At 60.7% G+C, this 44,029-nt stretch carries 40 protein-coding genes and 2 pseudogenes; 20 read left to right on the top strand and 22 right to left on the bottom strand.

Annotation, left to right across the window (positions count from 1 at the left end):
• Positions 1–75: 75 nt before the first annotated feature.
• Both BZL43_RS21165 and BZL43_RS21170 read left to right on the top strand, forming a co-directional pair.
• Positions 76–1,404, top strand: a complete 1,329-nt coding sequence (locus tag BZL43_RS21165; protein ID WP_095634103.1) for a type VI secretion system Vgr family protein — start codon at positions 76–78, stop codon at positions 1,402–1,404.
• Positions 1,401–2,198 (top strand): DUF4123 domain-containing protein, encoded by a 798-nt coding sequence (locus tag BZL43_RS21170; RefSeq protein ID WP_095634104.1) that lies wholly within the window; start codon positions 1,401–1,403, stop codon positions 2,196–2,198. The genes BZL43_RS21165 and BZL43_RS21170 overlap by 4 nt, the downstream gene beginning before the upstream one ends.
• A gap of 19 nt (positions 2,199–2,217) precedes the next feature.
• Here the strand turns inward: BZL43_RS21170 and BZL43_RS21175 are convergent, their stop codons facing one another.
• Both BZL43_RS21175 and BZL43_RS21180 read right to left on the bottom strand, forming a co-directional pair.
• Positions 2,218–3,558, bottom strand: a complete 1,341-nt coding sequence (locus tag BZL43_RS21175) for an MATE family efflux transporter (protein ID WP_095634105.1) — start codon at positions 3,556–3,558, stop codon at positions 2,218–2,220.
• Positions 3,559–3,740: 182 nt separating this feature from the next.
• On the bottom strand, positions 3,741–4,034 hold the full coding sequence (locus BZL43_RS21180) for a hypothetical protein (protein WP_095634106.1): 294 nt from the start codon (positions 4,032–4,034) through the stop codon (positions 3,741–3,743).
• A 292-nt stretch (positions 4,035–4,326) separates the two neighbouring features.
• On the opposite strand from BZL43_RS21180, the gene BZL43_RS21185 reads away from it, so the two are divergent.
• From BZL43_RS21185 to BZL43_RS21205, 5 genes are all read left to right on the top strand, one after another.
• A complete protein-coding gene (locus tag BZL43_RS21185; protein ID WP_095634107.1) occupies positions 4,327–4,629 on the top strand; it encodes a MazG-like family protein in 303 nt (100 codons plus the stop codon).
• Complete coding sequence (locus BZL43_RS21190; protein WP_095634108.1) at positions 4,629–5,378, top strand: methyltransferase domain-containing protein; 750 nt, start codon at positions 4,629–4,631, stop codon at positions 5,376–5,378. The genes BZL43_RS21185 and BZL43_RS21190 overlap by 1 nt, the downstream gene beginning before the upstream one ends.
• A 12-nt stretch (positions 5,379–5,390) precedes the next feature.
• On the top strand, positions 5,391–6,017 hold the full coding sequence (locus BZL43_RS21195) for a DUF4136 domain-containing protein (protein ID WP_095634109.1): 627 nt from the start codon (positions 5,391–5,393) through the stop codon (positions 6,015–6,017).
• A gap of 54 nt (positions 6,018–6,071) precedes the next feature.
• Positions 6,072–6,629, top strand: a complete 558-nt coding sequence (locus tag BZL43_RS21200; protein ID WP_095634110.1) for a DUF4136 domain-containing protein — start codon at positions 6,072–6,074, stop codon at positions 6,627–6,629.
• A 276-nt stretch (positions 6,630–6,905) separates the two neighbouring features.
• Positions 6,906–8,888, top strand: coding sequence for a pilus assembly protein TadG-related protein (locus BZL43_RS21205; RefSeq protein WP_095634111.1), 1,983 nt, complete (start codon positions 6,906–6,908; stop codon positions 8,886–8,888).
• On the opposite strand, the gene BZL43_RS21210 is transcribed toward BZL43_RS21205, so the two are convergent.
• Positions 8,858–11,635 carry an ATP-binding protein gene (locus BZL43_RS21210; protein ID WP_095634112.1) on the bottom strand — a complete coding sequence of 926 codons (2,778 nt, stop codon included), beginning with the start codon at positions 11,633–11,635 and terminating at the stop codon, positions 8,858–8,860. The genes BZL43_RS21205 and BZL43_RS21210 overlap by 31 nt on opposite strands.
• Positions 11,632–12,072: a TadE/TadG family type IV pilus assembly protein gene (locus tag BZL43_RS21215; RefSeq protein ID WP_095634113.1), complete on the bottom strand. Its 441-nt coding sequence runs from the start codon at positions 12,070–12,072 to the stop codon at positions 11,632–11,634. Before BZL43_RS21215 ends, BZL43_RS21210 begins: the two co-directional genes overlap by 4 nt.
• 75 nt (positions 12,073–12,147) lie before the next feature.
• Between BZL43_RS21215 and BZL43_RS21220 the strand changes: the two genes are divergently transcribed.
• From BZL43_RS21220 to BZL43_RS21235, 3 genes are all read left to right on the top strand, one after another.
• Positions 12,148–12,618 (top strand): prepilin peptidase, encoded by a 471-nt coding sequence (locus tag BZL43_RS21220; RefSeq protein WP_095634114.1) that lies wholly within the window; start codon positions 12,148–12,150, stop codon positions 12,616–12,618.
• Between the two features lie 112 nt (positions 12,619–12,730).
• Positions 12,731–13,519 carry a response regulator transcription factor gene (locus BZL43_RS21225; protein ID WP_095634115.1) on the top strand — a complete coding sequence of 263 codons (789 nt, stop codon included), beginning with the start codon at positions 12,731–12,733 and terminating at the stop codon, positions 13,517–13,519.
• 758 nt (positions 13,520–14,277) lie between these two features.
• Positions 14,278–14,655 (top strand): DUF6124 family protein, encoded by a 378-nt coding sequence (locus tag BZL43_RS21235; protein WP_095634116.1) that lies wholly within the window; start codon positions 14,278–14,280, stop codon positions 14,653–14,655.
• Positions 14,656–14,819: 164 nt separating this feature from the next.
• Here BZL43_RS21235 and BZL43_RS21240 read toward each other — a convergent pair whose 3' ends face one another.
• From BZL43_RS21240 to cpaB, 5 genes are all read right to left on the bottom strand, one after another.
• A complete protein-coding gene (locus BZL43_RS21240) occupies positions 14,820–15,710 on the bottom strand; it encodes a type II secretion system F family protein (RefSeq protein ID WP_095634117.1) in 891 nt (296 codons plus the stop codon).
• Positions 15,707–16,591, bottom strand: a complete 885-nt coding sequence (locus BZL43_RS21245) for a type II secretion system F family protein (protein WP_095634118.1) — start codon at positions 16,589–16,591, stop codon at positions 15,707–15,709. Before BZL43_RS21245 ends, BZL43_RS21240 begins: the two co-directional genes overlap by 4 nt.
• An 11-nt stretch (positions 16,592–16,602) precedes the next feature.
• Positions 16,603–17,883 carry a CpaF family protein gene (locus tag BZL43_RS21250; protein WP_095634119.1) on the bottom strand — a complete coding sequence of 427 codons (1,281 nt, stop codon included), beginning with the start codon at positions 17,881–17,883 and terminating at the stop codon, positions 16,603–16,605.
• A complete protein-coding gene (locus BZL43_RS21255; RefSeq protein WP_095634120.1) occupies positions 17,880–19,085 on the bottom strand; it encodes a pilus assembly protein in 1,206 nt (401 codons plus the stop codon). Before BZL43_RS21255 ends, BZL43_RS21250 begins: the two co-directional genes overlap by 4 nt.
• A gap of 89 nt (positions 19,086–19,174) precedes the next feature.
• On the bottom strand, positions 19,175–20,104 hold the full coding sequence (gene cpaB, locus BZL43_RS21260) for a Flp pilus assembly protein CpaB (protein ID WP_095634121.1): 930 nt from the start codon (positions 20,102–20,104) through the stop codon (positions 19,175–19,177).
• Between the two features lie 325 nt (positions 20,105–20,429).
• Between cpaB and BZL43_RS21265 the strand changes: the two genes are divergently transcribed.
• Together BZL43_RS21265 and BZL43_RS21270 are read left to right on the top strand one after the other, a co-directional pair.
• Positions 20,430–20,654, top strand: coding sequence for a Flp family type IVb pilin (locus BZL43_RS21265; protein WP_095634122.1), 225 nt, complete (start codon positions 20,430–20,432; stop codon positions 20,652–20,654).
• Positions 20,655–20,723: 69 nt separating this feature from the next.
• Positions 20,724–21,134: a response regulator gene (locus tag BZL43_RS21270; RefSeq protein WP_095634123.1), complete on the top strand. Its 411-nt coding sequence runs from the start codon at positions 20,724–20,726 to the stop codon at positions 21,132–21,134.
• A gap of 143 nt (positions 21,135–21,277) precedes the next feature.
• Here the strand turns inward: BZL43_RS21270 and BZL43_RS21275 are convergent, their stop codons facing one another.
• The gene (locus BZL43_RS21275) at positions 21,278–22,132 is read right to left on the bottom strand and encodes a MaoC/PaaZ C-terminal domain-containing protein (RefSeq protein ID WP_095634124.1); all 855 of its coding nucleotides are present in this window, start codon (positions 22,130–22,132) and stop codon (positions 21,278–21,280) included.
• A 2-nt stretch (positions 22,133–22,134) separates the two neighbouring features.
• Complete coding sequence (locus BZL43_RS21280; protein ID WP_095634125.1) at positions 22,135–23,487, bottom strand: 3-oxoacyl-ACP reductase; 1,353 nt, start codon at positions 23,485–23,487, stop codon at positions 22,135–22,137.
• Between the two features lie 179 nt (positions 23,488–23,666).
• On the opposite strand from BZL43_RS21280, the gene BZL43_RS21285 reads away from it, so the two are divergent.
• Entirely contained in the window at positions 23,667–24,944 is a 1,278-nt protein-coding gene (locus BZL43_RS21285; protein ID WP_095634126.1) for an acetyl-CoA C-acetyltransferase, read from the top strand.
• A 65-nt stretch (positions 24,945–25,009) separates the two neighbouring features.
• A pseudogene (locus BZL43_RS21290) lies at positions 25,010–25,182 on the top strand (helix-turn-helix domain-containing protein); the annotation flags it as partial.
• 170 nt (positions 25,183–25,352) lie between these two features.
• Here the strand turns inward: BZL43_RS21290 and BZL43_RS28885 are convergent.
• Positions 25,353–26,120 carry a methyl-accepting chemotaxis protein gene (locus tag BZL43_RS28885; protein ID WP_371916224.1) on the bottom strand — a complete coding sequence of 256 codons (768 nt, stop codon included), beginning with the start codon at positions 26,118–26,120 and terminating at the stop codon, positions 25,353–25,355.
• A 90-nt stretch (positions 26,121–26,210) separates the two neighbouring features.
• Positions 26,211–27,299: pseudogene (locus tag BZL43_RS28890) on the bottom strand (cache domain-containing protein); the annotation flags it as partial.
• A 444-nt stretch (positions 27,300–27,743) separates the two neighbouring features.
• Here BZL43_RS28890 and BZL43_RS21300 point away from each other — a divergent pair.
• Positions 27,744–28,637, top strand: coding sequence for a PA4780 family RIO1-like protein kinase (locus BZL43_RS21300; protein WP_007907116.1), 894 nt, complete (start codon positions 27,744–27,746; stop codon positions 28,635–28,637).
• A gap of 160 nt (positions 28,638–28,797) precedes the next feature.
• On the opposite strand, the gene cueR is transcribed toward BZL43_RS21300, so the two are convergent.
• The 3 genes from cueR to BZL43_RS21315 all read right to left on the bottom strand — a co-directional run bounded on the left by cueR (position 28,798) and on the right by BZL43_RS21315 (position 32,164).
• Positions 28,798–29,220, bottom strand: a complete 423-nt coding sequence (cueR, locus tag BZL43_RS21305) for a Cu(I)-responsive transcriptional regulator (RefSeq protein WP_095634128.1) — start codon at positions 29,218–29,220, stop codon at positions 28,798–28,800.
• The gene (locus BZL43_RS21310; RefSeq protein ID WP_095634129.1) at positions 29,217–31,610 is read right to left on the bottom strand and encodes a heavy metal translocating P-type ATPase; all 2,394 of its coding nucleotides are present in this window, start codon (positions 31,608–31,610) and stop codon (positions 29,217–29,219) included. Before BZL43_RS21310 ends, cueR begins: the two co-directional genes overlap by 4 nt.
• A 170-nt stretch (positions 31,611–31,780) precedes the next feature.
• Positions 31,781–32,164, bottom strand: a complete 384-nt coding sequence (locus BZL43_RS21315; RefSeq protein ID WP_095634130.1) for a hypothetical protein — start codon at positions 32,162–32,164, stop codon at positions 31,781–31,783.
• Between the two features lie 161 nt (positions 32,165–32,325).
• Between BZL43_RS21315 and BZL43_RS21320 the strand changes: the two genes are divergently transcribed.
• Together BZL43_RS21320 and BZL43_RS21325 are read left to right on the top strand one after the other, a co-directional pair.
• Positions 32,326–32,523 (top strand): heavy-metal-associated domain-containing protein, encoded by a 198-nt coding sequence (locus tag BZL43_RS21320; protein WP_095634131.1) that lies wholly within the window; start codon positions 32,326–32,328, stop codon positions 32,521–32,523.
• Between the two features lie 107 nt (positions 32,524–32,630).
• Entirely contained in the window at positions 32,631–33,827 is a 1,197-nt protein-coding gene (locus BZL43_RS21325) for a multidrug effflux MFS transporter (protein ID WP_095634132.1), read from the top strand.
• Positions 33,828–33,835: 8 nt separating this feature from the next.
• Here BZL43_RS21325 and BZL43_RS28330 read toward each other — a convergent pair whose 3' ends face one another.
• On the bottom strand, positions 33,836–34,006 hold the full coding sequence (locus tag BZL43_RS28330) for a hypothetical protein (protein WP_168185126.1): 171 nt from the start codon (positions 34,004–34,006) through the stop codon (positions 33,836–33,838).
• Between the two features lie 168 nt (positions 34,007–34,174).
• Positions 34,175–35,188, bottom strand: a complete 1,014-nt coding sequence (locus BZL43_RS21330; protein WP_095634133.1) for a zinc-binding alcohol dehydrogenase family protein — start codon at positions 35,186–35,188, stop codon at positions 34,175–34,177.
• Positions 35,189–35,305: 117 nt separating this feature from the next.
• Between BZL43_RS21330 and BZL43_RS21335 the strand changes: the two genes are divergently transcribed.
• The 3 genes from BZL43_RS21335 to BZL43_RS21345 all read left to right on the top strand — a co-directional run bounded on the left by BZL43_RS21335 (position 35,306) and on the right by BZL43_RS21345 (position 38,801).
• Positions 35,306–36,235 carry a LysR family transcriptional regulator gene (locus BZL43_RS21335; RefSeq protein WP_095634134.1) on the top strand — a complete coding sequence of 310 codons (930 nt, stop codon included), beginning with the start codon at positions 35,306–35,308 and terminating at the stop codon, positions 36,233–36,235.
• A gap of 316 nt (positions 36,236–36,551) precedes the next feature.
• Entirely contained in the window at positions 36,552–37,286 is a 735-nt protein-coding gene (locus tag BZL43_RS21340; RefSeq protein ID WP_095634135.1) for a helix-turn-helix transcriptional regulator, read from the top strand.
• A 132-nt stretch (positions 37,287–37,418) separates the two neighbouring features.
• Positions 37,419–38,801, top strand: coding sequence for an MFS transporter (locus BZL43_RS21345; RefSeq protein ID WP_095634136.1), 1,383 nt, complete (start codon positions 37,419–37,421; stop codon positions 38,799–38,801).
• Positions 38,802–38,922: 121 nt separating this feature from the next.
• On the opposite strand, the gene BZL43_RS21350 is transcribed toward BZL43_RS21345, so the two are convergent.
• From BZL43_RS21350 to BZL43_RS21365, 4 genes are all read right to left on the bottom strand, one after another.
• The gene (locus BZL43_RS21350) at positions 38,923–39,876 is read right to left on the bottom strand and encodes an adenosine deaminase (RefSeq protein ID WP_095634137.1); all 954 of its coding nucleotides are present in this window, start codon (positions 39,874–39,876) and stop codon (positions 38,923–38,925) included.
• Positions 39,877–39,958: 82 nt separating this feature from the next.
• Positions 39,959–40,924: a 2-oxoglutarate and iron-dependent oxygenase domain-containing protein gene (locus BZL43_RS21355; protein WP_095634138.1), complete on the bottom strand. Its 966-nt coding sequence runs from the start codon at positions 40,922–40,924 to the stop codon at positions 39,959–39,961.
• A 155-nt stretch (positions 40,925–41,079) separates the two neighbouring features.
• Positions 41,080–42,162, bottom strand: a complete 1,083-nt coding sequence (locus BZL43_RS21360; protein WP_095634139.1) for a BMP family ABC transporter substrate-binding protein — start codon at positions 42,160–42,162, stop codon at positions 41,080–41,082.
• 340 nt (positions 42,163–42,502) lie between these two features.
• A complete protein-coding gene (locus tag BZL43_RS21365; RefSeq protein WP_095634140.1) occupies positions 42,503–43,861 on the bottom strand; it encodes an 8-oxoguanine deaminase in 1,359 nt (452 codons plus the stop codon).
• Between the last annotated feature and the right edge of the window lie 168 nt (positions 43,862–44,029).

Below are 44,029 nucleotides of genomic sequence, written 5' to 3' on the forward strand. Positions count from 1 at the left end.
GTTGTATTTCGGCACTCTACTCGGCCATGTCTCTCAGCGAGAATCCCCGGCCGCCCCTCCTGTAGAGAATCGCCGATGTTCGATCCAGTCAACGAGCCGTCATTTCGTCTGGATATAGCGGGTCTTCCCGACCCCTTTGAGGTCTTGGCCTTTACCGGTAGTGAAGCCATCAACGAGCCCTTTGTGTTCGACGTGGAGCTGCTGAACGATGACCCGACGCTGGACCTTGCGAGCCTGCTATATCGTTCGGCCTTTTTGCATTTCGGGCCCCCGGGGCAGGGTATTCATGGCCAGTTGCTTAGCCTCGTTCAGCTTGGCCATGGCGGTGAGCCCGGGCTATGTCGAGTGCGTCTGGGCCCCAGGCTGGCGTGTCTGGGCCAGCGCTTCAATCAGCGAATCTTCAGCCAGCGCTCGGTGCCGGAGATTCTCGCTCAAGTACTCAAGGAACACGGCATTGCCGGTAAGGAGCGTCGTTTCGACCTGAGCGGCGATTACCCACCCCGTGATTTCTGCACGCAGTATCGGGAATCAGACCTGCAGTTTCTCCAGCGTCTGTGTACCCAGGAACGGCTTCATTACTACTTCGAACACTGTGCACGCGCAGGGCATTGTCTGGTTTTCGGTGATGGCCCGGGACAGTTCAGCCGTGGCGAAGAGGGCGTCTTTGAGGGTGAGAACGAACGGCCAGGCGTGCATCGGTTCAAGCTTCACGGCTGCGGGCAGATCGCCGAAGGCCAGACGAATCTGGCGACGCTGCGCAGCGGTCAACTGATGCCGCTGTCCGGCCACCCGTGTGCGGACTGCAATCGTCTGTGGCTACTGACCCACGTCGAGCATCAAGGGGGACAGGAGCCAGGGCTTCCCTATAGCAATCAACTGCGCGCCGTTGTGCAGCAAGTGCCTTTCGTGGCAGATCATTCGGTGATCAAACAACCCAGGATGCTCAGCTTGCAGCGGGCGTGGGTGGTCGAGGTCGATGAGCCTCGACCGGATCTGTCCAGACCGGTTGCCGTGCAGTTTGACTGGCTTTATCAGGGGGAGGGCGCAGCGCCCAGCCACTGCTGGTTGCCATTGGCGCCCGAGCTGGGAGACGCGGACAGCTTGCCGCTGAATGAAGGGGCGCAGGTGCTGGTGAGCTTTGTCGAAGGCGATCCGGACCAGCCTTTGATCAGCGGATTTCTTCCCGGCACAGCGTCGAGCACAGCGCCGGTCATACCCGACCTGCCACCTTCCTTGATAACCGATGCGAACCTGGCGTCCGACGGCTTGCTGGGCCTGTTGCAATCAGGCGAGCCCCTGGTGCTCCTGTGTCTGCTGCCCGGCGGTGGCAGTTTCAGTCATTGCGCGCAGTCTTTCTGCACCTGTCGGGCGGCGATGCAGTTCGGCCAGAGCGGTGCGGCATGATCGCCGCTCTGGCGCCCGATCTGGCTGCGCAATGGCTCTTGCTCGATGTTCCGGGCGAGCCTCAGGCCGGTGCGAATGTGCGACAACAATTTGCTCATACCCGATGGTTCCGTCTGTTCGAAGGCACTGAGTTTCACCCGTTGCGTGAGTACGGCCCGGTATTGGTCGACCTTCGCGAATGCCCGGCGCTGACCGAGTCATGCCTCAGTGCGCCACACCTGTGGAGCGGATTACTGCTAACCAGCGAAGCAACGCCCTCGCAGTTGCTGGAGCATTTGCGGCGGATGCTCACGGTCACCCTGGGGCTGCATCACCGGGCTTTGTTGAGTTACTACAACCCACACACGGCGAGTTATTTTTTCGATGCCTGCGATGCGCAGGAGTTGAGTCGCTGGCTCGGTCCGATCGATCAGTTGCGCTGGTTCGGTGGCACCTGGGCCGATCGGGCGATTGGCTGTCAGGGCTGGCAGCAGTTGTTCAATCCGCGGCTTGCCGTCCGGCCGCTGGCCGTCGAGGAAAACCTCAGCCTGCGTCAGCGAGACACCTTGCAGACCTGCCTGCTGGAACAACATACCTGGCGCTGGAGCCGATCCACTGGCATTGGCTACAACAGCTTGTGGGCTTACCTGCAGGAAGGGCGGGCGCTGGGTTTCAGCGAACGTGCGGTGCTCGATGACTGGTTATGGCTGCGCTTGCTGCATCCCGACGCAGTGGCCAGGCAGCCATTGTCGGGAGGCAGCCAGCAGGAGCGTCTCGATAGCCTGCGCAACCTGTGGCAAAACAATCAGCCTTGAAGGTGAAGGCCGGCCCTCGTCAACCTTTGAACCAGCTGTCGTGCTTGCGCAAGTACCAGGCGAATGCGCCAAGGGTCAGACTGCGCAGCAACATGAACAGCAGGAAGGTTATCCACAATCCATGGTTGCCCAAGCCTTGCAGCGCCCAGGCGAAGGGCACCACCAGGATCACCGTCAGCAGCATACCGTTGCGCATTTCCCGGGCGCGGGTGGCGCCGATGAACAGGCCGTCGAGCAGGTAGCTCCAGACGGCGATCAGCGGCAGCATCGCGAGGTAAGGCAGGTAAAGGAAGGCGGTGTCGCGCACGTTCTGAATGTCGGTCTGCATCTGGATGAACAGGTGCCCGGCGAACAGAAACAGCAAGGCAAACCCCACACTCGCCAGCAATGACCAACCGCACGCCACCACCAATGAGCGACGCAGGGCTTCTCGGTCGCGAGCACCGATGGCGTGTCCGCACAGGGCTTCTACGGCATGAGCCAGGCCGTCCAGCGCGTGGGCGGTCAGCAGCAGACCGTTGAGCAGCAACGCGTTGGCCGCAACCGTGGCATCACCCAGCCGCGCGCCTTGCACAGTGATCAGGAAAAACACTGACTGCAATGCCAGGCTGCGAATGAAAATGTCGCGATTGACCGCCAGCAATGGGCGCCAGCTCTGCCACAGTGCCAGCGCGGCCCAAGCGATATGGCCGGGATAGGCGCGCAGAGCCTGGCGGGTCATGAGCAGGCCGATCAGCGCGCCGGTCCATTCGGCAATCACCGAGGCCCGGGCCGCGCCGACCACGCCCCACTCCAGGCCGAGGACGAACCAAAGGTTCAGCGCGATGTTCACCAGATTGGTACTCAGCAAAATCGCCAGCGGGGCTCGAGCGTTCTGGGTGCCGAGGAACCAGCCCACCAGCGCGTAGCTGGCCAGTGCCGCCGGCAAGCCAAATAGCCGCGTGTGGAAGAACTCGCGGGTGAGCTGGTCCAGCTCCGCCGACGGTTGCATGAAGTGCAACGCGACCCCGCTCAACGGCACGCCCACTGCGCCCAACACGATGGCCAGGCCCATGGCCAACAACAGACCCTGGAGCAAAATCTGCCGCAATGCTGCGCCATCTCCGCGCCCGGCAGCCTGGGCGGCGAACCCGGTGGAGCCCATGCGCAGAAAGCCCATGGCCCAGGCAAGAAAGGTATACAGACTGGCGCCCACCGCGACAGCGCCGAGTTGATGAGCATGGGGCAAGTGGCCGACGACGGTACTGTCGACCAGCGCTACCAGCGGTACGGAAATATTGGAGAGAATCATCGGGGCGGCGAGCGCCCAGACTCGACGATGGGTCGGACGGTCGCGCCAGTCGGCAATCAGATTGGACATGCAGGCTCCTTGGGGGCGCCTGCATTGTAGCGATGAACTTGGAATCCGCATGCATGATCGTTCCCATGCTCTGCGTGGGAATGACTCCTGTGACGCTCTGCGTCACGTTGTCAGGGACGCGGAGCTCCCGGGCTGCATTCCCCACGCAGAGCGTGGGAGCGATCAGGGCAGAAAAGAGGGGGTTAGTGAACAATCCAGCTCAACAACCATAACCCCAGCAACAACCAGATAATCCCCATGATGATCGACGCGTTCATGAAGGCGCGGATCGCTGCCCACAGCAGCATGAGCCCGATGATCAGCGTGATGATGCTGATGATCGAAGTGTCCATGCCCAGCGCCTGGGCCAACCCTTCGACAAAATTGCTGCCAGCGTTGCTCAACAGGTCGAACAGACCGCTGAGGGCATCGATGATGAACCGAATGGCTGAACCGATGACCTGGCCGAGCCATTCGAAAAAACTTTCTACCTGCATGTGTACGTCCTGATGGAGTGATGGCGTGGTTGCCGGATCCGAGCCTTGGGCCATGGATCGTGCTGCCGGGTTCCCGACCGTCCAAGTATGGCGCAAACATCTCTGTAGCAGCTGGCGAAGGCTGCGTTCGGCTGCGAAGCAGTCGTCAAACCGGAAATTGCGGTACATCAGGCAGAACGCGTCAGCCATATTCACGACGGCTGCGCAGCCGAACGCAGCCTTGGGCAGCGGCTACATAGACCTTGCCTTCACCCGCCATCCCCTTGAAGCTATACGCCTTCAGGAGAGCCCGATGAACCTTGTTGAACTGACCGAACGCCTGCACGCCATTCGCGACCGCAATGACTGGCGGCAATTTCACAGCCCGAAAAACCTGGCCATGGCCGCGAGCGTGGAAATGTCCGAGCTGGTGGAGATTTTCCAGTGGCTGACCGAAGACCAGTCACGCCAGTTGCCGGCGGACAAGCTCGCCCATGTCGGGCAGGAAGTCGGCGACATCGTGCTGTATCTATTGCTGCTATGCAGCGAGTTGGGGTTGGACATGAATGAAGTGGTGCGCAGCAAACTCGCGGACAGCGAACGGCGGTTCAGCTGATGAGCGACCGTCATTTCGATCAACTGGCGACCCGTTTCGCCGAAAAAATCTACGGTGGCGCCAAAGGTGCGATCCGGCTCGCGGTGTTGCAAGCCGACCTGGCCGAAACCCTGCCGGAGCGCCCGTTGCGCGTGCTGGATATCGGCGCCGGCCTGGGCCACATGTCGTTGTGGCTGGCCCAGCGCGGTCATCAGGTGACCCTCGCCGAACCCGCCGAACCGATGCTTGAAGGCGCCCGCCAGCGCTTTGCCGACGCCGGGCAGACGGCTACATTCATCCAGGCGCCGTGGCAGGATCTGCTCGGTCAGCTCACTGAACCCTACGACCTGGTGCTGTGCCACGCCGTGCTGGAATGGCTGGCCGAACCCCATGCGATTTTGCCGGTACTGCATCAGTTGACGAAGCCGGACGGCTGGTTGTCCCTGGCGTTCTACAACCGCGATGCATTGATCTACCGCAACTTGCTCAAAGGTCATTTCCGCAAGATGCGCAAGAATGCCATGGCCGGCGAAAAGCAGAGCCTGACGCCGCAGCAGCCACTGGATCCACGGGAACTGGCGGCGCAACTTGAGAGCATGTGGCAGGTCGAAACCCAGAGTGGGGTGCGGGTTTTTTACGACTACATGCCGGTGGAATTCCAGGCCCGCGTCGAACTGCCGGATTTGCTGGAAATGGAACTGGCTCACCGCCGTCACCCAGGTTTCGCCGGGCTTGGGCGCTACCTGCACTGGATCTGTCGGCCGATCTGAGCGGAGCGCGAAATGTACAGTCGTTCAGGGTTACTGGTGATCTGTCTCGGGTTGGCAGCCTGCCAAGGCAGCAACCCTTATGTCGCGACGTCCAACCCGCTGCCGCCGGCACCGACCCAGGCCACCACCACCGTCGACCGCAGCGCCTACCCGGCAGCGCCCCGCGATTACGGGCGCTATCGCAGTTGGGCCTGGCTCAATGGGCGTCTGCCACCGGACACCGCCTGGGCTGACTCGGCGCAGGTGGCCGAAGCGGTCAGCAATGCCCTCGATCAACGCGGCTTGCGCCCTTTGCAGGACAATCGCCCGGCGGACCTGTTGGTCAGCGTCGATTTGCATCTGGAGACCCGCTTGCGTCAGGTCCGGGACGACTATGGTTACGGCGGGGGCTACTACGGCGGTGGTTATGGCGGTTACAACCGCTACGGCAGCGGTTACGGCCTGTACAACACGGTCCCGGTCATCCGCACTTATCAGGTACAAGTGGTTGTGGTGCGCATCGATCTGTTCGACGCGAGCACTGGTCAGCCGGTATGGAGTGCCAGTGCCGAAACCGACAGCCAGGGCAGCCAGAGAGCGCGTGCCGATGCCTTACGCGAAGCTGTCGAAAAGGCCATGTCGGCGTATCCTCCTAATTAACTTCCTTTACGGAAAGCAATCCCGCAGGCGCATGTCTTCTATCGGAGAAAAATCATGTTCCGCCGTCTCGCTTTACTGGCCATGGCCGCGCTGCTCACTGCCTGCGCCGCCAACCAGGTCAATCATGACTTCGATGCCAGCCGCGACTTTGCGGCTTATCGTAGCTGGAGCTGGAAAGAGCCCGCCGTGCAATACCGTCCCGATGACCCCCGGATCAAGAGTGACCTGACCGAACAACGCATCCGCCAGTCCGTTGCCGATCAGCTGGATCAGCGCGGTTTGCGGCCGGCCGCCGCCGGTGCCAGTCCGGATCTGAAGGTACAGGCCTATTTGATCGTCGAAGATCGCCAGCAACAAGTGACCACCTACTATGGTGGCGGTTATGGTGGCCCATGGTACGGCTACTGGGGCGGACCGATGTACAACGAAACGCGCAACATCAGCTACAAAGTGGCGACCATTCAGATCGACCTGCTCGATGGCAAGGACGGCAAACTGGTGTGGCGCGGCAGCGACGAGCAGACGCTTAGTCGCACACCGAACCCGCAGGATCGTAGCAATAGAATCCACGAGACAGTCGGGCGGATATTGGCCAACTATCCACCGCGCTAAACCCTGAACGATCCAACGCCATAGCCCCTGTAGGAGCGAGGCTTGCCCGCGAAGAACGATAACGCGTAGTGACTGAAAAACCGCGGTGTTTTCTTCGCGGGCAAGCCTCGCTCCTACAGGCTCTTTGTCGTCACACAAAGCCCACAATAAGCCCATTCCCACATTGGGTTTTGTTGTCTGGGGTGGCGAGTTGCCAGCAATCTCGCAGACCCTTGTCTACACTGCTTTTCACCAATGGAGGTAACCCTCGGCGATGCGCCGGCAAAGGAGTGCGCCATGTCTCCCTGCTCGCAGTTTCGTAACCCGGCCCGGCAACGGGGAGCGATCGGATTGATGGCGGTGCTGACACTGGGCATGGCCTTGGTATTCTTGCTGGTCGTGGTCGATAGCGGCCGCCTGTACCTGGAAAAACGCAGCTTGCAACGAGTGGCGGATATGGCCGCGCTGGAGGCTGCCACGCGCAACGGTGATTGCGCCGTGGGTGCCACCGCTACCGCCTATGCCACTGCCAGTGCCAACCGCAACGACTTCTCCCTTCCCGACTCCTCCCGCAGCCTGGCGGTAGCCTGCGGCACCTTGAGTCTGGACGCCAATAATCTCCGGGTTTTTACGGCTGATCCGAGCAGCAGCGAAGCCATTCGGGTGAGCGCCAGTCATTCAGTCCTGCAAAGTATCGCCGGCGGTATTGGCGCGCTGTTCGGCGGCGCTTCGGCCGGGGCGACCTTCAACCTGACCGCGACCGCCGTCGCAGCGTTGCCGCCACCGCTGGCATCGCTGACCCTGCGCACTACGGTGCTGAGTGTCGACTCCAGCAAGTCGGATACCCTCAATGCGCTGTTCGGTGGTTTATTGGGCGGCCATCTGAACCTCTCCGTGGCAGGGTGGGAGGGGTTGCTGAACAGCCATATCAGCCTGCTCGGTTACCTCGATCGACTGAAGGTTGACCTCGGCGTCAACGCCGCCGGTTATAGCCAGGTGTTGGGCACTTCGGTGGCCGTCAGCCAGTTGATCCAGACGGCCGTCAATGTGCTGGACCCCAACGGTACGCTTGGTGCGACGGCGACCATCGTCGGTCTGCAGGCACTCAAGGTTGCCGCGGGTTCAACGACCGTGGTGCTGGGCAATTTGTTGCACGTCGAGAATGGCAGCAACCTGTCGGCATTGGCGACGAACGTGAGCGTGTTCGACCTGATCGAGGGCATCGTGCAACTGGCCAACAAGGAAAACGGTCTGGTGGCAACACTGCCGATCGATCTGGCGGGGCTGGCACACATCACGGCTCGGGTGCAGGTGCTGGAACCACCGCAACTCTCAGCGATCGGCAATCCGAAAAAGGCAGCCCTGAACCCATTGGGACCTGACCGGATTTACGTGAGAACCGCGCAGGTACGCACCTTGCTGTCGATCGACTTGCCGGCGCTCGACGCCATTGCGGCGCTGGTCAATGCGGTGACCGATCTGGCAGGACCGCTGACCAACACCCTCAACGCCTTGCTCAATCTCGACCTGGTGGAGGTGCTCGACTCACTGACCTGTGCCTTGGGCGTGCCCTGCCAGACACCCGATGTCATCGTGTTGCCGGGGCCGATACGGCTCGATGTGGCGCTGGACGTCGCCAGCGCCAGCAGTTACGTCACGGCCTACAGCTGCGTCAATAACACCAACAAAACCCTGACCACCCGCACCCGTACATCACTGGTGGACCTGAAAATCGGCCGGATCGATGCGGCCAGCATGTTCGGCAGCAACACCGCACCGCCGACAGTCACGGTGCAGCCGTTGAAGGTAATCGACATCGGAATCAAAACCTGTCGCAGGCTTTTGTTCTTGCCCATCACCTGCGATCCCCGTGTGCCCGGCGTGGGGGGCGGCATCAATATTGTGGCCGACACCAGCGTGGCGGCGAACGCCAATATGGCCCACGTCTATTCCGCGCCACCCGCCAGCAGCCTGCCAGAAATCAGCCAGCCACCGTTCTACTATTCGTTCACCACCAGCAGTATTGTCAGCAACCTGCTCAACACCCCGCTTAACATTCACGTGGACATGTATGGCCCGTCAGGCAGTCTCGTCAACGGACTGGGGACGATCCTGAGCAGCGTGGCCACCTTGCTGGTCAGTGCGATCGACAGCGTGCTGAACCCGTTGCTCGACAGTTTGATCAACACGTTGTTGTTAAGCCTGGGGATCGATTTGAACAAGGTCGACGTCGGCGCCAATCTCAGTTGTCATTCGGGGCGCGCGACGCTGGTGATCTGATCGTCGGTGGCAATCGGCAACTCAATACAAAACCGCGCGCCCTCGGTCGAGTTTCTTACGGTCAGCTTACCGCCCATGTTGGCGATGATGCCGTTACTCACCGACAACCCGAGCCCGGTGCCGACACCCACCGGTTTGGTGGTGAAGAAGGGTTCGAAAATCCGCTCCAGCAGCCGCGGATCGATACCGCCGCCGTTGTCCTCGACCCACAATCGCACCGACGCTTCATCGCGTTCGGCGTACACCGAGATCCACGGTTTGAACGCCCGGTCGGCCTCACGTTTGGTCAGCAGCGCATCCCGCGCATTGACCATCAGGTTGATCAACACCTGCTCCAGCTGATCGACGTAACCGCGCACCTGCACGTCGAACCCGGTCTGGCTGACCCGCAGCTCGACCCCTTTGCCACGCATGCCTTCGGACAGCAGCGCCAGCGTGCCCTCGATGGCTTGCGCCGGATTGAACGGGTGTTGTTCGATCTCCGAACGCCGGCCGAATACCCGCATGTGATCCACCACCCGCGCCGCTCGCTGGACTTGTGCGTCGATGCGGTTGAGCTTGTCTGTCAGGTAATCGATTTGCGCATCACCATTGTTCAGGCGCTTGAGCACATTGACGATGGCCATGCGTATCACGTTCAGCGGCTGATTGAATTCATGGGCCAGCCCGGTGGCCATTTCGCCGAGGGTGGCCATTTTCGCGCTCTGGGTGAGCTGTTGTTGGGCGCGCCGGACTTCCGTGTTGTCACGGCCCACCGCTTGAATCTCCAGCAAACGACCCTGCTCGTCGAACACCCCGCGATCCGACCAGACCCACCATGCATGTTCCCGTCCCGGCAATTGCAGGTTGATTTCCGCAGTACTGACCGGGAACTCCGGGCTCAGTCGACTGAGCCGCTGGAGGAACGCTTCGCGCTGTCCCGGCGACATCCAGCTGCCCAGGTTCACCCCCGGCAGTTGCTCGGGCTGGCATTCCAGATAGGTCGCCAGCGGGCGGTTGCCAAAGGTCAGCGTCAGGTCTGGAAGGTAGCGGCAGATCATCGCCGGGGAGTCTTCCACCAGGATCCGATAGCGCTCTTCGCTCTGTTTCACTTTCTCGGCAGCCAAGGTCGCTTCGGTGACATCCAGCCACAATCCCACGGCCTCCACCGGCAGCCCGAGGTCGTCGCGCAACAGTTTGGCTTCGTCGAGCAGCCAGTGGTAATCGCCGCGATTGTCGCGCAGCCGATAACGGGCACGCACTGAACCTTCGCGCAGCAATTGTCGGGTGCGTTCGAAATAGCCGTCGCGGTCCTCGGGATGAACCCGTTCCACCAGCGCGCCGGCGGCACAATCGGCGAGTGACCAACCGAGCAGTGGCAACAGGCTGTCGCTGAAAAATGTCGGTTGCAGGGCACCGTCGACATAGCGCTGCACGTAGATCACCGCCGGCGAACTGGCGATCAGGTTGTCCAGCCGGGCATGGGCGGCAGCGGCGTTCTGCTCCTGATTCTTGATGTCACTGATGTCGAGCATGAAACCCACCAGCCGCCGGGTTCGGCTGCTGCCCAGGGCCTGGCCTTGCAGTCGATACCAGATCGGCGTTTGTGCCGTGTCGGTGCGATGCAGGCGCACGCACAGCAGCAACGGCGCGCCTTCGTCCTGCAAGGTTTGCAGGCGAATCGTCAGCTCTTCACGGTCGGCGGGGTGGATCTGTTCGAGCCAGTCATGCAGCGGTAAACGCGTGCTCGCAAGGTTCAAGGTGTTGGCCAGTGACGGCGCCAATTGCACCTCGCCAGTGTCGCTGAAGACCTCCCACCAGCCGGTGCCGAGCAAGGCTTGCAAAGACTCCAGCCGCTCCAGTTGCAGATGGTGCTGATGCTCGCGCAAGCGCTCAAGCAGCGGGCCGGCCAAAGCGGCGGTGAGTTGCAACCAGTCGCGATCGCTCAGATCCGGGGCACGCTGTTGCACCGGGTAGAAACCACAGAGCAACCAGGCCACCACGCCCAAGGCGTTGTGGTAAGGCACCGCGAACCCTTCGGCATTGCCGAAGATGACTTGCAGGCGTGGGTGTTCGCTGGGGATCAGTGGCTGAGGGGCGGAGCCATTCAAACTGTCGAGACTGGTGCCCAAGCGTTGATCGATTTCCCACAATAGGGGCGCATCGAAGGCCGCGTAATGCTGGTGGATCAGCCAGCCTTCCGCCTGTTCGTCGAGCAAGGCCATGGCGATGCACGGGATCTGAAAGCGCTGGGCCAGGCCTTGCAGTTGCTCCGCCAGCACGCCAGACAAACGCGTCAGGCTGCACAAACGCAACTGTTCGCTGATCTGCGCCGCGATTAACTGGCACTGTTCGCGGCTGCGCGCTTGTCGGCGTTCGAGCAACAAGTCGCCGATGTCGATCAACTGCAACAGCCAGTTTTCGCCCAACGGCTGCACCCAGCCACGCAGGTGCAGTGGTTGTTCGCCGATGCTGAAAAAATCCAGGTCCAGGCTCTGTCCCTGCCATTCGGCAGGCGCGCCTTCGACCGACAGGCCGCTATGGGGCATGAGGTAATCGAGCAGATGCGGTGCCTGCGCGCCAGGTACTTGTTGCGCCAGCAGATGCCGCAGCGGACCGGTCAGCTGAACCACTCGCCCCTCTTCATTCAGATGCAACTGCAAACCGACACGTTGTACGTTGGCGATGTCCGCAGTGTCGGCGCTGTGCGAAGTCTGTGGCGGTTGGCGGTTGAGCAGGCGCCCGAAGAGCTTGTCCCCGGAACTCAAAATTGCAGGCTCGATCGGGCGGTGAGGGTCGCGGGCAGATCGGGCACCGAACCGATCCCCGGCAGTACCAGGAATGGCAGCACCTGGTTCAATTTGCTGGTGGGGTAATTGATGGTGACCGTCAGCACGCCACCGATGTAGGTGGCACTGGCATCGGTGGCCACATTGAAGTTCAGCGCGGCGGGAATCCAGGCCAGCTGCCGGGTCAGTTCAGTGGTGGCTATGTTGGTGACGGCGGTGTCGTAATTGGCGGTGCCCGGGTCCAGCGCCACACTACGGCGCACCGCTTCGGCTGTCGATTGATTAAATGATTGCATCAGCAATAGCGGCAGGCTGTAACTGACCAGACCATAAAACACGGCGAAAAAGATAATGAACACCAAGGCGAACTCAATCGCCACGGCACCTTTTTGTTTGCGGGGGAGGCCTGTTTTCATGAGTGCGTCTACCCTGACCATCACGACGTAGTATCAGCATAGAATCATTCAGCCAAAACGGACGTTTTTTACCGGATGCAGAACGTTGTCCTACTTATCTGGCTGACGCTCTGCGCAGCACAGGATGTTCGGGAGCGGCACATCGCCAATGGCCTGACCCTTGGCGCAGGTACGTTGGCGCTGACCTATCTGTTAGGGACGGGCACCACGTGGCTGGGGGCCGAGGCGGTGCAGGGCGGCTGGGCTTTGTTGTTGGCACTGGCCTTCACCTTGCCCGGTTATGCATTGAAACGCCTGGGGGCGGGCGACGTGAAACTGATGGCGGCGCTGGGGCTTGCGACGGACGGTATGCACCTGCTCGGCGGCTTCATCGGCGCCGGATTGGCCAGTGCATTGTGGGTGCTGTTGGCGCCAAGACTCTGGCTGTATATGGGGCAAGGGCTTAGGCAGCGTCTTCGTTACCTGGGGCCTGGAACGTCAAAAAAGCAGCCCTTTGCGCCGTTCGTATTGGTGGGCATGTTGTTGACTTTGGTCTGGCTGCATTAGTTACCGGGCAATACTCGTTCTATGTACACCGCTCAAAAGTGCGTCTACTTTCAAAACAGTTGCTGTACAACCTTTGGAAGTGGGTACGGCAACGGTCAGCCTGGAGTGACACGTGAACAAGCTTATTTCGGCAATAAAAGTCCTTGTGGTGGATGACGAGCCATTGGTTGTCGAAGAACTGTGCGAGTTCATTGAGCGCAATGGTTATCGCTGTGTTCCTTGTCATCGCGGCAAGCAGGCGATCGAGCGTTTCACCGAGTACGAGGATATCGGTCTGGTGCTCTGTGATTTACAGATGCCTGACATGGATGGCATTCAACTCGTCCAGGCACTGCAACAGTTGTCCGGCAAACACCGGGCATTCGAGGCGATCATGCTCACCGGTCACGCCGACAAGCAGGATGTGATCAAGGCCTTGCGCGCCGGGTTCGCTGACTACTATCAAAAACCGATTAATCTGGATGAATTGCTCGAAGGTTTGCAGCGCCAGGAAGTGGTCTTGCAGGAGCGGCAGAAAAACCTGCAGTTGGGGCATTTGAGTCAGAAGCTGCAGTACCTTTGCGAATCGATCGACGAGTTGTATCAGGATCTGGACAAGGTTCGTCGGGGCCCGTCCTCTGTGCCTTTGCCGGATTCGGCTGAGGGTGCATTCAGTGAGGCGGAGCGGGTGCAGATGCCGGCGGTTTTCAATCAGCTGTCGCCACGGCAGCTGGAGGTGGCGCGGTTGGTGGGCAAGGGGCAGACCAATTATCAGATTGCCTGTGAGTTGGGGATTACCGAAAACACGGTGAAGCTTTATGTGTCGCAGGTGTTGCGGTTGACGCACATGCATAACCGCACGCAGGTGGCGTTGGCGTTGTCGCCGGGGAATGCGGGTGTGCGGCGGCTTACTGCGCACTGAGTTTTTTCGGGTGTACGCTGTTTCATCGGTGTACATATCCATTTCTGCGGTAACGGCCGCTTAGGGTTTCGCCCTTACGGCGAGTCCCTTTTGGCAGACGCCCCAAAAGGAACCAAAAGGTCTCGCCCCAAGCGTCCGGCCCCTCGCTAAGGCTCGGCGTTCCTTCGCTCCGGTATCCATCTGGGGGCATCGCCCTACGGTCTGCTTCGCTACGACCTACATGCGATGGGTTCGACTGCGTCGAACGGCGCTGCGCGCCAATCCCCAGATGAACACCTGCGCTCAGCCTCCCGAAGGGGCGGGTGGATCAAGATCAAAAGCCAGATCAAAAGCTGCAGGCGAGCTAACGCTCGGCCTGTTGAGTGGTGAGGGGCGGGGGTACGCCGCTCCACTGTGGGAGCGGGCTTGCCCGCGATGGCTGCCTCACAGGCAATGATGTTTATCGATCAGTAAAAACATCAGAACCTTCCCACATGCTTTTCAGGTTGCCCGTCGGACGCTGCGTCTCTAGCCTTTGTCCGTCGCTGACAATTCAGCGTCCGGGCGTCGCGGCTCGATTCTTGAGGCATAATCGCTCCACCGAACAACAACACTTTTGGGTGTCTGTCGTTTCGTGTCATGGCGACTGTGCGCGGGATACCTTCGGGTATGCCGAGATATGCCTCTGGGATCGGTCCGCGAACCCGCGTACAGCTGCCACCCCAAATTGCATCGCGGCAATTTTGGAAGTGGCTCCATTTCATCCCAGAGGTGTAATCATGTTCAAAGCAACCCCGAATCCCCCAGAAACCGACAACGTTTCCCCCTACGAATCCCTCGATTCGAAAAAACTCCACGACGCCGCTAACCGCGCGCTCGATCACTACCTCAACCCCTCCGCCCTCAAATCCCCCGCGGCCCGCAAGCCGAGCACGATGTATATGGTCGCGCCGGATATCAAAGACGAAGACCTGTTGGCCCACACCTGTGAATCGTTGGCCCAGGCCAGTGTGATGGCGGGTGATTTTGCGGGGTATCTGGAAGGGCCGCACCGGCACACCGCGATGGCGATTCAACAGATCGTCATGCTGGCTGAACTGGCGGTGAACCGGATGCTGGATAACGTTGCCATACCAAAACCTGCGCCACACAGCTGATCCCCTGTAGAAGCGACTGTGGCGAGGGGGCTTGTCGGAACGCCGCATCGCCCCGTTTGAGTGCGTAGCATTCACAAGATCTTTGGTATATCTGAGATTTTGGGGCCGCTTCGCAGCCCAACGGGGGCAAGCCCCCTCGCCACAAGGGATCGCCGCGGTGCCTTTCAACGACCAAAAGCCCGGGCCAATGCGCTGAAGCTGGGGCCGGCCAGTACGATCAGCAGCGCCGGGAACAGAAACAACATCATTACCACGGACATTTTCGCGGACATTTTGGAGATGTATTCCTGCAAGCGTGTCAGGCGCCGGTCATCGAGCAGCATTTTGAGCCCCAGCAGCGATTTCATGGCGCCGCCGCCCTGGTGGATCAATTGCTGAAGAATCACGCAGGTGTCGGTGAACTCGTCCACCGCCAGTAACTGGGTGGCCTTGTTCAGTTCTTCGCCCAGTTCCAGGCCGGAATCGACCCGGGTCAATATCAGGCGCAGTTCATGGGTCAGGGCCGGCAGTAATTGTTTGCCTTCGATGCTTAGCACTCGCAACGACTGCTCCACCGCCATGCCGGATTCGAACAGGATGCGCAGCAGTGGAATGAAGGTCGAAATCTCGATCGCCAGTTGTTTTTGTCGACGGTGTGCGGCAATGGCCAGCAAGCGTTTGGGCAGCAAATAACCGAGGGCGGTGGCGAAGGCCGGGGTGACCCAAGGGTTGTTCACCTGCGTAAAGAACACGCTCTGAATCAATACACTCAGGATCAACGCAAGCACCGGTATGCCGATCTGGCAGGCGGCGAACAGCGAGCGTTGCCGAGCGCTGCGCCAGCCGAGGCGGTTGAGTAATATTTGGGTTTCGTTGTCCAGTTTGACCGAGCGCTGACCGATGCGGCTGTTGCCCAGCGCTTGCAACCAGTGACTGACGCGATGGTCGCTCAGCGGTTTGCCGTCAAGGCGTTGAGCCACTTGGCGAGCGCGTCGATGTTGGTCCAGCAGCCCACTGAGCAGCAACAGCGTAGCCCCGAGAAACAACAGTGCGCTAATCAGCAGGGCTATTTTCATACGCTACGCAACATGCGCCACAGCGCCAGGCAACCCACCACCTGCAGGCCAAACGCGGTCGCGAGCATCATTTGCCCCGAGCTGCTGTTCCACATGGCGAGCAGGTATTTCGGATTGGACATCAAGAAGTAGCCGGCCAGCCCCACAGGCATCAGCGCCAGCACCATCGCCGTGATGCGCGTTTCGCCCGTCATGGCGCGCAGTTGGCGGGCAGCCAGGTCGCGTTCGCGGACCATTTTGATCAGGTTCTCAAACAGCTCACTGGCATTACCGCCGTAGCGGTGATTGACCTTCAGGCCCAGCGCGAACAAGCGAAACTCGTCTTTCTCGTACAGTTCGGCGAAGTCCGTGACGGCGTCAGGCAGGCTCACGCCCAGGTGCACGTTGCGCTGAACCCGGCCCATGGCGTTTTTCAGTGGGTCTTCGGCGGCGTCGATGGCGACCAGCACTGCATCGGCCAGGGTGCGTCCAGACTTCAGACTGCGCACCGTGTGATCGAGCATGGGCGGCAGCTGTTCGATCATGCGCTTGAGCCGGCGCTGGTAGCACCAACTGATGTACAGCCGCAGCGCCAGGGGCGGTGCCAGCAAAAACACCAGTAAACCGATCCAGCTGGCGAGGGCAAACCCGAGCAAAATGCCCACGGCCCAGAGCAACAGCCACAACCTCAGGCGCTCGGTGGGACGGCCGAGGCCGGCGCGTAGAAAGGCCCGTTCCAGGCCAGCCCAGGATGATGTCGCCACCATCCGTTGCGGTTGCCCCTGCATCAAGCGACCGAGGGTTCGATCGATGCCGGTCTGGCGCAGGCCGTTGTAGAACAAACGGATCGACACGCCCAGCAATGTCAGGCAAATCAGGATGAGCAGCGCCGGTTTGAGCATGCCGTGATCCTTTAGTGCGATAAGGGAGAAAGCGCCGATTCGCGACGCAGCTTGTCGCCGGCGGGGTTGGCCGCCTCACGCAGAAAACCGAAACCGGTGCGTCGGTCGAAGCGGAACAGCGTATTGGTCACATACACGTCATCCCGAATACCCACGACCTCCACCACTTCACTGACACAGCGGCGGCCATCGGGCAGGCGCGTCAACTGAATCACCACGTCCAGCGCGGCACAGATCATTTGCCGCAGGGTGCGTTCGGCGATGGTGCGGCCGGTCAGGCCCACCAGGGTCTCCAGGCGCAACAATGCATCCTGGGCGTTGTTGGCGTGCAGGGTGCTCATGGAACCGTCGTGCCCGGTGTTCATCGCCGTGAGCACGTCGACCACTTCGACACCGCGAATTTCGCCGAGGATTATCCGGTCCGGGCGCATCCGCAGTGCGTTGCGAATCAGGTCGCTGGCCTTCACTTCGCCGTGGCCTTCGGCATTTGGCGGTCGGGTTTCCAGGCGCACCACGTGAGGATGGCCCAGTTGCAGTTCGGCCACGTCTTCAATGGTGACCAGGCGTTCGTGAGGGGCGATCAACTGGCTGAGTATGTTCAGCAACGTGGTCTTGCCGGTGCCGGTACCGCCGCTGACAAGGATGTTGCAGCGCTTGCCCACGGCCTCCTGAATAAACTCATAGATCGCCTGATCGATGGTTTGCATCGCCATCAGATCGGAGCTCTTGAGCATGTCCTTGCGGAATTTTCGAATCGACAGGCACGGGCCATCGAGGGCAATGGGCGGAATGATCGCATTGACCCGGCTGCCATCGGGCAGGCGCGCATCGACCATCGGTGAAGACTCGTCGAGCCGTCGACCCAGGGGCGCGAGAATCCGTTGCATCACCCGCTCGACGTGGTGGTCGTCGATGAAGCGCAGGTCACTGAGGTGCAGCACCCCCTCGCGTTCGACGAACACCCGGTGCGGGCCGTTGACCAGAATTTCGGTCACCGTTGAATCACGCAGCAACACCTCCAGCGGACCGAAACCGGTGAGCTCGTCGACAAGTTCCTCGGCCAGTCGCTCCATCTCGTAACGGGAAATCGCCAGGTGCAGACGGGCGATGTATTCGGCGACTTTGTCGATGACGAACTGCGACAACATTTGCCGCGAACCTTCCAGCAGGTTTTTCCCGGACTCTTCGATGGCGTCGATGATGTAGCGGTGCAGCACCAGCTTCAGGCCTTCATGGTCGGTATGGCCGGCCGGCCTGTGCGAGGGCGCGCCAAAGAGTTTTTCGCCGCTCATGGCGCGCCCCTCAATCGGTCGAACCAGCCGGCCTTGGGTTTGTCCAGTTCTTCGGAGCGTTTGGCCAGGCGTTCGCCGAGGGCGCGCAGGCTTTGGGTCAGGTTTTCGCGCGGGGCCAGTTCGAACAGGCTCAGCCCTTGATTCTTGGCGTTGAGTCGCACTTCGGGGCTGTAGACCAGGACCGCCATGACCTCCATGCCGAAGCTTTTGCTCAAGGTATCGGAGTCTGGCGCAACGTTGCGCAGATAGCGGTCCACCAGCAACCTGGCGTGGTCGAGCTTGAGGCCTTTTTCGCGCCAGCGGCCGAGCACTTCAAGGTTGCGTCGGCAGTCGAGCACATTCTGATCGGTGTACCACAGCAACTTGTCGCAATGACTGACGAAGGTACGCAACGCTTCGCTGTCCGACTGGCCAGTGAGGTTCACCACGACGTGCTGGAAATGCTGGCGCAAGGCGCTGAGCAGCATGTACAGCTCGGCGGCACTGGTCTGTTCCAGCGGTTCGTCGTTGCTGGCGTAGGCGAGAATTCGCAGCCCCGCGTCACAGGTGGTGAAGGCACTGTCGATCAGCGTCGCGTCCAGGCGCCGCAGATGGCGCAATGCATCGCCGAAATGAAACGAACTCTCCAGCCCCAGCAACGCAAGGCTGTCGCCACGTGGCAGGCCCAGGTCCAGCAACAATGTCTGCTGACCGCTCTTTTGCACTACGTGCGCCAGGTGGTTGGCGAGCAACGCGCCGTCGGCATTGCTCTGCGCGCCGTACAGTACGGTCAGGCCGCCTTGTTGGCTCTGTTGCGTGTTCGGCGCCACGGCTGGCAGGCGTTTGCTCAGGCGTCGCACCAGCCCGGCTACCTCACTGGAACGTGAGCCGTAAGAAACGAAATCCCGCGCGCCGGCACGCATGGCATTGAGCACGAGTTGATTGTCCATGCCGTCGCCCAAGGCGACGATCGCCAGCATCGGTTTGGCTTGCAGGGCACCTTCGATCAACGCGCTCTGGGCCACCACATGCTCCCGGTCCAGACCCACGAACACCAGGCTGGCGAAGGTCACGTCCACCAGCGTCAAGAGTTCATCGAGGTTGCCGCCACCGGCGCTGATCACCCGGCCCAAAGGGGCAAGCGCACCTTGCAGCCACTCGAAGTCGGTGCTGTTGCGTGTGATCGCGAGGAACGTCTGGCTCAGGTTCTGAGGTTGGCTCATAGCGATAACCCACCGCATGTATCGAAGCCGCCGTTGACGAAAAAGTACCGCGTGAAGCGTCTGCGCATGGAGAAGCGTCCTCGCTGGTTTCAGGGTGTTTGTTGGGTGATTTCATTGCCGCGGATGACTTCCACGCTCGACTTGCGCGGTGCGGCAACGCCCGTGGCGGGTTTGGGGGTGCCGACCAGGGCCAGTTGACTGAATTGCACCAGTTCGCGATGGGCACTGGCCAGGCTCGCTTTTGAGTCGCGGTTGCCGGCCCAGTATTGGTTCAGGCGTTTTTCTTCGGCGCTGCGCACGGCCAGGCGCAAAACCCCGACCTGAGCCGCGAGCATCAGGCGACTCAAGAGGGGTTCAGGGACGGCAAGCAAAACGGTGCGAGCGTTGGCGCGCAGTTGGTCTTGCTTGAGTCGCTCCTCGTGGCTGCGCGCCGGGTGGGCAGGCAGGCCATCGTTCATCAGCCCCAACTGATCACCGACACCGAGCACCCGCAACGCCGGAATCACCACCTGGGCCGATTGCTGGAGGTTGTTGGTGTCCATGCGCAGAAACAGCAAGACGTCGACATAGTCGCCGGGGCTCAGTTGACCACCGACATTGACCACGTCATCCGCCGCCACGGCGAGGGCACGCTCATCGGGGCGGATCATTCGCGCCAGCGCACCGCCGGCTTCGAAGCTCTCATCATTGAGCCAGCTGCCGGCAGTCAGTGTGCGCCAGGGCGTACGGCCAATGGCTTGATCGAGACGTGACAGGCTGCCGGCCGGGGCGGTACGGAGTTTTTCCAGCGTCACGTCGGCGGCGCTGATTTGCTCGAACGGCGCGATGTCACGCAACAGCACAACCACTGGCTGGCGAGTCGGGTCGTCTGCTGGCGCCAGTATCGGGGGCGATAAAGTGCCGGATTGCGCGCTGGATTCGGGTGCCGGTTGGCGACTCAATGCCAGCCCCCAGTAACCGGCAATGATGGCGCCTACCAGAAACAGCCCGGCCAGGCCCATGGTGACGCGACTGTTCATGACGGCTCTCCCTTTCCTGCTGCGTAACGCCCCCAAGAGTTCTAATGAGATGACTTCGCAATCAGGCAGCGATGAACATGGAACTATTTCGCTATTTGACGGTAGCGCAGGTAAAGCAAAAAGCCATTACTGGTCGGTAAATATCTGACCCAAAGTAACGGGTTGAAGCCAAAAGCCCTGTTTTATGACGTCGGTGAACCGATTACTACTTAAGTATTAATAGGTTCTTACAGTTGTTGGTCCGGGGTTTGCCGACAATGCTGATGCTGGCATAGGGGAATCATGTTGCGGCCGTGCAACACTCTCCTGTCATAGGAGACACGTCATGTCCTTTACTAAAGTGGTTCAGAAGATCAAATCCGAAATCCATTTGTTCAAAGACCTGGCCAAAGATACGGAGGGGGCCTCGGGTATCGAATACGCGATTATTGCGGGCATGGCAGCGGTTGCATTGGTGGTGTTCATGGAACCTATCTCGGGAGCGGTAACCGATATTTTTACCGTGCTCCGGGATTCGCTGGTGCCTCCTGCTCCTGCTCCTACTCCTTGATGCCGACAGCTTGCTAACCTGCCAGGGCGGTTCTAACGTCAACGCTTGGTCCATTGCAGGTGTTTATTTATGAATGCTCCCGCGCTGCCACGCCAACAGCTGCTTCTGGTCGACGATGAGGAGGATACGTTGCTGGAACTGGCGGAGTTGCTCGAGGGCGAGGGCTTTACTTGTTTTACGGCAACGTCGGTCAAACACGCTCTGCTGCATTTGACGCGTCATCCTGATATTGCGCTGGTGATTACTGATCTGCGGATGCCGGAGGAAAGTGGCATGTCATTGATCAAGCGCTTGCGTGAGCATACGGCCCGTCAGCATTTGCCGGTGATTGTGACGTCGGGGCATGCGGATATGGACGATGTGAGTGATCTGTTGCGGTTGCAGGTGCTGGATTTGTTTCGCAAGCCGATTTATCACGTGCGGTTGTTGGAGACGTTGAATAATTTGTTTCCGCAGCCGCGGGATTTGGTCAGTTCCTGATTCCTCTGCGGACGCTCTGCGTTTGATCGTTCCCACGCTCCGCGTGGGAACGCGTCTACGGACGCTCTGCGTTCGGCTTCTGGGACGCGGAGCGTCCCGGGCTGCATTTCCACGCCAAGCAGGGGAGCGATCAGACCAAACCATCAGGCAACAGGTCGCCACTGCCCCACCATATGCTCCAGCTCTCCCGCGCCCATCAACTGAAAATCCCCGCTGGACCCCGGCGCGCTGGACATCAGCGTCACTTCACTGGGAAGGCGCACCGGTTTCCTGAACTGCACTGCAATCTCGACATTGGCCGTCGGCAAATGATCGCTCAGGGCTGCCAGCGTGCGGGCCTTGTTCCACAGGCCATGGGCAATGGCGGAAGGGAAACCGAAGAGTTTCGCGCTGATCGCACTCAGGTGGATCGGGTTGTAGTCTCCAGACACCTTGGCGTATCGGCGGCCAATGTCCGCGGGTGCTTTCCAGTGGGCCACTTCGGTCAGCGACAGCGTCGATGCCAACGCGTCCTCGACCGGCTCGCCTTCCAGTTTGACGCCGCGACAGAGCATCTGGCTTTGCGCCTCCCACAGCACGCCCAACTGGTCGTCGAGCGTCGTCACCAGGTCGAACGTCGCACCCTTGGCATGGGGTTGCAGGTTCTGCACGTTCACGCTGACCCGTACCCGGTGCACACCGCCCATGGGGCGCAAGATACGGACGCGATTGCTCAAGTGAATCAGCCCCAGCAGCGGAAACGGAAACGCTTTGGCCGTGAGCAATTGCATTTGCAAGGCAAACGCCAGGATATGTGGATACGTTGGTGGTAGCAGCCCGTTGTCGGCGAAACCACAGACTTTTCGATACGCCTCCAGGCGTTGTGGATCGACATTGACCCAGCAGTGATAACCCAGCTCGGGCAATGTGGTGCCGGTGATTTTGCGGCGCGTTGCCGCCTTCACATACAGCGTTTGCAAGCCCGGTTCGCTCTCGAGTGTTTGCCAGTGGGTGGTCATGGTCAGGCTCCCAACACGCTTTGCCCGCACACGCGCAACGCTTGTCCGGTAAACGCTCCGGTGCCTGGTTGTGCCAGCCAGGCCACGGCTTCGGCGACGTCTTGTGGCAGGCCGCCCTGACCCAACGAACTCATGCGTCGCCCGGCTTCGCGCAAGCCGAAGGGCAGCTTCGCGGTCATTTGGGTTTCGATGAACCCTGGCGCCACGGCGTTGATGCTGATGCCGCGCTCACTCAGCAGCGGCGCCCAGGCCTGGGCCAGACCGATCAGCCCGGCCTTGCTCGCGGCATAATTGGTTTGCCCGCGATTGCCGGCGATGCCGCTGATGGACGCCAGCAGAATCACTCGGCCGTTGTCACGCAAGGTGCCGCTGTCGAGCAGTGCCTTGGTCAGCACTTGCGGCGCGTTGAGGTTGACCGCCAGCACCGCGTCCCAGAATTCCGGGGTCATGTTGGCGAGGGTTTTGTCCCGCGTAATGCCTGCGTTGTGGACCACGATGTCGATGCCGTCGGGCAAGTGTTCGATCAATTGTGCGGCGGCGTCTTCGGCGCAAATGTCCAGGGTGATGCCGCGCCCGCCGAGGCGGGCGGCCAGGGCCTCCAGATCGCTCCTGGCCTGTGGTACGTCGAGCAGAATTACCTCGGCGCCGTCGCGGGCCAGGGTTTCGGCGATCGAAGCGCCGATGCCGCGCGCCGCGCCCGTCACCAGCGCCTTGCGTCCTGACAGGGGGCGACTCCAGTCCATCACCTGCGCCTCGCATGCCTTCAAGCGAATGACTTGTCCGGAAATGAACGCGCTTTTGGGCGAGAGGAAAAACCGCAGAGGGCCTTCCAGTTGATCTTCGGCGCCTTCGCCGACATAGATCAGCTGCAATGTGCCGCCGCTGCGCAGTTCCTTGGCCAGCGAACGGCTGAAACCTTCTAACGCACGCTGTGCGCTGGCGGCAAACGGGTCGCTCAAGGTCTCTGGCGCCCGGCCAAGAATCACCAGATGCGCATGGTGATCGAGGTTTTTCATCAGCGGCTGGAAGAACTCGCGCAGCTGTTTCAACTGATCGACCTGCACCAGGTCACTGGCGTCGTACACCACGGCTTTGAGTTTCTGGCCGTGGCCGGGAATCCACGCGGTGGCCAGGGTCGGATCGGCGCCATAGCTGTAAATCGTGTCGGTCAGGCGGTTGGCGAGGCTGCTGACCTTTTCTGTCAGCGGGCCGCCACCAATCAACAACGCCCCCTCGATAGGCCGCAATCGGCCTGCTTGCCAGCGTTCCAGTCGTACCGGCGACGGCAGACCCAGGGCACCGACCACACGATGGCCGATGGACGAATTGGCGAAGTCGATATAGCGGTCAGACATGGATCACGCTCCGGTAGTTGGGGTTAAAAGTGTGGACCATGAATGGCAATTAGTCGCTCAACCCACGAGATACGGCCTACGCTTGATCATTGCAGGTTAGTTTGTAATGGGACTTTCGGGGAGCGCAGGCCCGCTCCCGCGGGGTTTGGTGTTCATAGTTGATTAAAAGGAGCTTTTTCATGACTCAGCTGCGCCGCGTCGCGATTATCGGTGGTAACCGTATTCCCTTTGCCCGGTCCAACGGGCCGTACGCCACTGCCAGTAACCAGGCGATGTTAACCGCGGCGCTGGAAGGCCTGATCGAGCGCTATAACCTGCACGGTGTGCGCATGGGCGAAGTGGCGGCGGGTGCGCTGCTCAAGTATTTGCGCGATTACGGCCTGACCCGCGAATGCGTGCTCGGCTCGCGGTTGTCGCCGATGACACCGGCCTACGACATCCAGCAAGCCTGCGGCACTGGGCTGGAGGCGACGTTGCTGGTGGCGAATAAAATCGCCCTGGGTCAGATCGAATGTGGCATTGCCGGTGGCGTCGACACCGCCTCGGACGTGCCGATCGGGGTCAACGAAAGCCTGCGCAAGCTCCTCCTGCAGGCCAACCGCGCCAAAAGCACCGCCGACAAACTGAAAACCTTCCTGCAACTGCGCCCCCGCCATTTGATGCCCGACTTTCCAAGCATCGGCGAGCCACGCACCGGGCGGTCGATGGGCGAACACTGTGAATTGATGGCCCAGACCTGGGGCATCCCGCGTGACGAGCAGGATCAGTTGACCCAGCAAAGCCATCAGAAACTGGCCGCGTCCTACGCCGAAGGCTGGCACAACGATTTGATGACGCCATTCCTCGGCCTGACCCGGGACAACAACCTGCGCCCGGACCTGACCCTGGAAAAACTCGCCTCACTGAAACCGGCCTTCGAGAAAAGCGCCAAGGGCACCTTGACCGCAGGCAATTCCACGCCACTCACTGATGGTGCGTCGGTGGTATTGCTGGGCAGTGAGGAATGGGCGAACGAGCGCGGCTTGCCGATCCTCGCCTATTGGCGCGATGGCGAGGCGGCAGCGGTGGATTTCGTCAACGGGGCCGAAGGCCTGTTGATGGCGCCGGCATATGCCGTGCCGCGGTTACTGGCGCGCAATGGCCTGACCTTGCAGAACTTCGATTACTACGAAATCCACGAAGCGTTCGCCGCGCAGGTGCTCTGCACACTCAAGGCCTGGGAAGATCCGCAGTTCTGCAAAACCCGTCTCGGCCTTAACGCGCCACTGGGCTCCATCGACCGCAGCCGCCTCAACGTCAAGGGCAGCTCACTGGCCGCCGGGCATCCATTTGCCGCCACTGGTGCGCGCATCGTTGCCAACCTGGCGAAGCTGCTGGATGCGGCGGGCAAGGGCCGAGGCTTGATCTCGATCTGCGCCGCCGGCGGGCAGGGCGTGACGGCGATTATCGAGCGCTGATTTCTGATTGCTGGGGGTTTAGCAGTGCCGCGCGGGAGGTGGGGTTTTCCCTGCCACTGCCCCGGAGCTTCCGCGGTTGGCGCCAGCGCATGCGGCTGCTGTCGTCGCTGAGTTTGCTGGAGGATGAGAACAGCGTGACCCGCGCTGCGCTGTCTTGCGGGTACGACTCGACGTCGGCGTTTATTGCGGCGTTCAAGGGGTGTTCGGGTTTACCCCGGGGGAATTGTTCAGGCAGTGATGACGCCTTCGCGGGCAAGCCTCGCTCCTACAGGGATCGCATCCGACACAAAACCTGTAGGAGCGAGGCTTGCCCGCGAAGAGGCCAGCACATTCAACATCTCTGTTGGCTGACAATCTGTCTTCGCGAGCAAGCCCGCTCCCACACTGGATCTGCGGTGTTCTTGGATATCAGGTTCTGAACCGCCGAACCAACCCATCCAACTCATTCGACAACCCCGCCAGGCTCTGGGAATCGAGCCGCGCCGAGTTCGCCAGTTCTGCCACCAACTGCGCATCGCCGTGAATCTGGCTGATGTGGCGATTGATGTCTTCTGCCACTTGGTGCTGTTCCTCTGCCGCCGTAGCGATTTGAGTGTTCATGTCGCGAATCACATCGACCGACTCACGAATCTGCCCAAAGCTGCTGCGCGCTTCGCCGATGCGGGTCACCGATTGCTGCGACACTTCCAGGCTCGCATGCATTTGCTGGGTCACCTGGCTGGTGCGTTTGGCCAGGTTGCCCAGCAGCCCGTCGATTTCCGCCGTGGAGTCGGCAGTGCGTTTGGCCAGGGCGCGAACTTCATCCGCCACCACCGCAAAACCACGACCCTGTTCACCGGCCCGGGCCGCTTCGATGGCGGCGTTCAGCGCCAGCAGGTTGGTCTGTTCAGCAATGGAGCGAATGGTCCCCAGGATCGACTGAATGTCATTGCTATCGCGCTCGAGCTGTTGCATCGATTGCGCCGATTGTTCGATTTCCTGGCTCAAGCGATCGACACTGCTCACTGCGGCATCGATCTGCTGCTGACCTTCGCGCGCCTGGCGCTGGCCGCTGTCGGCCGACTCGGCGGCCTGGCTGCAGGAGCGTGCGACTTCGTTGGCGGTGGCGACCATTTGGTGAAACGCCGTGGACACCATATCCACCGCTTCACGCTGGCGCCCGGCGGCTTCGGCCATGTCGCTGGAGACCTGCGTCGAGCTCTGGGAGGTGGCGAGGATCTTGGTCGCGGCGCCGCCGATGCTTTGAATCAGGTTGCGAATCGCCGCCAGAAACTGGTTGAACCAGTTGGCCAGTTGCGCGGTTTCATCACTGCCACGGATGTGCAGGTTCCGGGTCAGATCGCCTTCACCTTGGGCGATGCCTTCCAGGCCGCTGGCCACGCTGCGGATCGGCCGCACGATCAGGCTGGCGAAACTGGCGCCGACGATGGCAAAGAACACTGCCAGTACCGCCGCGATGATCGCGATCAGCCAGGTCAGTTGAGTGGCTGAACTCATCACCTCGGTCTGCTTGATCAAGCCGATAAAGGTCCAGCCCAATTGTTCCGACGGCCAGACGTTGGCCATGTAGCGCTCGCCGTTGAGCTCGACTTCCACCAGCCCTTTACCCGCCTTGGCGAGTTGCGCGTAACCGTCGCCCAGACTGGTCAGGGCTTTGAAGTTGTTTGCTGGTTGCTTCGGATCGACCAGTATGTTGCCGGTGTTTTCCACCAGCATCAGGTAGCCGGTTTCGCCGAGTTTGATCTGTTTGACGATTTCGGTGAGCTGCTTGAGCGTCACGTCGATGCTGACCACACCGCCATTGCTGCCCAGTTTGTTATCGATGGTACGCACGGTGCTGACGTAGGTCGCGTCATCCTGAGCCCAGTAATAGGCCTCGGTACGCAATGGCTTGCCGGGTTTGGCCTGCGCGGCTTTATACCAGGGGCGCTGGCGTGGGTCGTAATTGTTCAGCTTCGCATCGTCCGGCCAGGACACGTAACCGCCCGCTGCCGTACCGAGGATGGCATAGGCGTAGGCCGGGTGGCTGTTGCCCAGGTCCTGGAGGAGGGCGAAGATCTTTTTGTCCGGCTCGCCTTGGGGAATGCTCTCGGCGTTGGCGCTCATGTAGGTCTTGAGGCTGTCGTCGGAGTTCTTGATCAGCGGTTGAGTGGCCAGGTAATCGACGTTCTGGCTGATGCCGTCAAAAAACAGCTGCATGGCATTGCTGACCTGACGAATCTCCCGGCCGCTGCCGTCGACAAAGTTATCCTTGGCATCGCTGCGCAAATTCAGCACCACGAGGGTGGCGACCAGCACCACGGGCAAGCAGGCGATGATTGCAAACGCCCAGGTCAATTTCTGTTTGATGTTCATCCGCACTCCAGTTTTTTCTTGTAGGCCCACGCAGTGCAGATGACTCGCGGATTATTGGCAGCCGAAAACGTTAGATACCCCGATCCTTGAGTGCGCCCTTGTTATCGTTGTCGGGGCGATTGTCGGACAATTCCTTTTCTCTCTAATGACTTCGGCTGAGGAACGGGGAAATTGAGGCCTGTTGAGAAAAATCCGGCGAAGGGTAGGGGATTCGTGTCAGATTCTGTCGCAAATGCCCCTGTAGCCCTTCGTCAACAAGCGACGCAGGCTCAGCTATGATCCCGGGCGGTCAATGAGTGGTGCACGATTAATCCGGCACATTGTGTGCTTCTCGATGTTCATGGGAACGTTCATAGGTCGGCAACCCCTCCCGCGAATGCAAGGATTGCCGTATAACGAATGACTTTCGCGTGTTTGGTAATAAAGGACCCACAATAAAAGCTGATGAAGACTCCAAAACGCATTGAACCCCTGATCGAGGACGGTCTGGTCGACGAGGTGCTGCGCCCACTCATGAGTGGTAAAGAAGCAGCTGTTTATGTGGTGCGCTGCGGCAACGAGCTGCGTTGTGCCAAGGTCTACAAGGAGGCGAATAAACGCAGTTTTCGTCAGGCGGCCGAGTATCAGGAAGGCCGTAAGGTGCGCAACAGCCGGCAGGCTCGAGCGATGGCCAAGGGCTCCAAGTTCGGCAAGAAAGAAACCGAAGACGCCTGGCAGAATGCCGAGGTAGCGGCGTTGTTCCGCCTGGCCGGTGCCGGTGTGCGCGTCCCCAAGCCGTACGACTTCCTCGAAGGCGTGCTGCTGATGGAACTGGTGGCCGACGAGTACGGCGATGCCGCGCCGCGTCTGAACGATGTGGTGCTGGAGCCTGACCAGGCGCGCGAATATCACGCGTTTCTGATTTCCCAGATCGTGCTGATGTTGTGTACCGGTCTGGTGCACGGTGACCTGTCCGAGTTCAACGTGCTGCTGACGCCAACCGGCCCGGTCATCATCGACCTGCCGCAAGCAGTGGATGCGGCGGGCAACAACCACGCGTTCAACATGCTGGAACGTGACGTGGGCAACATGGCGTCGTACTTCGGTCGCTTTGCACCGGAGTTGAAACGCACCAAGTACGCCAAGGAAATGTGGGCGTTGTATGAAGCCGGCACCTTGCACCCGGCCAGTGTATTGACCGGCGAGTTCGACGAGCCGGAAGAGCTGGCCGACGTCGGCGGAATCATGCGCGAAATCGAGGCGGCCCGTCTCGATGAAGAGCGTAAGCAAGCGATCCGCGCTGCGGACGACGCGCCACCGAGCAAAGCCGAAGAACCGCCTCCGCCCTGGATGCAGTGATCGGCAACCAAAAAAAACCGGCTTCGGCCGGTTTTTTGTGGTTGCCTGGCTCTGAAATCTTCAAACGCTGGGAACCACATACTCTGTGGCGAGGGGGCTTGCCCCCGTTCGGCTGCGAAGCAGCCCCAGAATCTCTGATGTACCAAAGATCTTGTGAGCGCTACGCACTCAAACGGGGGCAAGCCCCCTCGCCACAACCCGATGCCAGCTCCTTGAGGATCGGGCAGTCCGGGCGATGGTCGCCGTGGCAATGTTCTACCAGGTCTTGCAGGGTGTCGCGCAATTGCCCGAGTTCGCGAATCTTCTGGTTCAGCTCGTCGATGTGCTGACGGGCCAGCGCTTTCACATCGGCACTGGCGCGCTGACGGTCCTGCCAGAGGGTCAGCAATTTGCCGACCTCTTCCAGTGAAAAGCCCAGATCCCGAGAACGCTTGATGAACGCCAGGGTGTGCAGATCGTCGTCGCCATAGACCCTATAGCCGCTGTCGGTACGATGAGCCGCCTTGAGCAGACCGATGGATTCGTAATAACGGATCATCTTCGCGCTCAGGCCACTCTGGCGGGCCGCTTGGCCAATGTTCATTGGTCGTCCTCCAGGTCTTTGGGTTTCCAGGTCTTCAACAGTAACGCATTGCTGACCACGCTGACGCTCGACAACGCCATGGCTGCGCCGGCCAGCACCGGGTTGAGGAAGCCGAACGCCGCCAGTGGCAGACCAATAAGGTTATAGACGAAGGCCCAGAACAGGTTTTGGCGAATCTTCGCGTAGGTCTTGCGGCTGATCTCCAGCGCCGCCGGCACCAGCCGTGGGTCGCCGCGCATCAGAGTGATCCCGGCCGCGTGCATGGCGACGTCGGTGCCGCCGCCCATGGCGATGCCGATGTCTGCCGCGGCGAGGGCCGGTGCGTCGTTGATGCCGTCGCCGACCATTGCCACCACGCCGGTTTTTTTCAGGGCCGCGACGGTGGCGGCTTTGTCCGCCGGCAATACTTCGGCGTGGACATCGCTGATGCCCAGTGCCTCGGCGACCACTTTGGCGCTGCCGCGGTTATCACCGGTCAGCAGGTGGCTGCTGATGTTCCGTGCGCCCAGTTGTTGCACCGCTTGCAGGGCGCCGGGTTTGAGCGTGTCACCGAAAGCGAACAGGCCGAGCACTCTCGGTTCAGGGCTTTGTGCGATCAGCCAGGACAGGGTCCGGCCTTCGGTTTCCCAGGCGGTTGCAGAGTCGGCCAATGGCCCGGCGCTCAGGCCGCTTTCTTCCAGCAGGCGCCGATTGCCCAAAGCCAATCGCCGTCCCTCGAGATTGCCGGCAATGCCGCGCCCGGTCAGCGATTGACTGTCGCTGACATCCGCCACGTTCAGGCCGCGTTCGGCGCAGGCATCCAGCACTGACTTGGCCAACGGATGTTCACTGCCGCGTTGCAGCGCACCAGCCATTTGCAGCACGGCGGCTTCGTCACCTTCGAGGGCGCTCAGATGTGCAATGCGCGGCGTACCCGACGTCAGCGTGCCGGTCTTGTCGAACACCACCGTGCTGACTTCATGGGCGCGCTCCAACGCTTCGGCGTCCTTGATCAGAATCCCGTAGCGGGCGGCCACACCGGTGCCGGCCATGATGGCCGTCGGCGTGGCCAGCCCGAGTGCACAAGGGCAGGCGATCACCAACACCGCGACCGCATTGATCAGTGCGGTTTCCAGTGGCGCGCCGTACAGCCACCAACCGATCAGGGTCGCCAGCGCAATCAGCAGCACCACGGGCACGAACACCTGGCTGACTTTATCCACCAGTTTCTGGATTGGTGCTTTCGCCGCCTGCGCGTCTTCGACCAGGCGGATGATCCGCGCCAGCACGGTTTCTGCGCCGAGCGCCAAGGTTTGAACCAACAACCGACCCTCGCCATTGATGGCGCCGCCGGTGACCTTGTCACCCGGCTGTTTTGGCACCGGCAGGCTCTCGCCGCTGATCAGTGCTTCATCGGCGTGGCTCTGGCCTTGCACAACGATGCCATCCACCGGGAAGCGTTCGCCGGGTTTGACCAGGACCAGATCGTCGAGGCGCAAAGCGCTGATCGCAACGTCCCGCTCGCGACCATCGATCACCTGAATGGCTCGCTCCGGACGCAAGGCTTCAAGGGCGCGGATGGCGCTGGCGGTCTGACGCTTGGCGCGGCTTTCCAGGTATTTGCCCAACAGCACCAGCGCGATCACCACCGCCGAGGCTTCGAAATACAGGTGCGGCATGCGCCCGGCAGCGGTGGCCCACTCGTAAACACTCAGGCCATAGCCGGCGCTGGTGCCCAGGGCCACCAGCAAATCCATGTTGCCGGCACCGGCGCGCACGGCTTTCCACGCCGCGACATAGAAGCGCGCGCCGAAGACGAACTGCACTGGCGTCGCCAGCGCGAACTGCACCCACGCAGGGAGCATCCAGTGCACGCCGAAAGGTTGCAGCACCATCGGCAGCACCAGCGGCAAAGCGAGGGCGATAGCCGCCAACAAAGCCCAGCGTTCACGGTGCAGTCGTTGTTGTTGATTGTCGATTTGCGGGTGTTCGACTTCCCAGACGCTGGCGGAGTAACCGGCTTTGGTCACGGCGTCGATCAGGGGTTGCGGATCGACCTGGCCGAGCAGTTCGAGGTGCGCCCGTTCGTTGGCCAGGTTAACGCTGACACTCTTCACGCCCGGCACCTTGGTCAGCGCCCGTTCGACGCGGCCGACGCAGGACGCGCAGGTCATGCCGTCGATGCTCAATTCCAGGGTTTGCTGGGGCACGCTGTAACCGGCCTGCTGCACCGCCTCCATCAAGGCCGGCAGGCTGTCGCTGGGCGCTTGAACCCGGGCTTGTTCGGTGGCCAGGTTGACGCTGACGGCCGTGGCGCCGATGACGTTGCTCAAGGCCCGCTCGACACGGCCCGCACAGCTGGCGCAGGTCATGCCGGCAATCGGCAGATCGAAGGTGGTGGATTCGGACATCGGTCACGCTCCCTGTAGAAATTGCCTACAGGATCAACCTTGCCATGCGGGCAAGGTCAAGTGCCATGTCTCAGATCAAAAGATCGCAGCCTTCGGCAGCTCCTACGGGATCGGGTTAACACGCGGTCAATGTAGGAGCTGCCGAAGGCTGCGATCTTTTTACAGACGACTCAATACTCGAGGGCCGCAGGCTTGAGGTACATCCCTTCCTGCGTCATCGCAATCCGGAACTTCAACACATCCCCGGCCTTGAGCGTGATGTTCTGCGACCCCGGCGCGAGCATGCCCGGGTTGCAACCCGGTGCCTGGCCCGGCAGCAGTTTGAGGCGCAGGGACACATTGCCCGGCGCCAGGTTGAACGACGTACTCTGTTCCTGGAACAGTCGCGCCGATAGCTGATCGTGGATGTACACGCCGATCTCACAGGAAGTCGACACTTCCAGACGCTCGCGGGATATGATCAGCACGCCGTAGTCCTCTCCGGCGGCTTGAACCGAAGGTGTCGCGGCAAATAGGCTGAGGAAGCCAAACAGGCTGAGAGCTGACCAGCGCATGGCTGAATCTCCTGATGTCGAGTCATAGATGGACGCAGCTTGGCCGAGCACGGCACCGATTGCCAGCCCGGCAGCTTGCTTGAGAACTTGACCTTGCCATGGTGGCAAGCTCGAGACTGCCTGCAACCCTCATTAAAGGGCTTCATTCAAGGAGTTGTCCCATGCAAGTGTTCAATGTTGAAGGCATGTCCTGCGGTCACTGCGTCAAGGCCATCACCCAGGCGCTACAAGCCAAGGATCCCGCGGCCAGCGTGCGCATTGATCTGGCGGCAAAAGAAGTCGGCGTTGAAAGTGCGCTGACGGCCGCTCAGGTGATCGCCGTGATCAGCGAAGAGGGTTATGGCGTTAAACTGGCCTGAGTTTTTTAATAGTTAGCGACCTAACGGAATGTTCAAGGCGTCCACGCCCGGCTAGACTGTCGGCCTGCCGATCCATGGCCAACCTGCCTGCCTAACCTGGACGCCTGATGAACTTGCGCGCAATCCTGATTCTCGGCGCCTTGAGCGCTTTCGGTCCGCTGGCGATCGATTTCTATCTGCCGGCCTTTCCGGCGATGGCGCTCGCTTTCGGTACCGACGAAAAACACATTCAACTGACTCTGGCGGCCTATTTTTTCGGCCTGTCCATCGGCCAACTGGCGTACGGTCCGGTGGCCGATCGCTTCGGGCGACGGATTCCCTTGCTGACAGGTATCGGCTTGTTCACCGCCGCTTCATTGGCCTGTGCTTATGCGCCAACGCTGGAATGGCTGATTGGCGCACGTTTCGTCCAGGCGCTGGGCGGTTGCGCGGGCATGGTGATTTCGCGGGCGGTGGTCAGCGATAAATGCGATGCGGTGGGGTCGGCGAAGGTCTTTTCACAGTTGATGCTGGTGATGGGCCTGGCGCCGATTCTTGCGCCGATGCTGGGCGGGTTGCTGGTCAACACGACGGGCTGGCAATCGATCTTTCTGGTATTGACCGGTTTCAGTGCGCTGGCAGGGTTGGCAGTGGCCTTGGGGCTGCCGGAAAGTCTGCCGGCCCATGTGCCGCGCCAACCGTTGTCGGGCGCGTTGCGTCAGTACGGTCGGTTACTGGCGGACCCGATCTTCCTCGGCCATGCCCTGACCGGTGGCATCGCCATCGCCGGGATGTTTGCCTACATCGCCGGTTCACCGTTCGTCTTTATCAAACTCTATGGCGTGCCGGCCGAGCATTTCGGCTGGCTGTTCGGCATTAACGCGGCGGGTTTCATTCTGGTGGCCCAGGTCAACGCCCGAATGCTGGCCAAGCGCGGCCCGGCCTTTTTGCTGGCGCGTACCGTCTGGCTTTATCTGGCGGGCGGTCTGGCCCTGTTGGCGGTCAGCGCGTTGCACACCGCGCAGTTGTGGCCGTTGCTGATTCCGCTTTTCCTTTGCATTGCCAGCCTGGGTTGTATTGTGCCCAACGCCTCGGCCTGCGCCATGAACGGTCAGGGTGCGCGCGCGGGCAGTGCCTCGGCGATGCTCGGTTGCCTGCAATTCAGCGTTGCCGCCGGGGCCGCAGCATTGGTGGGGGTTTTACATGATGGCAGCGCCATGCCGATGGCCATGGTCATCAGCCTGTGCGGGGTTCTGGTGGTGAGCGCGGCGATGCTCACCCGACGTTTGCAAAATGCCCGCGCGCTGATGCAAGCCCAGGCCTGAGGACGGACTCAGCCAGCAGCGCGATGCTGACGGTCGGGAATCTGATGGGGCGCGTGCAAGCGCGCTTCAAGCGTTTTAGTGAAGGCCAGCGCTTCGGCTTCACTGCGGAATGTCACAGCGTGTTGATCCAGACGGACCTGCCAGCGGGATTTTGCCACTTCTTGTATCAGGATCTTCATTGCTGAGCTCCTTTGGTAAAAGACGTCTGGTAAAAGACGTCTCAAATGACATCACATAAACGATTATTCGCAGCGGATTCGATTGTAGACCCGAATACGATCGCAATTGTGACAACGGTCAATTCTCTGACTGACGGCAAAAAATCACCGGCTCCTACAAAGGCGCGATCAGAACCCTTCAAGCACAATTTTGCCCTTGGATTTGCCGCTCTCCAGCAGAGCATGGGCACGCCGCAGGTTGGCCGCGTTGATGGTCCCGAAATGCTCGCCGAGCGTGGTTTTCAGGGTGCCTGCATCGATCAGCCCGGCGACGCGGTTGAGCAGTTTGTGCTGCTCGATCATGTCTGCGGTTTCGAACAGCGAACGGGTGTACATGAACTCCCAGTGCAGCGACAGGCTCTTGCGCTTGAGCTTGGTCACGTCCAGGGACTTCGGATCATCGATCAGCGCCAGTTTGCCTTGCGGCGCCAACGCTTCCACCAATTGATCCAGATGTTGATCGGTCTGGGTCAGGCTGGCGACATGGGTCACCTGCCCGACCCCGGCACGTTTGAGTTCTTCACTCAGCGGCTGGCTATGGTCGATCACCTGATCGGCACCCAGGTTGCGCACCCAGCTTTGGGTCTGTGCACGGGAAGCGGTGCCGATGACCTTCAGCGCGGTGAGCTGGCTGGCCAATTGCGTGAGGATTGAACCCACACCGCCAGCGGCACCGACGATCAGCAGGCTCTGGCCTTCATCGGTTTTGCCTTCGCGCACTTGCAGGCGCTCGAACAGCAATTCCCATGCAGTGATGGCGGTCAGCGGCAGGGCGGCCGCTTCGGCGAAACCGAGGGTTTTCGGCATATGGCCGACGATTCGCTCATCCACCACATGCAACTCGCTATTGCCGCCGGCACGGGCGATGGAGCCTGCGTAGAACACCTTGTCGCCGGCCTTGAACAAGGTCACTTCGCTGCCGACAGCCTTGACCACACCGGCCACGTCCCAGCCCAGCACCTTTGCCACGCCACCTTCCGGCTGGACGTTCTGGCGGACCTTGGTGTCCACCGGGTTGACCGAAATGGCTTTGACCTCCACCAACAGGTCACGCGGGCCGGCGACCGGTTCTGGCAGTTCGATGTCTTGCAGGGATTTTTCGTCGCTGATGGGCAGGGAGTCGTAGTAGGCGATGGCTTTCATGTGCGTTCCTGAGAGGGAATAATTTCGATGGGTCAGATGATTGGTTATTTCCCGGCAAGATAAAACCCGCTAAAAGAACAGTCTCTTTCAATGTTTTTTTGATAATCGAGGCTGGCGATGCTGCGTTTCGATGACTTGCAGTTGTTCGTTCGGGCTGCAGACCTGGGCAGCCTGTCGGCGGCGGCGCGGGTGATGGATATGTCGGCGGCGGTGGCCAGTGCAGCGTTGAAGCGCATCGAACGGCAACTCGGCGCCCGCTTGCTCGCCCGTTCTACCCGTAGCCTGCGCCTGACCGCCGAAGGCGAGGGCTTTCTGGAATACGCCCGGGCAGCCTTGAGCAATCTCGATGAAGGTCGCCGCTTGCTGGCCAGCGGGCAGGATCAGGTCAGCGGCATTTTGCAGCTGTCGGCGCCTTCGGATTTCGGTCGCAACCTGCTGTTGCCATGGCTCGACGAGTTTCAGTGCGAGCATCCGAAACTCACGGTACGGTTGCTGCTGGGTGACCGCATCGCCGACCTGTTTCGCCAACCGGTGGACATTGCCCTGCGGTATGGCGAGCCGGAAGACTCGAGCCTGGTGGCGTTGCCCATCGCCCCGCAGAACCGTCGCGTGCTCTGCGCGGCGCCGAGTTACCTGGCCCGGCATGGCGAACCTCGGTATCTGGAGCAATTGGCTCAGCACAACTGCCTGTTATTCATGCTCGGTGGTCGGGTTCACGATCACTGGAGTTTCCACGATGGCAAACGCGAAGTGAGCCTGACGGTCAGTGGTGATCGCTTCAGTGACGATGCCGATGTTGTGCGTCTGTGGGCCCTGGCGGGGGCGGGAATTGCGTATAAATCCTGGCTCGATGTCGCGGCCGATGTGCTGGCCGGTCGGTTGAAAGTGCTGATGCCGGAGCTGCTCTGTGAGCGCGCTCCGCTGAATTTGCTGTGCGCCCATCGCGCACAATTGAGTAAGCCGGTGAACCTTTTGCGGGAAATGCTTGCCAGCCGATGCGCTCGCATAAGCAGTCAATTTCCGACGAAATCGGATGTCGATCATTAGTCGCAGGCAAATAGCGAAATTTCTGTCAGGAACTATCACCACCAATGGATTCCCAAGGGCAGGAACCGGCGGTTAACCCGCTTATACTAGCGCCCGCCTCATGTACGCACCGTCGACCTCGCAATGGCGAGGTCAGGTTCGATTCGGTCATACCCGATGGTCATCACCAGACCTTCGTTGCACCCACGAAGCAATGGCTTGGGTAAGTGGGTGGCTTTGCCCGGTCCATGGCGGTTTTCGCGTCTTGGCCGACGACACATTACTGGTCAAGATGTCTCCGAGCAGTAGACGAAACGATTCAACAGGGAGTGAATACATGGAACATGCACCTTGCATCAGCCAGATCGCCACATTGCTGGCTGATCCCAAGCGCAGCGCAATGATGTGGGCCTTGATGGATGGCTCGGCGCGGCAAACCGAAGAGTTGGCATTGCTGGCCGGCCTGTCGCCGTCTTCGGCCAGTGCGCATTTAGGGCGCTTGTCCACCGGAGGTCTGTTGAAAGTCGAAACCCGTGGCCGCAAACGGTTTTTCCGGCTTGCCGCGCCCGAAGTCGGCGCCGCAATAGAGGCCCTCGCCAGCGCCACCCTGGCCAGTACGCCTCGGGACATCCCGGAGGTTTTCAAACGCACGAGCCCTATCGCCAAACCTCAGGCGGCGCCTTCGTCACTGCTGCGGGCCAGGCTGTGCGACGATCATCTGGGCGGCACCCTGGCCGCCGATCTGTACCAGCGCCTGCTGGATGCGGGCTGGATCGAGCAATTCGATCAGCGGGTGATGATCACTCACAAGGGCGCTACACAATTGGCAACACGCGGCGTGTTCATCCAGGCGTTGGCTCATCGCAACAGCAGAGTCGCCTGCGCTTGCCCGGACTGGAGCGAAAGACGCCCGCACATGGGCGGTTCATTGGGCGCGGCGTTGTTGCAGCTATTCATGCAATCGGGCTGGTTGAGCCTGCCCAACGATTCGCGAGCGTTGCAGATCACCGCGACGGGGCAACGGGAAATCCATCGCTTCGCCAAGGAAACCGAACTGGAAATGGCGCTTTAGAGCCGTTGAGGTGCGACGTCCGGGATTTGTTTCAGACGTCGTTCATAGCTGTGGACAGGTCGCATCCAGCAATAATCCCCAGCCGCTATCGCGCACACTCGATCCGGGATTTCAGGATTGGGGGAATGTGGCATGGACACACGAAGCTTCAGCGCGGCAGAACGATTGGAACGGCTGCCCATCAGCGGTTATCACCGCATCATTTTCATCATCATTGCCCTGGCGTTTTTCTTCGACTCCATGGACCTGGCGATGATGACCTTTCTGCTCGGCTCGATCAAAACCGAGTTTGGCCTGAGCACGGCGCAGGCCGGGTTGCTGGCCAGTTCGAGTTTCTTCGGCATGGTTCTGGGCGCATCGCTGTCCGGTATGCTGGCCGACCGCTTCGGGCGCAAACCGGTGTTCCAGTGGAGCATTGTGTTGTGGGGCATCGCCAGTTACCTGTGTTCGACGGCGCAAAACGTTGAAACGCTGACGCTGTTCCGAATCCTGCTGGGGATCGGCATGGGCATGGAGTTTCCGATTGCTCAGTCGATGCTGTCGGAGCTGATTCCGGCAAAGCGACGTGGACGTTACATTGCGTTGATGGATGGTTTTTGGCCGCTCGGCTTCGTGGCAGCCGGGGTGCTGTCGTACTTCCTGTTGCCGGTGATTGGCTGGCGCGACATCTTTCTGGTGTTGGCGGTGCCGGCGGTGTTCGTCCTGGCGATTCGTTTTTTCATTCCCGAGTCACCGCGCTGGCTGGAGCAGGCCGGACATCATGACGCGGCGGATAAGGTCTTGCTCGGCATCGAAGATCGGGTCCGGGCTTCATTGGGCCGTGCGGATTTGCCTGAACCGATTCGTCTGCCCCGATTGGCGAGTCAACCGGGCACGTTCTTCTCTGCGCTAGGGGAGATCTGGTCGCCGCAGTATCGCCAGCGCACGATGATGATCTGGAGCGTGTGGTTCTTCGCCTTGCTGGGTTTCTATGGCCTGACGTCCTGGCTCAGTGCGTTGTTGCAACAGTCGGGCTTCGCCGTGACTCAATCGGTGTATTACACGGTGCTGATTTCCCTCGGCGGAATTCCCGGTTTCCTTATGGCTGCCTGGCTGGTGGAGCGTTGGGGGCGTAAACCGGTGTGCGTCGTGACATTGCTCGGCGGCGGCGTCATGGCGTTTCTTTATGGCCAGAGTGCGGTGTTCGGCGGCAACGTCAGTCTGTTGATTACCTCGGGGCTGCTGATGCAGTTCTTCCTGTTCGGCATGTGGGCGGTGCTCTACACCTACACCCCTGAGTTGTACCCGACGTCGGCACGGGCCACGGGCTCGGGGTTCGCGTCAGCCATCGGCCGCGTAGGGTCGTTGCTCGGGCCGTTGGTGACCGGGCTGGTGTTCCCGATGACCGGGCAGGGCGGGGTGTTTGCGCTGGGGGCGATGTGCTTTGCGATTGCGGCGGGGGTGGTGTGGATGTTCGGGATGGAGACCCGGGGCAAGACGTTGGAAGAGTTGAGTGAGCCGGTGATCGTCAAGTAAACACCGAACGAATGTGGGAGCGGGCTTACTCGCGAAGGCGGCGTGTCAGTCAACGAGGATGTCGACTGGCATACCGCCTTCGCGAGCAAGCCCGCTCCCACATTGGGTTTTGCGGTGAACCTTACGGTTTCACCAACCGCGCATCCAGGCTGTTCTGCGCCAGGCGCTTGGCCTGATCCTGGGTCATGCCCAGATCGGTGTACAGCGCGTGGAAGTTCTCGGTGACATACCCGCCGAAATACGCCGGGTCATCGGAGTTCACCGTCACCTTCACACCGCGCTCGAGCATCTCGAGAATGTTGTGCTGGGACATGTGATCGAACACGCAGAGTTTGGTGTTCGACAACGGGCACACGGTCAGCGGGATCTGCTCGTCGATGATCCGCTGCATCAAGCGCTCGTCTTCGATGGCGCGCACACCATGATCGATGCGCTGGATTTTCAGCAGGTCAAGGGCTTCCCAGATGTACTCGGGCGGGCCTTCTTCACCGGCGTGGGCCACGGTCAGGAAGCCTTCGCTGCGGGCACGATCGAACACCCGCTGGAACTTGCTCGGCGGGTGGCCCATCTCCGAACTGTCTAGGCCCACGGCGACAAACGCATCGCGGAACGGCAGCGCCTGGTCGAGGGTTTTCTGTGCTTCGTCTTCGCTCAGGTGGCGCAGGAAACTGAGGATCAACCCGCTGGTGATGCCCAGTTGCTGCTCGCCATCCTTTAGTGCGGCGGCGATACCGTTGAGCACGACTTCGAACGGGATGCCACGGTCGGTGTGGGTTTGCGGGTCAAAGAACGGCTCGGTGTGAATCACGTTCTGCGCCTTGCAGCGCAACAGGTAGGCCCAGGTCAGGTCGTAGAAATCCTGAGAGGTGCGCAACACGTCGGCGCCCTGGTAATACAGGTCGAGAAACTCTTGCAGGTTATTGAAGGCGTAAGCCTTGCGCAGCGTTTCAACGTCGCTCCACGGCAGGGTGATCTTGTTGCGTTCGGCCAGGGCGAACAGCAGCTCAGGCTCCAGCGAACCTTCCAGGTGCAAGTGCAATTCTGCCTTGGGCAGAGCGTTCAGCCAGTCGTACATGTTTGAAATCTCATCAGGTGCAATGGGGGGCATTCTACAGATGCCCGCAGAAACAATGAGCAAAACCTGACCAGCCGGTTCATTACACGGCTGGCTGTTGCCGTCGATAAGCATAGGTCTCGGCGAAGCGCGACAGCAGGAATTCGGCGCAGGTGGTGGCCGGATATTTCGCCGGACGCCCTTCGTCCTGACAGCCGGGAAGGCATTCAATGGCGGTGTCGGGGTGCGGTTCGGCAAAGAACGGCATCGAGTAACGATCCACTCCCGACGGGCTGATCACCCGGTGCGGCGTCGACAAGTAACGGTCGTTGCTCCAGCGCGCCATCATGTCGCCGAGGTTGACCACGAACATGCCTTCGATCGGCGGCGCATCGATCCATTCGCCCCGCACATTGCGCACTTGCAGTCCGCCAGCGGCATCCTGATAAAGCAGGGTGATGCAGCCGTAATCGGTGTGAGCGCCGGCACCTTGCTGATCGAAGGTGCTGGCGGTATGGCGCGGCGGGTAATGGATCATCCGCAGCACGCTGACCGGTTCTTTGAAACGCCTGTCGAAGAAATCGCGCTCGATGCCCAGCGCCAGCGTCATGGCCCGCAGCAAGGTTTGAGCGAGCGCCTGCATGTCGACGTAGTGTTGCTCCATCAGCGATTCCCAACCGGGCAACGACGGATGACGATTGGGCCCACGCAAAGGTTTTTCTGCAATCACCTCGGGATGATCCGCCGGCAGGTGCAGGCCCATGTCGAAAGTTTCTTTCAGATCGCTGGGTTTGCTCGGGTCGAGTTGTTCGGTGGCGATGGCGCCATAGCCGCGATGATGGTGGGTCTGGGTGATGTCGATCTTGAGTTTTTCGGCGGTGGGCAGGGCGAAGAAACGTTGGGCGTGGTCGAGCACGGCGGCGATACGCGACGGGGCGATCGGGTGGCCCTTGATATAGAAAAAGCCCCATTCGCGGCAGGCATGGTCGATTTGTGTGGCGACCGATTGCCATGCTTGGGTTTCATCGCTGTAGAGCGGGTTGATGTCGATGATGGGAAGGCTGTTCATGCGGCTGTCCTGAAGAGTGCGCAGACCGGAAAACACTCGAAAACCCTGTGGGAGCGGGCTTGCCCGCGATGACGTCTCCAGCATCTCTGTTGACTGAAAGTCCGCTATCGCGGGCAAGCCCGCTCCCACAGGTACTGTGTTTTGGCTTAAAGGAATTACTTCGGCATCTCGGCCTTCATGCCTTCCACGTAGTAGTTCATCGACGCCAGCTGCGCATTGGTGGCCGTCGCGCCCGCCGGGATCTTCTCCACGCCAGCCTGGTCCTTGATTGGCCCGGTAAACGGCTGCAAGGTCCCGCTCTTGATGTCGGCAATGATCTGCTCGGCTTCGGTTTTCACTGCGGCCGGCACCAGGTCGCTGATCGGCAGCTCAACCGTGCCTTCCTTCAGACCGCCCCAGTAATCCTGGGATTTCCACGTGTGGCCGAGCACGCTCTGAGTCGCCTGAATGTAGTGCGGCCCCCAGTCGTTGACGATAGACGTCAACACCGCTTTCGGCCCGAAGTGCGCCATGTCCGATGCATAACCGACGGCATAGACACCACGCCGTTCGGCCGCCTGGATCGGTGCCGGGCTGTCGGTGTGCTGGAACACCACGTCCACGCCCTGATCGATCAGCGCATTGGCAGCGTCGGCTTCCTTGCCCGGATCGAACCAGGAATTGACCCACACCACTTTGATCTCGGTGCCCGGGTTGTACTTGTTCAGGGCCAGTTGAATGGCATTGATGTCGCGGATCACTTCCGGAATCGGGAACGAGGCGACGTAGCCGACTTTTTTGGTCTTGGTCATCTTCGCCGCGAGGAAACCGCCGACGTAGCGGCCTTCATAAGTGCGAGCGAGGTAGGTGCCGAGGTTCTTGTCCTGCTTGTAGCCGGTGGCGTGTTCGAAGGTCACCTTGGGAAATTGTTTGGCGACTTTCAGGGTCGGGTTCATGTAGCCAAAGGATGTGGTGAAAATCAGGTCGTACTTGTCCTTGGCCATGTTGCGGATCACCCGCTCGGCATCGGCGCCCTCGGCGACGTTTTCCACGTAGTGGGTGGTGATCTGCTCGCCGAATTTTTCTGCCAGCAGCTTGCGTCCCTGTTCATGCTGATACGTCCAGCCGTGGTCACCGATCGGGCCGATATAGACGAAGCCGACTTTCAGCGGATCGGCGGCACTGGCGCTCAGGCTGGCGCTCAGGCCGATGGCTGCGGCGACAGCGCAGATCAGCTGCTTCAACGGACGTTTATGCATGAACGGGAACTCCATTTTGTTGTGAGGTAGGTCAGGGCAATGCAAATTGCTGACCAACAGGACAACAAATGGATCGGAATCGCGTAACGGCCATCGCGGGCAAGCCCGCACATGACCTGCGCATATCCCGTAGGAGCGAGGCTTGCCCGCGAAGAGTCCCTGACGCCCCCCACAGAACCATCCCGGTGCACCGTCTCGAATACACGCCATCCACTGGTGCGGGCGCGCACTAAACATACAAGTGAGCCAGCTCGCGATAGCGGACTAACATTCAACCTCAATATTGAATGACATGGCCTCATCGCGAGCAGGCTCGCTCCTACAGTTGTTTAGTGTTGTGTCAGGTACCGGCGATCAACTGCCGAGCCGCCTGGCTGTGATCGGCAATCAATCCTTTGAGGTCCAGCCCCTCAACCTGCCCGTCGATTACCCGCCACTTCCCGCCGACCATCACCCGGTCCGCCCGATCGGCGCCGCACAGCAGCAGCGCGGACACTGGATCATGGCTGCCGGAGAAGCGCAGTTCATCCAGTTTGAACAGCGCCAGATCCGCTTGCTTGCCCACCGCCAGTTCACCGATATCGGTGCGCCCGAGCAAATTCGCCGAGCCCTTGGTCGCCCAGCCCAGAACCAACTCCGGCGTAATCTTTTCCGCGCCATAACGCAGCCGCTGGAGGTACAACGCCTGACGGGTTTCGAGGATCATGTTCGACGCATCGTTGGACGCCGAACCGTCCACGCCCAGACCCAGCAGCGCACCCGCAGCGGTCAGGTCCAGCGTCGGGCAAATGCCGGAAGCCAGGCGCATGTTCGAACTCGGGCAATGGCAAATGCCCGTGCCGGCCGCGCCAAGACGGGCGATTTCGTCGGGGTTGAAATGAATGCCGTGAGCCAGCCAGGTGCGTGGGCCGAGCCAGCCGACGCTGTCCAGGTAATCCACAGTGCGCAGGCCAAAGCGTTGCAGGCAGAAGTCTTCTTCATCGAGGGTTTCTGCCAGGTGCGTGTGCAGGCGCACGTCGAGTTTGGTCGCCAGTTCAGCGCTGGCGGACATGATGTGCGGGGTTACGGAAAACGGTGAGCAGGGGGCCAATGCGATTTGAATCTGTGCCCCATCGCCGCGTTCGTGGTAGGCGGCAATCAAGCGCTGGCTGTCGGCGAGGATCACTTCACCTTCCTGGACGGTCTGCTGCGGTGGCAGGCCGCCGTCTTTTTCGCCAAGGCTCATGGAACCGCGAGTGAGCATGGCGCGCATGCCCAGTTCGCGAACACTCTCGACCTGTACATCGATCGCGTATTCCAGGCCGTCAGGAAACAGGTAATGGTGATCAGCCGCGGTGGTGCAACCGGACAGCGCCAATTCGGCCAACGCGACTTTGGTGGCGAGGGCAAGTTTTTCAGGGGTCAGACGAGCCCAGACCGGATAGAGGGTTTTCAACCACGGGAACAACGGTTGATTGACCACCGGCGCCCAGGCACGGGTCAGGGTTTGATAGAAGTGGTGATGGGTGTTGATCAGCCCCGGCAGGATCACGTGTTCGCGGGCGTCGAAAACGTGGTCACAGGGCGCGGACGGTTGCTGGCCGGCGCTGAGCACTTCGATGATCAAACCGTCTTGCACAACCAGACCGCCACGGGCATCGAGCGCGTTGGCCGTGAAAATGGCGAGGGGATTTTTTAACCAGGTACGGGTCGCAGGCATGGGGCCGGCTCCTCTGAAAGTTGGGTTCAGGGTTGCCAGCTCAGTGTTGCCCTGTCTGCTGATCCAGGGTCGCCGCGGGGGCGAGGTGCGGAGTTTCGAACAAAAAAGCTTTGCGGGCAAGCCATGCCCGACAGAACAACGTAAACCCCCTGTGGGAGCGGGCTGTGG

The organism is Pseudomonas sp. PICF141, assembly GCF_002286815.1.
Taxonomy (GTDB): Bacteria; Pseudomonadota; Gammaproteobacteria; order Pseudomonadales; family Pseudomonadaceae; genus Aquipseudomonas.

Coding starts and splice junctions, on each gene's coding strand:
- BZL43_RS21165 (WP_095634103.1), top strand. CDS start 76: ATGTTCGATCCAGTCAACGAGCCGTCATTTCGTCTGGATATAGCGGGT.
- BZL43_RS21170 (WP_095634104.1), top strand. CDS start 1,401: ATGATCGCCGCTCTGGCGCCCGATCTGGCTGCGCAATGGCTCTTGCTC.
- BZL43_RS21175 (WP_095634105.1), bottom strand. CDS start 3,558: ATGTCCAATCTGATTGCCGACTGGCGCGACCGTCCGACCCATCGTCGA.
- BZL43_RS21180 (WP_095634106.1), bottom strand. CDS start 4,034: ATGCAGGTAGAAAGTTTTTTCGAATGGCTCGGCCAGGTCATCGGTTCA.
- BZL43_RS21185 (WP_095634107.1), top strand. CDS start 4,327: ATGAACCTTGTTGAACTGACCGAACGCCTGCACGCCATTCGCGACCGC.
- BZL43_RS21190 (WP_095634108.1), top strand. CDS start 4,629: ATGAGCGACCGTCATTTCGATCAACTGGCGACCCGTTTCGCCGAAAAA.
- BZL43_RS21195 (WP_095634109.1), top strand. CDS start 5,391: ATGTACAGTCGTTCAGGGTTACTGGTGATCTGTCTCGGGTTGGCAGCC.
- BZL43_RS21200 (WP_095634110.1), top strand. CDS start 6,072: ATGTTCCGCCGTCTCGCTTTACTGGCCATGGCCGCGCTGCTCACTGCC.
- BZL43_RS21205 (WP_095634111.1), top strand. CDS start 6,906: ATGTCTCCCTGCTCGCAGTTTCGTAACCCGGCCCGGCAACGGGGAGCG.
- BZL43_RS21215 (WP_095634113.1), bottom strand. CDS start 12,072: ATGAAAACAGGCCTCCCCCGCAAACAAAAAGGTGCCGTGGCGATTGAG.
- BZL43_RS21220 (WP_095634114.1), top strand. CDS start 12,148: ATGCAGAACGTTGTCCTACTTATCTGGCTGACGCTCTGCGCAGCACAG.
- BZL43_RS21235 (WP_095634116.1), top strand. CDS start 14,278: ATGTTCAAAGCAACCCCGAATCCCCCAGAAACCGACAACGTTTCCCCC.
- BZL43_RS21240 (WP_095634117.1), bottom strand. CDS start 15,710: ATGAAAATAGCCCTGCTGATTAGCGCACTGTTGTTTCTCGGGGCTACG.
- BZL43_RS21245 (WP_095634118.1), bottom strand. CDS start 16,591: ATGCTCAAACCGGCGCTGCTCATCCTGATTTGCCTGACATTGCTGGGC.
- BZL43_RS21250 (WP_095634119.1), bottom strand. CDS start 17,883: ATGAGCGGCGAAAAACTCTTTGGCGCGCCCTCGCACAGGCCGGCCGGC.
- BZL43_RS21255 (WP_095634120.1), bottom strand. CDS start 19,085: ATGAGCCAACCTCAGAACCTGAGCCAGACGTTCCTCGCGATCACACGC.
- cpaB (WP_095634121.1), bottom strand. CDS start 20,104: ATGAACAGTCGCGTCACCATGGGCCTGGCCGGGCTGTTTCTGGTAGGC.
- BZL43_RS21265 (WP_095634122.1), top strand. CDS start 20,430: ATGTCCTTTACTAAAGTGGTTCAGAAGATCAAATCCGAAATCCATTTG.
- BZL43_RS21270 (WP_095634123.1), top strand. CDS start 20,724: ATGAATGCTCCCGCGCTGCCACGCCAACAGCTGCTTCTGGTCGACGAT.
- BZL43_RS21275 (WP_095634124.1), bottom strand. CDS start 22,132: ATGACCACCCACTGGCAAACACTCGAGAGCGAACCGGGCTTGCAAACG.
- BZL43_RS21280 (WP_095634125.1), bottom strand. CDS start 23,487: ATGTCTGACCGCTATATCGACTTCGCCAATTCGTCCATCGGCCATCGT.
- BZL43_RS21285 (WP_095634126.1), top strand. CDS start 23,667: ATGACTCAGCTGCGCCGCGTCGCGATTATCGGTGGTAACCGTATTCCC.
- BZL43_RS28885 (WP_371916224.1), bottom strand. CDS start 26,120: ATGGCCGAAGCCGCCGGGCGCCAGCGTGAAGCGGTGGATATGGTGTCC.
- BZL43_RS21300 (WP_007907116.1), top strand. CDS start 27,744: ATGAAGACTCCAAAACGCATTGAACCCCTGATCGAGGACGGTCTGGTC.
- cueR (WP_095634128.1), bottom strand. CDS start 29,220: ATGAACATTGGCCAAGCGGCCCGCCAGAGTGGCCTGAGCGCGAAGATG.
- BZL43_RS21310 (WP_095634129.1), bottom strand. CDS start 31,610: ATGTCCGAATCCACCACCTTCGATCTGCCGATTGCCGGCATGACCTGC.
- BZL43_RS21315 (WP_095634130.1), bottom strand. CDS start 32,164: ATGCGCTGGTCAGCTCTCAGCCTGTTTGGCTTCCTCAGCCTATTTGCC.
- BZL43_RS21320 (WP_095634131.1), top strand. CDS start 32,326: ATGCAAGTGTTCAATGTTGAAGGCATGTCCTGCGGTCACTGCGTCAAG.
- BZL43_RS21325 (WP_095634132.1), top strand. CDS start 32,631: ATGAACTTGCGCGCAATCCTGATTCTCGGCGCCTTGAGCGCTTTCGGT.
- BZL43_RS28330 (WP_168185126.1), bottom strand. CDS start 34,006: ATGAAGATCCTGATACAAGAAGTGGCAAAATCCCGCTGGCAGGTCCGT.
- BZL43_RS21330 (WP_095634133.1), bottom strand. CDS start 35,188: ATGAAAGCCATCGCCTACTACGACTCCCTGCCCATCAGCGACGAAAAA.
- BZL43_RS21335 (WP_095634134.1), top strand. CDS start 35,306: ATGCTGCGTTTCGATGACTTGCAGTTGTTCGTTCGGGCTGCAGACCTG.
- BZL43_RS21340 (WP_095634135.1), top strand. CDS start 36,552: ATGGAACATGCACCTTGCATCAGCCAGATCGCCACATTGCTGGCTGAT.
- BZL43_RS21345 (WP_095634136.1), top strand. CDS start 37,419: ATGGACACACGAAGCTTCAGCGCGGCAGAACGATTGGAACGGCTGCCC.
- BZL43_RS21350 (WP_095634137.1), bottom strand. CDS start 39,876: ATGTACGACTGGCTGAACGCTCTGCCCAAGGCAGAATTGCACTTGCAC.
- BZL43_RS21355 (WP_095634138.1), bottom strand. CDS start 40,924: ATGAACAGCCTTCCCATCATCGACATCAACCCGCTCTACAGCGATGAA.
- BZL43_RS21360 (WP_095634139.1), bottom strand. CDS start 42,162: ATGCATAAACGTCCGTTGAAGCAGCTGATCTGCGCTGTCGCCGCAGCC.
- BZL43_RS21365 (WP_095634140.1), bottom strand. CDS start 43,861: ATGCCTGCGACCCGTACCTGGTTAAAAAATCCCCTCGCCATTTTCACG.